The organism is Pseudarthrobacter sp. NamE2 (assembly GCF_005796205.1).
In the GTDB taxonomy this organism is placed as follows: Bacteria; Actinomycetota; Actinomycetes; order Actinomycetales; family Micrococcaceae; genus Arthrobacter.
In genome coordinates, this window is the sequence record NZ_VAHN01000019.1 from 1 (window position 1) to 57,671 (window position 57,671).

The window sequence follows — 57,671 nt, forward strand, 5'->3', positions numbered from 1 at the left end:
GGTTCCGGTGGCGGAACCCAGGCCCAGGGCCACGTCAGCGGCAACGTCTGCGTCAGCGGCGGTCCCGTCGGTGCCGCCGAGGCCGAGGTTGACGTCTGCTATTGCAGCGACGTCTGCGGTGGTGTCGGTTCCAGTGGCAGTCCCTAGCGCGACGTCCACTACGGCGGCGACGTCCGCTAAGTCGGACGGCGTTGGGTCACCCAGCAGGCCCAACGACGTCGTATCAGCGGACGCCCCCGCCGAGATCAATGCGGAAGCGGAAAGATCCGATCCGCTGGTCGTGTCCGCAGCATTGGCCGCGGTGCAGCCGAGGGCCAGAAGCCCTCCGGCAAAGAGGGTGCCAAGCAGCCCCCTGCGAAGGTTGGAACTCATGGTGGTGTCTCCTGAAAAAGTTGAGTTATGGGCGCTGTTCCAGCTGCCCGTGGGGACGCGTGCTGCCCTAAGAGGGCAGGGCGGACTCAACTAGTCAGGAGAAGAACCGGGGTCGAATGACACCGGTGCCAGGGCATGATCGGGTGCCTCACCGGCAATGACAAGGCCAGCGAGGGGGAAGGCAAAGTCAAAGAGGCTCAGCCATGCTGCGGAGCCGGAACCGCCTCCGGTCAGGCCGCCACTGCCCGCGCCGGAACCGGGAACAGCCGGAGCGTGGATCGGGTAGGACGACGGGTGCGCAGGCGCGGTGTCGCCGCTCCTCATCAAAGCGGCGCCCTCCGCTGCTGCCGGGAAGGCAGAAGTTACCGCAAGGGCGCCCGCGGCGGTTACGGCCGAAGCGGGTGCCTGTTCACGGCGAATCTCGACGGCGGACTCGCCGGAAGCCGCGTCCGCAGCTTCCAGGGATGCGCCTTCCAGGTCTGCCGCTGCGGGCTCCGGAAGGACGGGAGCGCCGTCTTCGACCACAACTGCGGGTAACTCGGGAACCGGTGCCGGCAACGGTGCAGTGCCGGTGACGAGGTTTGCCACGGGCTCCAGCACCGGAATGGCTTCAGCAACCGGCGGGACCACAGTTTCGGCAAGGGTTGCAGTTGCTCCGTCTGCGATATGGGCCACAGGAGCCGACACTGACGAAACAGTGCCAGCGGGAACCACCTGGTTCACCACTGGAAAGGCCGTAATCAGGTCATCCACGCCGCCCGAAAGCTGGCCGACAATTGGTTGAACCAAGCCGCTGGCAGGCGGGGCAGCGGGAGTGGAAGCTGGCGGTGCAGGCACGGCCGGGACCAAGTTCTCCGTCACCGATGTAACTGAACCGGTGACGCCCCCCAGCAGCGAAGATGTGTCCGGCAGGGTGTCCGCAGACGCGGCGGTCGAAGAAAAACTCAGCCAGGTGAACGCCGCGGCGCCCGCCAAAAGGACAGGCCGCAGGGCACGCCACGGGGAACGAGCTTCACCCATGCGTACCACCCCCAGTACTGATGCATTCGACAACGTCTATAGGGTAAAACGAGATATTGCAGAAAGTCTAGGGACTCCTAAAACAATTCGACAAAACAGAAAACATCGGCATGATTCGTGACAGGCACCTCTTATGCCTGTGACGGCATTTAGCAGGTATAACGCTGGTACCGCCGGAATTCAGTGCTTGTCGTTCGGATAGGTGACGCCAATCTGGGCACGCACACCGTCAAAAAGCCGCATGGTGTTAAGCGAATCCTCCAACGGCATCACGGGGCTCTCGGTCAGTCCCTGCTGGATGCACCTGGTCACCTCACGCAGCTCATAGGTGTACCCCTTGCCGATGACATCGAACTCTTCCGTCCGTCGCTCATCCCGCCCCGTGGCCACGACAAGGTGGCGGGGATTGTTGATGGAACCGACACTTTGCAGATAGCCCCGGTTGCCTGCCACTGTTGCAGTGCGCGGGCCATGGGACAACAGCGATGAGGTGAGCTGGACCTGGGCGGCATGGCTGTACCCGAGCGTCAAGGCGTTCTGAGAGTCCACGCCGTCGTCATTCACAAAGCCCGTCGCGCTCACGGTCTGGGGGAAACCCAGGGTCCCGAGCGCCCACAGCAGCGGGTAGACCGCGATGTCGAGCAGCGCTCCCCCGCCGTCCTGGCGCGCCCAAAGCCGGGAAGTGGGGGAGTAGGGGGCGGGAAAGCCGAGGTCCGCGGTGACCCAATGGATGTCTCCAAGTTCACCCGAAGCGGCAATTTCGAACGCCCGTTGCATGCCGGGCAGGAAGCGGCTCCACACCGCTTCCATCAGGAAAAGGTTCCGGCCGCGCGCTGCATCGATCAGTTCGGCAGCCTCGCGCGCGTTGATGGTGAAGGCCTTTTCGCAGAGGACATGCTTGCCGGCATTGAGTGCTGCGAGCACAATTTCGTGGTGCTGGGCGTGGGGCGTGGCCACGTAGACGACATCCACCCCGTCATCGGCGAGGAGCCGCTGGTAGCCGTGCACCCCGCCGTCGTCCCCGTACGCTTTACCAACCCCGTAGGTGGCGGCGAACGCATCCGCTGTGGCCTGCTCGCGGGAACTGACGGCGTACAGTTCGGCGTCGGCCAGCAGCGCGAGGTCCTGCGCCACGGACCGGGCGATTCCGCCGGTAGCGATGATGCCCCACCGAAGGGTAGCGCCGGAGGCGGAACGGGGATCCGTATCGGACTGGCTGGACAACCACGGCGTTGCGATGGGGGCACTCATGCGCCCATCCTGCCACAGGCGCGCGGGAGGGCTTGGGGAGGGCACGATGGCGGGCACCCCCGTCCCGCTGGTCAGTCACCGGGAGTGCCCGCTGGCTGCGGTGGGCTCCTCTGTCGGCCTGCCTGCCAGCCGAAAGCGGCTGCGGTCGCACTGTTACTTTCGATAGGCTGCGGAGGACAGCGAAATTTGCCGCGTCCGTATCGGCCGTGGCGCTTGCCGCGGGACTCGCTTCCGCCGCCCCCGCCGCAGCGGGCGGCGCTGGCAAAGAGGGGCGCATCGACGGCACCCAAGGTCCTCTATGTCAACGGCATAATCGACGAAAACCAGGCAGCCGACGGCCGCATGCTCGGCGAGCGGGACTACGCCCCGGGCTACGACATCCAGAAGTACATCTCCTGCTTCGGGCCGGACGGAAAGGTGTGGAGCGAATACTGCGCCAACATCGTGATCCTCAGCGCCACCAGTGGTGAACAGCTACAACGGACACCGCTCTTGAAGCGGAACTGTCCGGAACCCCGGCCCCCGACTGGACGGGCTGGGAGTTCACCACCCGTCGTCGGCTGGAACCCGGCGGATGCCTACAGCTTCAAGCATTCATTACGCCTGAGGCAATGCGGAACCACGCACTGCAGTTCACGGGACCCGGTCTGCTCACCGTGTACGTGTAGCAGTAGCCGCAACCACGCACGGAAAAGCCCGGCCCCCTGAAAAGGGGACCGGGCTTGACCTGTATCAGACCTGCTACTTGGTGATCGGGCCGAGGACCGGATCGTCAGTGTAGGCGGTCTTCACATTCTCGGCGGTCACGATGACCGGCTCCAGCAGGTAGGCCGGAACGGTCTTGACGCCGTTGTTGTAGGAGTTGGGATCATTGATCTCCAGTTCCTTGCCGGCCTGGAGGTCCTTGACCATGGTGAGGGCGTGCTCAACGAGCTTGCGGGTGTCCTTATTGATGGTCGAGTACTGCTCGTTGGCCATGATCGACTTGACCGATTCAACCTCGGAATCCTGGCCGGTAACGATCGGGAGCTCCTTGCCGGCAGCCTTGACGGAGGTCAGGACGGCGCGGGCCAGGGTGTCGTTCGGGGACAGCACGCCGTGCAGGGGCTCGCTGGTGTAGCTGCCGGTGAGCAGCGTGTCAGCGCGGCGCTGTGCGTTTTCGGCCTTCCAGCCCTGGGTCACGGCCTGCTCGAAGTTGGTCTGGCCGGAAACGACCTTGAGGGTGCCGTCGTCAATCTTGGGCTGCAGGACACTCATGGCGCCGTCGAAGAAGACCTTGGCGTTGGCGTCGTCGGGGGAACCGGCGAAGAGTTCGATGTTGTAGGGACCCGAACCCTTCTTCTCCTGGAGGCCTTCCAGCAGTGCCTGGCCCTGGAGTTCACCTACCTTGAAGTTGTCGTAGGCCACGTAGTAGTCCACGTTCTCGGTGTTCAGCAGCAGGCGGTCATAGGCAATGACGGTGGCACCGGCATCCTTGGCCTGCTTGAGCTGGGTACCGAGCTGCGTGCCGTCGATGGCGCCCACGATGATGACCTTGGCGCCCTTGGTGACCATGGCGCTGACCTGGTTCTGCTGCTCGGACACGCCGCCATTGGCGAACTGCACGTCAGCTTTGAAGCCTGCACCGTTGAGGCCGTCGTTGAACAGCTTTTCGGCCAGGACCCAGTTCTCACTGGTCTTCTGCGGAAGCGCGACGCCGATGGAGGCGTTCTGCTCGAAGCCGCCGCCTTCGGTGGCACCGCCTGTCGTGGTCTCGGAGCGTCCGCAGCCCGTCAGCGCCAGTGCTGCGATGGCAGCAACTGCTGCGGCCTTTCCTGCTTTACCAAACACTTTCATTGTTGGTTCTCTTTCTCTGTTGTGGTGTAACGGTGTCCAGGCTGCGAAGCTCAGGCTTCCCGAGCGATGGCTTCCTTGGTGGAGGTGGTTTCGTCGGACTGGAGGGGGTTGCTGGGGCCACCGCCGGCGGGGCGGTTGAAGTTCCTGGTGAGGAGGCCGATGATCGACCTCTTGCCCTGGCTCTTGTTGTAGACGTCGAATGCGACGGCGATCAGGAGGACAAGGCCCTTGATGATCTGGGTGAGGTCGGCGCCGACGCCCAGGAGCTGCAGGCCGTTGTTGAGGACGGCCATGACCAGGCCACCAACGATGGAGCCAACCACGGTGCCCACACCGCCGGTGACCGCGGCCCCGCCGATGAAGACTGCGGCGATGGCGTCAAGTTCCCAGCCCACGCCGTCGAACGGGCCGGATGCGGTGGAGCGGCCGACGAAAATCATGCCGGCCAAACCGGCCAGGATGGACATGTTCATCATGACCAGGAAGTTGACCTTCTTGGACTGGACGCCGGAGAGTTCGGCTGCGTGCCGGTTGCCGCCGACGGCGTACACGTGGCGGCCGAGGATGGTCCGGGAGGAGATGAAGCCGTACAGCAGGACCAGGACGGCCAAAATCAGGCCGGGGATGGGGAACGACGTGCCGGGACGGCCGGTGGCGAACAGGTAGGTGGCGTAGAGGATGGCGCCGGCGATCAGGACCAGCTTCAGGGCGGTGACCCACATTTCCGGAACCTCGGCACCCAGGGCCTTGGCGCGGGCACGCGAGCGGAGCTCGCCCCAGACCACGAATGCGGCGGCGGCGATGCCCAGCAGCAGGGTGAGGTTGTTGAACCCGGTGTTGGGTCCCACCTCGGGAAGGTAGCCGGCGCCAAGGTACTGGAAGTCGTTCGGGACCGGAATGGTGTTGGACTTGCCGACGAACTGGTTGAAGCCGCGGAAGAGGAGCATGCCGGCCAGGGTCACGATGAAGGCCGGGATTCCCACGTAGGCCGTCCACCAGCCTTGCCATGCACCGATCAGCGCGCCGAGCAGCAGCCCCAGCAGCACCCCGGCGTACCAGGGGATGCCCCAGTCGCGGATGGCGAGGGCGACAGTAACACCGACGAACGCGGCCACGGAACCGACGGAAAGGTCGATGTGGCCGGCGATGATGACCAGGACCATGCCGATGGCGAGGATCAGGATGTAGGAGTTGCCGTTGAAGAGGTTGATGACGTTGCCGGGGGTGAGTGTCCGGCCTTCGGTGGCGATCTGGAAGAAGATGATCAGTGCCACGAGGGCGAAGATCATGCCGAATTGGCGGGTGTTGCCGCCAAACAGCTTCTTGAGGGCGTTCATGGTTCAGTCCTTGTGTCCGGAAGGTTCTGGATGATCCAGAGGGTCAGGCGGCTTTGCGGGCCGAGGTCATCAGTTTCATCAGGCTTTCCTGGCTGGCCTCGTCTTTGTTCAGGACACCGGTGATGGCGCCTTCGAAGATGGTGTAAATGCGGTCGGACAGGCCCAGGAGTTCGGGGAGTTCCGAGGAGATGACGATGACTCCCTTGCCCTGGTTGGCGAGCTGCTGGATGATGCCGTAGATCTCGTACTTGGCGCCAACGTCGATGCCGCGGGTGGGCTCGTCAAGGATCAGCAGGTCGGGGTCGGTGAACATCCACTTCGCGAGGACCACTTTCTGCTGGTTGCCGCCGGAGAGTTTGGCAACGCCTTCCTCCACCGACGGGGTCTTGGTGCGCAGCGACTTGCGGTACTGCTCTGCCACCGTGAACTCCTGGTTGGGGTCCACCACGGAGTTGCGGCTGATCTTGCGCAGGTTGGCGGCGACGGTGGTGGTCTTGATGTCGTCCAGCAGGTTCAGGCCAAGGGTTTTGCGGTCCTCGGTAACATAGCCCAGCCCGGCGTCGATGGCCTGGCGGACGTTCTTGAGGACCACCTCTTTCCCGTCCTTGTAGATGTGGCCGCTGATGAACCGCCCGTAGGAGCGGCCGAAGACCGAGCGGGCCAGCTCGGTGCGGCCGGCGCCCATGAGTCCGGCGAACCCGACGATCTCGCCGCGGCGGACAAAGAAGCTGGAGTTCTTGCAGACCAGCCGGTCCTGGACGTTGGGGTGGCCCACCGTCCAGTCCTTGACCTCGAAGAACACCTCGCCGATCTTGGGTGTGTGGTCCGGGAACCGCGACTCCAGGGTGCGGCCCACCATGCCTTTGATGATGCGGTCCTCGTCCACGCCGTCCGCCTTGACGTCCAGCGTCTCGATGGACTTGCCGTCGCGGATGATGGTGATGGAGTCGGCGATCTGTTCAATCTCGTTGAGCTTGTGGGAGATGATGATGGACGTGATCCCGCGGCCCTTGAGTCCCAGGATGAGGTCCAGCAGGTGCTGGGAGTCCGACTCGTTCAGCGCCGCGGTGGGCTCGTCCAGGATGAGGATCTTGACGGACTTGTTCAGCGCCTTGGCGATTTCCACCAGCTGCTGCTTGCCGACGCCGATTTCCTTGATGGGCGTGTCCGGATTTTCCCGCAGGCCCACCCGGGCCAGAAGCTCGGTGGAACGGATACGCGCTTCGGACCAGTCGATGACGCCCCGCTTGGTGGGTTCGTTGCCGAGGAAGATGTTCTCCATGATGGACAGTTCGGGGATCAGCGCGAGTTCCTGGTGGATGATCACGATCCCTGCGTGCTCGCTGGCGCGGATGTCCTTGAACTGCTGGACCTGCCCCTGATAGACGATGTCACCGTCGTAGCTTCCGTGCGGGTAGACCCCCGACAGGACCTTCATCAAGGTGGACTTTCCGGCGCCGTTCTCGCCGCAAATGGCGTGGATTTCCCCCGCCTTCACGCGGAGGTTCACGTCCGAGAGGGCTTTGACCCCGGGAAATTCCTTGGTTATGGAGCGCATCTCCAGGATGATCGGCTCCGCTTGCGTGGTCTGGGACGTCATATGCCCTAACCCTCCAATGCAATGACTTCTTTGTCCGGCCGGCAAAGCGCAGGGCCGTCTGATGCAAAAGTAAACTTGATCACGGCAGTTGTCGTCAAGTCTTTAACGCAACGGCTGGATAACGAAAACGATTTACGTCTTTCGAATGCCGGCGTGGCGGAACACCAGGGCGGCCGCTCCCAATGCCTCCGCCCGGTCCCCGAGAGAGGACATGGCCAGCGTTGTGGTTTCGCCGATGACCGGCACGGCGTGCCGGACCAAACCACGCCGGATAGGCTCCAGCAGGAGGTCCCCGAGGCCTGCCAACGGCCCGCCCACCACGATCACCTCCGGGTTGATCAGGTTGGCGACATTGCCCAGGGCGCGGCCTACGGAAAGGCCCGCATCGTCCACCACGCGCAGGGTGGCCGGGTCCCGGTTGAGGGCCTTCCGGACGATGTCCGCCGGGGTCAGCGGCCTGTCCCCGCCGCGGCTCAGGAGCTCGATCATGGTGGTGGTTGAGGCGATGGTTTCCAGGCAGCCGCGGTTCCCGCAGCGGCACACAAGTCCCTGCTCGTGGATGGTTGCATGGCCGATTTCCCCTGTGATCCCAACATTCCCGTAGTAGGGGGCGCCGTTGAGGATCAGGCCAGCGCCGATGCCGGATCCGATCTTCAGGAACAGCAGGTTGCTGACCCCGGTGTGTTGCCCCCAGGTGACCTCGGACCAGGCGCCGAGATTGGCGTCGTTGTCCACAAACACGGGGATTCTCAAGGTTTCCTCAAGATGCTGCAGGATATTGATCCCCACCCACTCCGGGAGGATGGCCCCCTGCGCGACGGTGCCTGTGCGGCGGTCGATGGGGCCGGGAATTCCGACGCCGGCCCCCACCACTGCGGAGCGGTCCACACCGCTGTCCCGGAGCAGTTTGTCGAGGAGGGCAACCGCGGCCTGGATGCCTTCCTCAGCCTGGTGGCCAAGCGGAAGCATGACGGATTCTTCGGCGATGACGTGGTAGCTGAGCGAAGCGAGGACCACCCGCAGGTGCCGGCGGCCGAAGTCGATTCCGACGGCGACGGCGCCGTTGCTGTTGAGCCGGACATTGAGGGCGCGCCTCCCGGAGCTGGTGATCGGTTCCGTGGAGGCCAGCCCCGAGTCAAGCATGATTTTCACGATATTTGAGACCGTGGCCGTGGACAGGCCGGTCTGCCGGGCCAGCTCGGCCTGGGTGGAGGGGCCGTCCATCAGGCTCTCGATGATCCGCTGTTGGTTAAGCTGCCGCAGGGCGGACTGTGAACCGGGATTCTTCGGCTTGCTCCTCGTTGAGCGCGGGGTTGCGGACATGCTAAGAACATTGCCCTATCGCTCGTCTTGGAGTCAAGAAGTTAACGCAAAAGGCACGTTGAGGGAAAACAGTAGAGGCAGGACGATCCGGCCGGAAGCCGGTGTCTCGTGGTGCAAAAGGACCCGCAGCTCTACCCTGCCGGTAGTTAGGCTGGAGAAAGAACCCGGTTCCGGGACGCGCCCGATGATGGAAGGTGGTAGCAGTGCTGCTGGCACTCCTGCAGGCAAACTCTGAGGTCCTTGATCCTGAGGCAAATTGCGCCGCTGTTGATGCTGCTGCCCGCGAAGCTGCCGCCGCCGGCGCCGACGTGCTGGTGACCCCTGAGCTTTTTCCTGTCGGATACGCCCCGATGCCCGTCCGGGCGAAGCTGGACCCTGCCCTCCTGCCGGTGCTCCACCAGAAGCTGGCGGACATCGCGCGCAACAACGGCATCGGGCTCGTGTACAGCCTGCCGCGGGTGACCCCGGAAGGGGACTGGCAGATCAGTGCCACCCTGGTGGACGCCGACGGCACCGTGCTGTTGGAGTACGGCAAAGTGCACCTGTTCGGCTCCGACGAGCGGGCCGCCTTTGCGCCTGCCGGAGAGCGCCCCGCCGTCGTGGACTTCAAGGGCATCCCCACTTCCATGGTGATCTGCTATGACGTGGAATTCCCGGAAGCGGTGCGGGCAGCGGCAGCGGGCGGAGCCGAGCTGCTCTTGGTGCCAACCGCCCTGGCGCACGGGTTCGATGATGTACCTCAAGTGCTGCTGCGGGCGCGGGCCCTGGAAAGCCAGCTTGCCATCGCCTATGCCAACCACTCGGGAATCGAGGATGGCTGCAGGTTCCTGGGCGGCAGCGTGATCGCCGGTCCTGACGGAAGGCTCCTCGCGGCAGCCGGTGAAGGGCCGCACTTGCTGTTTGCAGAGGTGGACCGGGAGTCCGTCCGCCGTGAGCGGGCCGCTGTACCTTACCTGGACGAGCGCAGGCCGGACGTCTACCGCACGTGGGAGGCGTGAACGGCAGGGCTGCGCTGCCCGTTAGCGGACACCCTCAACAAACTGAAGGGCGATCCACAACTCCGCCCGCGTTGACGCCAGTCCCAGGTCCAGGTCCAGAAGTTCCGCCAGCGCATTGACCTGGCGGCGGACACTGTTACGGTGCAGGCCCAGGTCCTTGGCGGTGGCGTCCCAGTTGCCGTTGGCGCCCAGCCACGAGCGCAGGACCTGAAGCTGGTTGTCCCGGCGGCCCGTCTCCTGCTCGAGGACCGGTGCCAGCAGCCTCGCAGCCAGCATTGCGCCGGCATCGCCTCCCAGCAGTCCGGCAACGGACCACGTCAGCTCTTCTTCGCGGACCGTCCTCCTTGTGGCCAGCACCCGCGGACGCAGGGCGGATGCCTTCCGGTAGGCGTCGGCCAGTCCCGGCAGTTCGGCAGCCTGACCGACCACCAGCAGCCATCCCAGCTGCTCCACCTCCGCCAGCAACTGGTCATCCACCTTCAGCCGTGTCACGGCTGCGAAGCCGTAGCCGGTGAGCTCCACCATCTTGGTATCGAACAGCCGCCGCCACTGCAGCAGTTCCCGGACCGGTCCGTCCCGGGTGTCCACTGCATCGGTGCGAACGCCCTGGATCACCCGCAAGGGAACGGTGCGCGTGCCGCCTACGCTTTGGGCCAGCAGGTCCCGCATGTTGTCCAGCTCCTTGCTGCTGGCGCCCGCGAGGCTTTCAGGATGGAGCAGGAGGGCGGTGGCCAGTTGGCTGGGCGCCAGGGAGCCGCTGGTCCGCTGCCGGACCAGGAGTTCCAGCAGGCCCACCACGGAGGAGACCACGCTGTTCTGGGCCGGGCTTAGAGGCTTGTCGGTCCCCAGCACCAGGCCGCCAAGCGTGGCATCCCTGCTGCTCCGCAGCGGATGACCGAACACCATGGCGGAACCGGACGCATCAAACGCCTCGGTTTCCACCCGCGGCCCGCTTCCCGCGAGGAGCCTTTTAACCAGGGGCTGGAGGGCGGAAGGCTCGACGGCGGCGCCCGCGCGGGCACGCACCCTCCCGTCAGCGCCGACCAGGACAGCCCAGGCCGGGACCCGTTGTGTCAGCGCTGCGAGGAGTTCATGCTCCGGCCGCGCGGACAGGACGGCCCGCATCAGGTGGCGGTTAGTCTCGGCAAGCTGGCGGAACACCTGGGCGTTACCGGACTCCAGGAGTTTGGAAAACTCGAGCCCGAGCGCGGCGAACGGGATACTTGCGGGAACCTCCACCAGTGTCAGGCCGTGCTCCCGGCAGGCACGGACGATGTCATCAGGTACCGCAGTGAAGTACGGTTCAAGGCCGAATCCCAGGGCCTCAACTCCCGCTGCCACCAGCCTCCGGACATAATCGTCGGCCCCGGCCACCTGCCCGCGCGCACCTGCGCTGCCCGAGGCCGTGCCGCCGTCGTGCTCCTGTCCGTTGCTGCGGAAGGGCAGGCCCGCCGTCAGTACGAACTCGCCGTCCAGCAGGTACGGCGTGGGATCCTCCAGTTCACTGGGTTCCACCCAGCGCAGCGGCGCCCGGCTGTTGCCGGCATCATGCAGCACCACCACGCCGGCGGGGAGCGCCGCCAGGAAATGGCCCAAGGTCACGGCATCCAGTTGGGCGGGCAGACCTGCTGCCGCTTCTGCGAGTGATGGTGCATTGCGTCTCATGCCTGAAGACTATAGGTCACTTTGCACAGGTTGAGATGCGTCTCACAACCCTAGGCTGGGGGAGGGGAAAACCAGTCCAACCACCTACCGACCTACGAACGGACGTCAATGATGACTGTGCCTACACTCTCCGGCCCGGTTCCGGCCCGCGGCGCCGGACGGCCCACCCTTGGCGCGCAATTGCTGCGCCGCAAACCGATCGCGCAGATGGTTGAAGAAGCCGAAGCAGGGCAGGGCGGTCCGCGCCTGGTGCGCAGTTTTGGTGTCCTGCAACTGACCATGATCTCCGTGGGTGCCACGCTGGGCACGGGCATCCTGGTGATCCTGGGCGAGTCTGTTCCACTGGCCGGTCCAGCCATCTGGATCTCCTTTGCCATCGCAGGCCTTGCGGCCCTGCTGTCAGCTGTTTCGTATGCCGAGATGGCGGGCCTGGTTCCGGTGGCCGGATCGAGCTACTCCTACACCTATGCCACCATGGGCGAGGGCATGGCCTGGATCTGCGGTTGGTGCCTGGTCCTGGAATACGCGGTGTCCGTGGCGGCAGTGGCCGTCGGCGCCGGACAGTATGTCAACGAGACGCTGGCCGTCTTCGGCTCGGTGCTGCCGGATGCGTTCTCGCAGCCGCCGGGAGACGGCGGTGTGGTCAACATCCCCGCCCTGGTCATCGTGGTGCTCGCTACCGTCCTTTTGGTCCGCGGTGCCAAGGAAAGCGCCTGGATCAACACCTCCATTGTGGTGGTCAAGGTGGGCATCCTGGTTTTCTTCTGCGCCGTCGCGTTCACCGCCTTCAACGCCGGGAACTTCGAGCCGCTTCTGCCGATGGGCGCCGCCGGTGTCTCAGCCGCAGCCTCCCGCGTCTTCTTCTCTTACATCGGCTTTGACGCCGCCTCCACCGCGGGAGAGGAAGCCCGCAATCCCAAGCGGGACCTGCCGCGCGCCATCATGCTCTCCATGCTGATCGTCACCACCATCTATGTCCTGGTGGCAGTTGCAGCCATCGGCGCCCGCCCCTGGGGCTGGTTCGACGGCACCGAGGCGGCGCTGGTGAAGATCCTTGAGGAAATCACCGGGCAGCCCTGGATGGCACTGATCTTTGCCGCCGGCGCCGTGCTGGCCATCGCGAGCATCGTCCTGACCGTCCTGTACGGGCAGACCCGCATCCTGCTGTCCATGTCCCGGGACGGCCTTATTCCCGCCATCTTTGGGCGCGTTTCCCGCCGCACCGGCACTCCCGTTGCAGGCACGCTCCTGGTGGGCATCGCCGTCGCGCTCACCGCCGGGCTGGTGCCGCTGGGTGCGCTCGCGGACGCCACCAGCATCGGCACCCTGTTCGCGTTCGCCCTGGTCAACGTCGCCGTCATCTACCTCCGCCGGGCACGCCCGGAGCTGGAGCGGACTTTCCGGGTGCCGCTGTTTCCGCTCACGCCCATCCTCGGCGCCCTGATGTGCGTCTACCTCATGGTCAACCTCGGAGCGGACACCTGGGCAACCTTCGCCGTCTGGATGCTGGTGGGACTGGCCGCCTACTTCGGCTACGGACGCCGCAACTCCAAAGTGGCGGCGCTGGACAACGAGGAATACCTTGAATTGTCCGCCACGGCCGCAACAAGGCCCTGCCCCGTCAAGCCCTGACCTATCCTGCACCCCTTCCACACCACGCACGAACATAAGGCAGACATTCCATGACCATCGCCACCGAGCTTCCGGCCTCCGACCCGTCCAGCACCTCCACCCTCGCGGAGGACGCGCGGCGCCGCCGTCCGGAGGCGCAGACGGCTCCCATCACCATGCTCAACCCGGACTTCCCGTTCAGCTACGACCATTACCTCGCCCACCCGGACGGGCTGGGGTCCGTGCCCGGGGAACTGCTGGGTAGCGAGGTGGCGGTCATCGGGGCAGGACTGTCCGGGCTGGTGACCGCATACGAACTGATGAAGCTCGGGCTGCGGCCGGTGGTGTACGAGGCCGACCGGATCGGCGGGCGCCTGCGGACGGCGGCCTTCCCGGCAGCCCCGGGAGTGGTGGCGGACCTGGGCGGCATGCGCTTCCCGGTGTCGGGCAAGGCCTTCTACCACTACGTGGACCTGCTGGGACTGGAAACCCAGGACTTCCCGAACCCGCTCGCCGAAGCCACGTCCAGCACGGTGATCGAGCTGGCCGGCAGGAAGCACTACGCGGAAAAGCCCTCCGATTTGCCCCCGTTCTTCAGGGAAGTCGCCGACGCCTGGAAGGACGCCGTGAACGACGGCGCCAAATTCGGTGAGATGCAGGACGCCATCCGTAGACGGGACACGGCCCGGATCAAGGAACTGTGGAACGAACTGCTCCCGCTGATGGACGAGCAGACGTTCTATGGCTTCATCGCCGCAAGCGAGTCTTTCAAGGAAGCAGGGTTCGCGCACCGGGAAGCGTTCGGGCAGGTGGGATTCGGCACCGGCGGCTGGGACACCGACTTCCCCAACTCGATCCTGGAAATCCTGCGGGTGGTGTATACGGACGCGGACGACCAGCACCGCCTGATCCGCGGGGGAGCGCAAAGGCTCCCCGAGGCACTGTGGCAGCACGCGCCGTCGGGCATGAAGCACTGGCCGGAGGGCACCTCCCTGGCGTCTCTGCACGCCGGCTCGCCCCGCGGCGCCGTGGGAAAGATCAGCCGGGACCCCGACGGGAACCTGCGGGTCCGGGAACGGTGGGGCCGCGAGGCCAGCTACCCGGCCGTGGTCACCACCTGCCAGTCCTGGCTCCTGTCCACCCGGATCCATACCGAGGAAGCGCTGTTCCCCGCCGAGCTGTGGACCGCCATGGAGCGCTCGCACTACATGCAGTCTTCCAAGACGTTCGTGATGGTGGACCGTCCGTTCTGGAAGGACATCGACCCGGAGACCGGCAACGAGGTCCTGTCCATGACCCTGACGGACCGGCTGAACCGGGCCACCTACCTGTTGGACAACGGGCCTGACCAGCCGGCGGTCATCCTGCTCTCCTACACCTGGAATGACGACGCACTGAAGTGGCTGGCCCTGGATGCCGACGAACGCGTGGAACTCATGCTGCACTCGCTGGAGCAGATCTACCCGGGCGTTGACATCGCCGGCCACATCGTGGGGCAGCCCATCACCGTTTCCTGGGAGGCCGACCCCAACTTCATGGGCGCCTTCAAAGCGAACCTGCCGGGGCACTACCGCTACCAGCAGCGGCTGTTCACTCACTTCAAGCAGGACAAGCTGCCCGAATCCCAGCGCGGCATTTTCCTGGCCGGCGACGACGTTTCGTTTACTGCCGGCTGGGCGGAAGGCGCTGTCACCACCGGGCTGAACGCGGTCTGGGGCGTCGTGCAGCACCTGGGCGGCTCTTCAGCGCCGGGCAATCCCGGCCCGGGCGACCTCCTGGACGAGATGGGCCCCATTTCATTGGACTAACCCGTCACCGGTAGTTGAGCTTGTCGAAACCTAAGGATGCAACTCGCGGTGCTTCGCCGCCAACTCCACGTACCGCGCCGCGTTAGCCCGCACGCCGTCGTACTCCTCCCCGGTGAGTTCGCGGCGCACCTTGCCCGGGACGCCCGCCACGAGCGAGCGGGGCGGGACCACTGTCCCCTCGAGGACAACGGCGCCGGCCGCCACAAGCGAGCCGGCGCCGATCACCGCGCCGTTGAGGATAGTTGCGCCCATACCGATCAGGCAGTCGTCCTCCACAGTGCAGCCATGCACGACGGCGGCGTGCCCCACGCTCACGCGCTCGCCTACCATGCAGGGGAACCCGGGATCGGCGTGCAGCACCACGTTGTCCTGCAGGTTGCTGCCCGCACCCACGCTGATGGCTGCGGTGTCGGCGCGGACGGAGACACCATAGAAGGCGCTGGAGTCCGGGCCCAGGTTGGCATTGCCGATGATCGAGGCCGTGGGCGCAACGAAAGCTGATTCATGGACAGCCGGGGTGGTGCCGGCAAAAGGGTACAGGGGAGCCATGGCAACACCCTAAGCCACCCCTGCGCGCGGCCGCCCGGGTGCGCGATTGTGACTCCCTCCCGGCCCTGCCCAACTAGCTCGCAGTAAACGCCGGGAAAATGGGTTTTCGCGACGTTAAGTGCGATCTAGTTGGGGGAGGGTAAAGGGGGTGACCTAATTGAAGACCACAGTCCGGTTGCCGTCGAGCAGCACCCGGTGCTCGGCGTGCCATTGCACCGCCTGGACCAGGGTGCGGCCCTCCACGTCACGGCCCATCTGCACAAACTGTTCGGGCGTCCGGGCGTGGTCCACGCGGATGACTTCCTGCTCGATGATGGGGCCTTCATCAAGGGCGGCGGTGACGTAGTGGGCGGTGGCGCCAATCAGCTTCACGCCGCGGGCGTGTGCCTGGTGGTACGGCTTGGCGCCCTTAAAGGACGGCAGGAACGAGTGGTGGATGTTGATGGCCTTGCCGGTCAACTCGGTGCAGAGTTCGTCGGACAGGATCTGCATGTAGCGGGCCAGGACGGTCAGTTCGATGTCATGTTCGGCGATGAGGGCGCGCAGCTTGTCTTCGGCCTGCGCCTTGGTGTCCTTGGTCACGGGGATGTAGTGGAAGGGAATGCCGTAGAACTTGGCCAGCCCGGCGAGGTCCTGGTGGTTGGACACGATGGCCGGGATTTCCACCGGCAAGGTGCCGGAGCGCTGCTGGAACAGCAGGTCGTTGAGGCAGTGGGCGGACGTGCTGGCCATCACGAGGGTGCGGACCTTCTGCCCGACGGTGTTGAGGCTCCACTGCATGCTGAATGCCTCGGCCACGGGCTCAAGAGCTGCGCGCAGCTCGGACCCGGAGGCAGCTGTCACCACCTCAACACGCATGAAGAAGTTTCCCGTGGCGGGGCTGCCGTACTGCTGTGAGTCGGTGATGTTGCAGCCTGCCACCAGCAGGGCGCCGGCCACGGCGTGGACGATTCCGGGGCGGTCCGGGCAGGACAGGGTTACTACGTACGCTTGGTTCAGCTGCTGTTCACTCACGCGTACAAGCCTACCCGCGCGGAAGGCAGCGATTTTGGTAGGCTGGGGAGGTCGCAACTGGCGTTGGGTGGCGAACCACCAGGGAGCGGCAATCACGAAGACCACGGATCGTACGCCTGGGCCGAGGGTCATGTTTTGCCGGAAGTGGGGCTGCGCCGCGTCAGTGCCGCAGTGTCATCGCCGTGCTTTCACGTCTGTTCACCAACAGGGCAGGAAAGTGCGCCAGCCGGTAGCCTGACCTAAGCAGTGCCTCCATCCCTCACCAGGAGTTTCCGTGACCAGTACAGCCACCTCAACCACAGCCGTCAGCAACCAGCCGCTGGCTGAGCTCGATCCCGAAATCGCCGCAGTCCTGGACCAGGAGCTTGGCCGCCAGCGCGGCACCCTGGAAATGATTGCCTCCGAGAACTTCGCTCCCCGCGCCGTGATGGAAGCCCAGGGCTCCGTGCTCACCAACAAGTACGCCGAGGGCTACCCCGGCCGCCGCTACTACGGCGGCTGCGAATACGTTGACGTTGCAGAGCAGCTGGCCATCGACCGGGTGAAGGCCCTGTTCGGCGCCGAGTTCGCGAACGTCCAGCCGCACTCCGGTGCACAGGCCAACGCTGCCGCGCTCTCCGCCATGATCAACCCCGGCGACAAGATCCTCGGCCTGTCCTTGGCCCACGGTGGGCACCTGACCCACGGCATGAAGCTGAACTTCTCCGGCAAGCTCTATGAAGTGGCGGCGTACCAGGTGGAGGAAGACACCTTCCGCGTGGACATGGACAAGCTCCGCGAGCAGGCCATCAAGGAAAAGCCGCAGGTCATCATCGCCGGCTGGTCCGCCTACCCGCGCCACCTCGACTTCGCCGCCTTCCGCTCCATCGCCGATGAAGTGGGCGCGCTGCTCTGGACGGACATGGCACACTTCGCCGGCCTGGTGGCCGCGGGCCTGCACCCGAGCCCGGTGCCGCACTCCGACGTCGTCACTTCCACCGTGCACAAGACCCTGGCCGGTCCCCGCTCCGGCGTGATCCTGGCCAAGGAACAGTGGGCAAAGAAGCTGAACTCCAACGTCTTCCCGGGCCAGCAGGGCGGGCCGCTGATGCACATCATCGCCGCCAAGGCCGTGGCCTTCAAGATCGCCGGCACCCAGGAATTCAAGGAGCGCCAGGAGCGCGTCCTGGAAGGCGCCAGGATCATCGCCGACCGCCTGAACCAGGCCGACGTGGCAGAAGCAGGCGTTTCCGTCCTTACCGGCGGCACCGATGTGCACCTGGTGCTCGTGGACCTGCGCAACTCCCAGCTGGACGGCCAGCAGGCCGAGGACCTCCTGCACTCCGTGGGTATCACCGTCAACCGCAACGCCGTGCCGTTCGACCCCCGCCCGCCGATGGTCACCTCCGGCCTGCGCATCGGCACCCCCGCCCTGGCCACCCGCGGCTTCGGCGCAAACGAGTTCACCGAGGTTGCCGAGATCATCGCCACCGCCCTCAAGGCAGGCAACAGCGCCGACGTCGACGCCCTGCAGGCCCGCGTGGACAAGCTGGCGGCCGACTTCCCGCTCTACCCCCAGCACGAGCAGTGGTGACCAATGGCTGAAACCACAACCGCACAGATCCTTGACGGCAAAGCCACCGCTGCTGCCATCAAGGCCGAGCTGACCGAACGCGTGGCCGCACTCAAGGCCAAGGGCGTCACCCCCGGCATCGCCACTGTGCTCGTGGGTGCGGACCCTGCCTCGCAGCTCTACGTCTCCATGAAGCACAAGCAGTCTGTGCAAATCGGGATGAACTCGATCCAGCGCGAGCTTCCGGCGGATGCCACCCAGGAGCAGGTGGAGGCCCTCATTGACGAACTCAATGCGGACCCAGCCTGCCACGGGTACATCGTGCAGCTGCCGCTGCCCAAGCACCTGGACACGGACGCCATCCTGGAGCGCATCGATCCCGCCAAGGACGCCGACGGCCTGCACCCGACCAACCTTGGCCGGCTGGTACTCAACGTCAACACCGGGATCACCTCGCCGCTGCCGTGCACGCCCCGCGGCGTCATCGAGCTGCTGGAGCGCAACGGCTACAGCCTCGCGGGCAAGCATGTTGTCGTGGTGGGCCGCGGCGTCACGATCGGCCGTTCCATCGGCCTGCTGCTCACGCGGCGGGACGTGAACGCCACCGTGACCCTGACGCACACGGGCACGAAGAACCTGTCCGGGCTACTGCGGCAGGCGGACGTCATCGTGGGTGCTGCGGGCGTCAAGCACATCGTCAAGGCCTCTGACGTGAAGCCGGGGGCGGCGCTGCTGGACGTCGGGGTGACCCGCGAAACCGACCCCGAGACCGGCAAGAGCCGGGTCCACGGCGACATCGATCCCGCCGCTGCCGAGGTGGCCGGCTGGATCTCGCCCAACCCCGGGGGCGTCGGGCCCATGACGGTGGCGCTGTTGATGACCAACGTGGTCGAGGCGGCGGAACGCCAGGCGCAGCCCGCCCGGTAGTTACCCGCAAAGCGTACGACGGCGGCGCGGCCCCTTTCGCACGAAAGGCGCCGCGCCGCCGTCGTAGTTAGAGCGGGCGGCACTGGAAGTGCCCTTCCACCTGTCCCGCAGCTCTACTAGTGTGCGAAGGGTGCACAACGAAGCCATGATGCCGGCGGGCACCCGTTCCGGCAGACTGCCGCATGCCGGCACCGTCATCGCGGCGGAAAACCTGACCAAGACTTACGGCGATGTGGCCGCGGTGGACGGCATTTCCTTTTCCGTGTCGGCGGGTGAGTCCTTCGGCCTGCTGGGCCCCAACGGCGCGGGCAAGTCCACCACCATGAAGATGATCGGCGGTGTTACCGGCCGGACGTCCGGCAAGCTCAGCATCATGGGCCTGGACCCGGACTCGCACGGACCGGAAGTGCGGGCGCACCTGGGCGTGGTGCCGCAGCAGGACAACCTGGACGAGGAACTGCGGGTGCGGGACAACCTCCTCATCTATGGCCGGTATTTCGGCCTGCCCATGAGCTACCTGGGGCCCAAGGCCGACGAACTGCTGGAGTTCGCCCAGCTGACGGACAAGGCAAAGTCCAAGGTGGATGCCCTGTCCGGCGGCATGAAGCGGCGGCTCACCATCGCCCGCTCGCTCATCAACGAACCGCGCATCCTGCTCCTGGACGAGCCCACCACCGGGCTGGATCCGCAGGCACGCCACATCCTGTGGGACCGCCTGTTCCGGCTCAAGGAACAGGGCGTCACGCTGATCCTCACCACGCACTACATGGACGAGGCGGAGCAGCTGTGCGACCGGCTGATCGTGGTGGACAAGGGCCGGATCATGGCCGAAGGGTCGCCCGCCCGGCTCATCCGGGACCATTCCACCAGGGAAGTGGTGGAACTGCGCTTCGGATCCGAGCGCAACACCACCATCGCCGCGCAGCTGGACGGTATCGGCGAGCGGCTCGAGGTCCTGCCGGACCGCGTGCTGATTTACGCACACGACGGCGAGGGCGCACTTGAGCAGGTGGCCTCCCGCGGCCTGCGGCCGCTGACGTCCCTGGTGCGCAGGTCGTCCCTGGAGGACGTCTTCCTGCGCCTCACCGGACGGAGCCTCGTTGACTGACGTGCAGGCTCCGCGTTCCGGAGGCCTGGGCGCCCACAGCCCGGAAGTGGCTGCCGCGAAGGCCCGGCGGTGGGGAGCGTTCTACTATGCGGAGCAGGTGCTCCGGGTGATGAAGAACTACGCCTGGTCCATGCTGATGTACAGCGTGGGGCAGCCCGTTGCTTACCTGTTTGCGATGGGCGTTGGCCTGGCAACCCTGGTGGACAGCCAGGACGCCGCGGCGTTTGGCGGCGTCAGCTATCTCACCTTCATTGCGCCCGCGCTGCTGGTGTCCGCCGCCGTCATGACCGCCGCCAACGAGTTCACCTTCCCCGTGATGGCGGGATTCAAATGGCGCCGGACCTACTTTGGCCCGCACGCCTCACCGCTGACGCCCTCACAGATCGCGGCCGGACACATTATGGCCGTGACGCTGCGCCTGCTCCTGCAATCGGCCATCTACTTCGCCGCCGTGGCGATGTTCGGAGCCACGCCGCACGGCGGGGCGTGGCTGGGCATCCTGGCCGCCACCCTCGCCGGGTTGTCCTTCGGGTTGCCGCTGATGGCGTACTCGGCATCCATCACCGAGGACAAGGGCCAGTTCGCGCTGGTGATGCGGCTGATCGTGATGCCGCTGTTCCTGTTCTCCGGAACATTCTTCCCGCTGGACACGCTTCCGCTGGCCCTCCGGTGGATCGGCTGGATCTCGCCGATCTGGCACGGCACGGAACTGGGCCGGGTGGCCGGCTACGGCTACGGGGAACCGCCGCTGCTGACCATGGTGCACGTCGCTGTCCTGGCGGGACTCGCCATCGTTGGCTGGATCCTGACCCGGCGCCGGTTCGAGAAGCGGATGGGGCAATGAGTCCGGACGTCCGCCGGGCTGAGCACCCCGGGGCCGCGGAGGAGGCACGGAACAGGGCCTTTGGTCCGCTTTACTCACGCAACGCCCGGGCAGTCATTTCCCGCGGCCTGATGGCCACCCGGAGCAGCAACTGGCTGGTGATGCTGTCCGGGTTCTTCGAGCCTGTCCTGTTCCTGGTTTCCATGGGTGTTGGCCTTGGCGCGATCGTGGGCACAGTGGAGGGGCCGGGCGGCGGGGAGATCAGCTACGCCGCTTACATCGCCCCCGCGCTGCTTGCCGTGTCCGCGATGAACGGGGCCGTATACGACTCCACCTGGAACGTTTTCTTCAAGATGCACTTCGCCAAGCTGTACCAGGGCATGCTCTACACCTCGCTGGGTCCGCTGGACGTTGCCCTGGGCGAGATCTTCCTCGCGCTGCTCCGCGGCATGCTGTACGCCACCGGATTCACCGCCGTGATGGGGGTGATGGGGCTGATAACCTCCCCGTGGGCGCTCCTCATGGTTCCGGCCTCGGTCCTCATCGCGTTTGGTTTCGCAAGCATGGGGATGGGCATCACCAGTTTCCTGAAGACCTTCCAGCAGATGGACTGGATCAGTTTCATCCTGCTTCCGATGTTCCTGTTCAGTGCCACCTTCTACCCGCTGAGCGTTTACCCGGAGCCCATCCAGTGGTTCATCCAGGCCATGCCGCTGTGGCACGGGGTGGAACTGCTGCGCCAGATCAGCGTGGGAACCTTCACGGCCGCCACCCCTGTCCACATCGGCTACTACCTGGCGATGACCGCCGTCGGAATGCTGCTGACAACCCTCCGCCTGCGCGCGCTGTTCCTCAAATAGCACTGCCGCCCAACTGACTCGCAGTTAACGCACTCAAACCGGGTTTTCAGTGCGTTAACTGCGAGTGAGTTGGGGAGGGAGGGGTGTTCGCCGGAGGTGGAAGCCGGCCGGAGCACTCTGCGGGGTTTGAGAGAATAGCTTCATGCGATCTTTGGGCAGCTCTGCGTCATCCTCCAAACCCGCCAAGGGCGGATTCTCCATGTTCCGCATCAGCGGTCCCGGGCTGATGGTCCTGGTGACGGCATTCGTGGTTGCCGTCATCTTCGCCGCCAACCAGAACGACGTCGTGGGCTGGGTAGTTGCCATCATCGCCGGCTTCTGGCTCGCCCTGGCATGCTTCGTGGTGTTCAGCATCCAAAAGGCCGCCAAGAAGGCCGGTGCCAAGCTGACCGAGGCGCAGAACGCCTTCACCGGCCGCGGACGCTACGCCACCGCGGACCAGGGCGGAACGCGCGTTGTTGCCGAACGGAGCCAGGCCGATGAGGTCCGCGACCTGAAGCTGGACCACTCATTCAAGATCGTGCAGGTGCAGATCCGCGTTGTGGAAGAGGAACGCGCCAAGGGAGCTGCCGCAAACCAGGACACGATCAACCGCGCGCTGGAAACCATCGAGATCACTGCCACGAATGCCCGGGACATGATCAAGTCCTCGGGCGGAAGCGGGGAGCCGGTTGCCGGCACCATCATCGACTAAAGTGGAGCGGGTGAGCTCGGCATTGAACAAGGATTTCCTGCGCGTCGCATCAGTCAACGTCAACGGGCTCCGTGCTGCCTACAAGAACGGCATGGCGGCGTGGCTGGAGCCGCGCGATGTGGATATCCTCTGCCTCCAGGAAGTCCGCGCACCGGACTCAATCGTCCGGGAGCTGTTGGGCGATGGCTGGCATATCCTGCATGCCGAAGCGGAAGCCAAGGGACGCGCGGGAGTAGCGATTGCCTCCCGGGAAGAGCCGCTGGCCACCCGCAACGGCATCGGTGATGACTACTTTGCGACGGCGGGACGCTGGGTCGAAGCCGACTTCCGGCAGACGAACGCCGCGGGGGAGCGGGTGCAGCTCACGGTGGCCAGCGCCTACGTTCACTCCGGCGAGGCGGGCACGCCCAAGCAGGACGACAAGTACCGCTTCCTGGATGCCATGAGCGTCCGGCTGCCTGAGCTGACCAAGCACAGTGACCACGCCCTGGTGGTGGGCGACCTCAACGTCGCCCACACGCCGCTGGACATCCGCAACTGGAAGGGCAACCTGAAGAAGGCCGGCTTCCTGCCGGAGGAACGTGCCTACTTTGACCGGTTCTTCGGCGAGGACATCGGCTGGCACGACGTTCACCGCGCCATGGCAGGAGAGATGGACGGGCCATACACCTGGTGGTCCTGGCGCGGCAAGGCCTTCGACAACGACGCCGGCTGGCGCATCGACTACCACCTGGCCAGTCCGAAACTCGCGTCCTCGGCCATCTCGGCCGTCGTGGACCGCGCCGCCACGTACGACACCCGATTCTCCGACCATGCCCCGCTGGTAGTGGATTACCAGCTCTAAGCCATCGAAAGTTTCCCGCCCAATGACTAGCCAGACCTCCCCGGCCGTAAAGAAGCGCATCCTGTCCGGAGCCAAGCCCACAGCGGACTCGCTGCACCTGGGCAACTACATCGGTGCCGTCCGCAACTGGGTGGACATGCAGGCGGAGTACGACGCCGTCTTCTTTATCCCTGACCTGCATGCCATCACCGTGGACTTCGACCCGTCGGAGCTGGCCAGGCGCACCCGCATCGTCGCCGCCCAGTACATCGCTGCCGGCATCGACCCGGACAAGAGCATTTTCTTTGTCCAGTCCCACGTCCCGGAACACGCGCAGCTGGCCTGGGCGCTGAACTGTATCACTGGCTTCGGTGAAGCCTCGCGGATGACGCAGTTCAAGGACAAGACCCAGAAGTCGGGCGCGGATGCAGCAACGCTGGGGCTCTTCGCCTACCCCACCCTGATGGCGGCGGACATCCTGCTGTACCAGACGGACCTGGTGCCCGTGGGCGAGGACCAGCGCCAGCACCTGGAGCTCACCCGCAACCTGGCCCAGCGCTTCAACACCAAATTCGGTGCCACCTTCACCGTTCCGGAGGCGACCATCGTGAAGGAACGCGCCAAGATTTACGACCTTCAGAACCCCAGCGCCAAGATGTCAAAAACCGGTGAATCGCCCAACGGGGCCATCCAGCTGCTCGAGGATCCCAAGATCGCGGCCAAGCGGATCAAATCCGCGGTGACCGACGCCGGCACCGAGATCCGCTTCGACCCCGAGGAAAAGCCGGGGGTCTCAAACCTGCTCACCATCTACTCGTCCCTGACCGGCAAGTCCGTGGCCGAGCTCGAGGCCGAGTACCAGGGGAAAATGTACGGTCACCTGAAGGTTGACCTCGCCGACGTCGTGGTGGAGTTCGTGACGCCGCTGCGCGACCGGACCAACGAACTGATGTCCGACCCCGCCGAGCTGGACCGGCTGCTGGCCTCCGGTGCCGAACGTGCCCGCGAGATCGCGTCGGTCACGCTGGGCCAGGTCTACGAGCGCATGGGCTTCCTTCCTTCGCTTAGCCTCGCAGGAGTCCGCTAGCGCCATGTCATCGAGCGTAGGCGTCATCCTGGGGTTCCCGCCTGACATAGCGGAGGAGCTGCAGCGCTGGCGTGCGTCGTTCGGCGACCCGCTGGCGCACGTGGTGCCGGCGCACATCACGCTGGTGACCACCACTCCCACCTCTGACTGGGAAGCCACCCGGGAGCACGTCCGTGAAGTAGCGCGGCAGCAATGCCCTTTCATGGTCACCATCGCCGGAACCGGGACCTTCCGTCCGGTTTCCCCGGTGGTTTTTATCAACGTGGAGGACGGCTTCGAGGAGTGCGTCGAGCTGCATGAAAAGCTCCAGCAGGGCCCGCTGCAGCGGGAACTGCCTTTTGCCTACCACCCGCACGTCACCATAGCCCACGACGTCCCACCTGAGAGCCTCGATGATGCCGAAACGGCGCTGAAAAGCTACAGGGCCACCTTCCCCGTGGTTAGCATGGGACTCTACGAGCACGATGCCGACGGCATATGGCAGCTACGGGAAGAGCTGGACTTTGGGACCGAGACTGACAACGACGCCGGCACCAGATTTACGGAAGCCGCCGCGGAAGCAGCAGCAAAAGCAGGCGGAGCAGCAGCCTCTTCCCACTGAGCGGGCGCAGCTGCTGCTGGCCGTCATCCAAAAAAGGATGGACTGGAACAAGGCGCGCAGATCCGGCGGCAGCCCGTTCGCGGCACTCATGGCAATGGTCCAGTGGCTTAGCGCCTGCGTCAACGTCCTGCGCCCGGTGCGTGCGTTCCGGCATTACAGCCTCCAGCGGGGGCCGCTGATGAGCGCAGGGATCGGCTTCAACATGTTCTTCTCCATCACCGGTTTGCTCACCACCGGGTTTTCCATTGCAGGCCTGGTACTGCGCGGGCAGCCCGCCTTGCTGGACACCATCGTCAGCAGCGTGGCCCAGAGCGCGCCGGGACTCTTGAAGGTCAACGGCGGCCAGGGCCTGGTGGACCCCCAGGACATGCTGAACCCGGATGGGCTCGGCTGGACCGCGGTCATTGGCTCGCTCGTCACCATCGTGACGTCGCTGCGCTGGATTTCAGGTATCAGGGAGGGGCTTCGCGGCGTGCTGAACCTTCCTCCGCTGCTGCTCAACCCGATCCTGCTGAAGCTGCGCGACGCCGGCATCCTCCTCTTGCTGGGCGTTGCCCTCGTTATCAGTGCGGGAGCCTCCCTGGTGTTCGGCACGGCGGCCCGGTGGGTGACCGATTTCCTGCGGCTCGACGACGTGTTGGCCGGCCCGTTGACAACCTCCATCAAGATCGGGGTGCCGCTGGTCCTGGGTTGGGTTACGGCGTTCGTCATGTACCGGCTGGCCGCGGGGCTGAAGCTGTCCCGGCGTGCGCTGCTGGAGGGCACCATCCTGGCGGCCGTGGGAACAACGGTGCTGCAGATCTTCAGTACCGAGCTGCTGGCCGGTGCGGGCCGCAATCCCATCCTGGCCTCGTTCGCGATCATCATCGGCCTGCTGATCTGGTTCAACCTGGTCAGCCAGGTCTACCTGGTTTCGGCAGGATGGGCAGCTGTTCGGGAAGCGGACGCGCGGGATACGTCCGGGGCGTCCTCCCGCAAAACGATCCTCGGAGCGAAGCGGACCAATCCCCATACCTGACGGTGCTGCAATCCAGCAGGACCACCTTCAAGCCCTTGACCCGCCATGTTTCTCGTTGATACGTTTCTGCGAAACCGCTTTCTCACGAGAAAGAAGCTTGCCCGATGACGCGTAAAGTTGTTCGAAGCCTCCGCAGGTCAGTCGCCATCCTCTCGGCCGTGGGATTGCTTAGCCTTACCGCCGCCTGTTCCGCTCCGTCCGGGGGCGGATCCAACGATGGTCCGGTGGAGCTTCGTTTTTCGTGGTGGGGCAATGCAGGCCGTGCCGAATTGACCAATAAAGCCATCGCCGAGTTCGAGGCGGCAAACCCGGACATCAAGGTCAAACCCGAATTCGGGGACATCAGCGGCTACTTCGACAAGCTGGCCACGCAGGTTGCAGCCAACGACGCTCCCGATGTCATCACCCTGGGTGGCGCCTATCCCGCCGAATACGCGAACCGGGGCGCCTTGCTGGACCTGTCCACGGTCAGCGGCCAACTGGACCTGTCAAAGATGGACCAGGGCGCCCTGGAAAACGGCCAGGTCCAGGGGAGCCAGTACGGCGTGTCCACGGGAGCCAACGCGCTGGCTATCGTCGCCAACCCCAAAGTGTTCGAAGCGGCAGGGATCCCGCTCCCGGACGACTCCGCGTGGAGCTGGGAGGACTTCGCGCAGACCGCCGCTGACATCACGGCCAAGAGTCCCAAGGGCACCTACGGAACGGCAACGGTCCTCACCCACGATTCGCTGGATGCATTCGCCCGGCAGCGCGGTGAAGCACTGTACACCCAGGACGGCCAGTTGGGCCTGAGCAAGGAAACGGTTCGGGAATACTTCGAGTACTCCCTGAAGCTCAGCGAGACAGGTGCCGCCCCGAACGCCTCGGAAACGGTGGAAAAGCTCAACGTCAGCACGGAACAGACCCTGATGGGAACGGGACAGGCAGGCATGATGCTCACCTGGAGCAACTCCCTGTCCGCGCTGAGCAAGGCCTCGGGCGCCGACCTTAAACTGCTGAAACTCCCGGGGGAGACGCCGCAACCGGGAATCTGGCTGCAGTCCTCGCAGTTCTACACCATCTCCGCCCGCAGCCAGCACCCCGAGGCCGCGGCCAAGCTGGTGGACTTCCTGGTCAACAACGAGTCTGCCGCCAAGATCATCCAGAGCGACCGCGGAGTTCCCAGCAACTCCGACATGCGGTCCGCGATCCAGGACCTGCTGTCCCCGCAGGGCAAGGTTGAGGCGGCCTACATCGACGAGATCGGCAAAATGGACTTTGCGCCCACGTTCATCGGCCCCACCGGCTCAACGGCGGTCTCGGAAATCACCGCCCGCATCAACACGGATGTCCTGTTCAACCGGCTGAGCCCGGAGCGCGCCGCCGAACAATGGCTGAACGAAAGCAAGTCAGCGATCGGCAGGTAGGCGGACAAGGTCCGGCAGCGGCCGGCCAGTCTCAGGATGCTTCTCCTGCGTCCAGGTACTGGTCGGCCCACGCGGCAATAATCTTCGCAGCCCTGGCGGCTTGGCCCTTGCCAGTCAGCAGATGGTCGCTGCCCTCAAGGGACACGAAATTCCGCGGATGCCGGGCGGTCTGGAAGATGGTGCTGGCGTTCTCGATTCCCACCGTGTTGTCCGTGGGGGAGTGCAGCACCATCAACGGCTTATGGAGCTGACGGATGCAGTCGGTCAGGTCCGCGTTCTCCAGGTCCTCCACAAAGTGCTTCCGGATTTCCACGCGCTTGCCGCCCAGGTCCACTTCGGCGCTGCCCTCGCTCAGGATCTTGTCCAGGGCTGCGTCGAAGACCTGGGCCACATGATTGGGTGAAAACGGGGCACCGACGGTTGCAACGGCGTCGAGCTCCGGAATTGCCCGGGCTGCCGCGAGCACGGCAGCCCCGCCAAAGGAGTGGCCCACCAGCAGGGAGATCGCTTTGCCTTGGCTGCGCATGAACTCGGCCGCTTTGACCGTGTCCGCAACCTTGTGGCTGAAGGAGCCTGCGGACCATTCGCCGGCTGATCCGCCCAGCCCCAGGTTGTCAAAGCGCAGCATGCCCACACCGCTGTCCGCCAGGGCTTTGCACATCCGGGAGGCGGACGGGGAGTCCTTACCGAGCGTGAAGCCGTGCGAAAAGACGCCCCAGCCCTTGACCGGCCCCTCCGGGACGTCAATGATGCCGGAAAGGATTTCGCCGGTGGAGCCGGCGAACGACACCTTTTCTGAGCGGGACACTGCGTCCCCTTTCTTCTGGTGGGGGCTGCTTTAGGGGTCATTACGACGACGGCGCCGCCCACCGTACGTTTCCCGTACACGGTGAGCGACGCCGTCGTCCGCGGGTTAATCCCTAGATCTTGCGCGAAAGGATGGCCTGCTTGACCTCTTGGATTGCCTGGGTCACCTGGATGCCGCGGGGGCATGCCTCGGAGCAGTTGAAGGTGGTGCGGCAGCGCCACACACCTTCCTTGTCGTTGAGGATCTCCAGGCGCATGTCACCGGCGTCGTCACGCGAATCGAAGATGAAACGGTGCGCGTTGACGATCGCTGCCGGGCCGAAGTACTGGCCGTCAGTCCAGAAGACCGGGCAGGAGGACGTGCACGCAGCACACAAGATGCACTTGGTGGTGTCGTCGAAGCGCTCACGGTCCTCGGCGGACTGCAGGCGTTCCCGGGTGGGTTCGTGGCCCTTATTGATGAGGAACGGCATGACCTCGCGGTAGGACTGGAAAAACGGCTCCATGTCCACGATGAGGTCCTTTTCCACCGGCAGGCCCTTGATGGGTTCAACCGTGATGGGTTTGGACGTGTCCAGGTCCTTCAGCAGGGTCTTGCAGGCGAGGCGGTTGCGGCCGTTGATGCGCATGGCATCCGAACCGCACACGCCGTGGCCGCAGGAGCGGCGGAAGGACAGGCTGCCGTCGGTCTCCCACTTGACCTTGTGCAGGGCATCCAGGACGCGGTCAGTGCCGTACATGGTGAGGTGGAAATCATCCCACGTGGCCTCTTCGGAGACCTCCGGGTTGTACCGGCGGACGCGCATGTGCACATCGAACGTGGGGATCTCGCCGCCCCCGCCGACGCCGGCAGGCAGTTCAACCTTTGAGGCTGGCTCAGCGATTTCAGCGGTCATCTTAGTACTTCCTCACCATCGGTTCGTAGCGGGTGAAGACAACCGGCTTGGTGTCCAGGCGGATGCCGGCAATGGATTCTGCCGATCCCGCGGGAGCCTGGTCGTCCTTGTACGCCATGGAGTGCTTCATGAATTTCTCGTCGTTGCGTTCCGGGAAGTCCTCGCGGAAGTGGCCGCCGCGGGATTCCTCGCGGTGCAGGGCAGCCACGGTCATCACCTTCGCCAGTTCCAGCAGGAAGCCGAGTTCGACGGCCTCGAGCAGGTCCAGGTTGAAGCGCTTGCCCTTGTCCTGGACATTGATGCGCTTATACCGCTCTTCAAAGGAGGCGATATCGCCCAACACCTGGTTCAAGGTCTCCGCCGTCCGGAACACCTGCATGTTGGCATCCATGGTGTCCTGCAGTTCCTTGCGGATCTGTGACACCTTTTCGTCGCCGCTGCCGTTGCGGGCAATGTCCAGCAGTTCGGTGGTGTACGCCACCGGGTTTTCCGGCAGTTCCACGAAATCTGCCGTCTTGGCATACTCTGCGGCTGCGACGCCGGCCCGCTTGCCGAACACGTTGATGTCCAGCAGGGAGTTGGTGCCCAGGCGGTTGGAGCCGTGGACCGATACGCAGGCTACTTCACCGGCGGCGAAGAGTCCCGGGACCACGGTGTCGTTGTCCTGGAGCACTTCGGTTTCGATGTTCGTGGGGATGCCGCCCATGGCGTAGTGGGCCGTGGGGAACACGGGAACCGGCTCGGTGTAGGGCTCAACACCCAGGTAGGTGCGGGCGAACTCGGTGATGTCCGGAAGCTTGGCGTCAATATGTGCCGGCTCCAGGTGGGTCAGGTCCAGGAGCACGTAGTCCTTGTTCGGGCCGCAGCCGCGGCCTTCGCGGACTTCGTTGGCCATGGACCGGGCCACGATGTCGCGCGGTGCCAGGTCCTTGATGGTGGGTGCGTAGCGCTCCATAAAACGCTCACCCTCTGAGTTGCGGAGGATGGCACCTTCACCGCGGGCCGCCTCGGAGAGGAGGATGCCCAGACCGGCGAGGCCGGTGGGGTGGAACTGGAAGAACTCCATGTCCTCCAGCGGGATGCCGCGGCGGAAGGCGATGCCCATGCCGTCACCGGTAAGGGTGTGGGCGTTGGAGGTGGTCTTGAAGACCTTGCCGGCACCGCCGGAGGCGAACACCACGGACTTGGCCTGGAAGACGTGCAGTTCACCGGAGGCGAGGTCGTAGGAGACCACGCCGGCCACGCGCTTCTGCTTGTATGGGGTGCCGTCCGCACGGACGGCATCCTCTTCGACTGTCAGCAGGTCCAGGACGTAGTACTCGTTGTAGAACTCGACGTTGTGCTTGACGCAGTTTTGGTAAAGCGTCTGCAGGATCATGTGGCCGGTGCGGTCCGCGGCGTAGCATGCGCGGCGGACCGGTGCCTTGCCGTGGTCGCGGGTGTGGCCGCCGAAGCGGCGCTGGTCGATGCGGCCTTCGGGCGTGCGGTTGAACGGCAGGCCCATCTTTTCCAGGTCAAGCACGGCGTCGATGGCTTCCTTGGCCATGACTTCGGCGGCATCCTGGTCAACCAGGTAGTCGCCGCCCTTGACGGTGTCGAACGTGTGCCATTCCCAGTTGTCTTCCTCGACGTTGGCGAGGGCTGCACACATGCCACCCTGTGCCGCACCGGTGTGCGAGCGGGTGGGGTAGAGCTTGGTCAGTACTGCGGTGCGCGCACGCTGACCGGATTCGATCGCGGCGCGCATGCCAGCGCCACCGGCACCGACGATGACGACGTCGTACTTATGGACCTGCATACGGGATGCTCTTTCTCTCAAAATTCGCTATGGAACTACGGGGCGGCCTGGCCTGCTCCGCAAAACAGGGCCCGCGGTAATGCCCGCGGGCCCGGGGTGGTGCTGCTGCTAGGCAGGGCAGAACCCACCGGGGAGGGGGACACCGTCAACCACGGGGCAGGGGTCGAAGGTGAAGATGACCAGGGTGCCCAGTACGACGATGACAACCGTTGCCGAGTACAGGACCGTCTTCAGCCAGCGGCGGGTGGTGTCCTTCTCGGCGTAGTCATTGATGATGGTGCGCACGCCGTTGGTGCCGTGCAGCATGGCCAGCCACAGCATCGTCAGGTCCCACAACTGCCAGAAGGGATCGGCCCACTTGCCGGCCACGAAACCGAAGTCGATGGCGTGGATACCTTCGCCCACCATGAGGTTTACGAAGAGGTGGCCGAAAATGAGCACCACCAGGACCACGCCGGAGAGGCGCATGAAGAGCCACGCGATCATTTCGAAGTTGCCGCGGCTGCCGCCCGTGCGGCGGTACTGGGGGGCAATCCGCCCGCTGCGGGGGCTCTCGATTGTTGCGCTCATCGCTTAGTGACCTCCGAGGGCGAGTGACAGGTGGCGGATGGAGAAGGCAACCATGGTGACAAGCCACAGGGCCAGGACTGCCCACAGCATCTGCTTCTGGTACCTGGCGCCCTTCTTCCAGAAGTCGACCGCGATGATGCGAAGGCCGTTGAAGGCGTGGAAGACGATGGCCGCAACAAGGCCGGTCTCACCCAGAGCCATCAGGGGGTTCTTGTATGCTCCGATCACGGCGGTGTATGCCTCCGGTGACACACGCACCAAAGAGGTGTCCAGAACGTGGACCAACAAGAAGAAAAAGATCACTACACCGGTAATGCGGTGTCCTACCCAGGACCACATGCCTTCACGGCCGCGGTACAAGGTGCCAGCTGGTTTTGTCGGCACTGATAAACCTCCCTGCAACACAGCGGCGCTGGCATGAGATCCACGCGGGGGGAACGCCTGCTGCGAGAGCACTCGTAGCTCAGGCCTAAATCTAGGCTCCGCTAACAGCTTATTCAATTTAGGAACGCCTTGGTGCCCTGTACTGGCGCGGATTTTCGAAAATTATGAGACAAACACCACAATTCGGTATGTGCGCTGCGGGGGGACTGCTAAAGGGCAGGAGATCCTGCCGGGGAGGCGTTTGGGTCCGTCGGCTAAAGTAGGCCGTGATGAGTACAGACAAAGTGACAAGCCCGGCATCACCCCTTGACCGCTTCATCGCGGTGATTCCGGCCGGCGGAGTGGGGACCCGCCTCTGGCCCCTGTCACGCGCCGCAGCTCCCAAGTTCCTCCACGACCTCACCGGTTCGGGCAGCACGCTGCTGCGCGCCACCTACGACCGGCTGCAGCCGCTTGCCGGGAGCCGCATGCTCGTGGTTACCGGCCAGGCCCACAGGGAAGCCGTGTGCCGCCAGCTGCCCGAGGTGAAGGAGTCTGACCTGGTGCTCGAGTCCGAGCCCAAGGACTCCGCCGCGGCAATCGGGCTGGCTGCCGCCATCCTGCATGAGCGGGACCCGGACGCCATCATGGGTTCCTTCGCGGCGGACCAGGTGATCAGCCCGGACCAGCTCTTCCAGCAGGCAGTCCGCGAAGCCATCCACACTGCGGCCGCGGGCAAGATTGTCACCATTGGCATCAAGCCCACGCACCCGTCAACCGGCTTTGGGTACATCCGGTCCGGCCAGGACCTGCATATCGACGGCGCGCCCAGCGCGCAGGACGTCGTGGAGTTCGTCGAAAAGCCGGACGAGGCTGTTGCCCAGCAGTATGTGGAAAGCGGCAACTACGTATGGAACGCCGGCATGTTCGTGGCCCCGGTGGCCTTGCTGCTGAAGCACCTTGAAGAGAACCAGCCGGAGCTGTTCCAGGGGCTGCAGGAGATCGCGCGTGCCTGGGACACCCCCGCCCGGGACGAGGTCACGTCCCGCATCTGGACCACCCTGCCGAAGATTGCCATCGATTACGCCGTCGCCGAGCCCGCCGCCGAAGCCGGGGACGTCGCCGTCGTGCCCGGAGCCTTCCGCTGGGACGACGTTGGGGACTTCGCCTCCGTGGGACGGCTCAACTCCGCCAGGGAAGTGGACGCCGTCACCGTCCTGGGTGAAGGGGCCCGCGTCTTCACCGAGAACTCCAGCGGCGTTGTGGTTACCGATACCAAGCGCGTCATCGCCCTGATCGGCATCGAGGACGTAGTCATCGTGGACACGCCGGACGCCCTGCTGGTCACCACCAAGGCCAACTCCCAGCGGGTCAAGGCGGCTGTTGATGCCCTTAAGGCAAGCGGAGACACAGACGTGCTGTAACCCGGGCCGGGTTGCAGGCCGTGTACTCAGCGGTGCCCGGTATGTAACGCGGCGACCTGATGGCCGGTAACGCAATCATCCTCGCTAAAGTGATCCAGTGCGCAATTACACTACTGAAGCCGAGCCCACCGTCGTGGTGTCGCCATGGCTCGAGCCGCTCCTGCCGGAACTGATCGAATTCCGCCGGGACCTGCATGCGCACCCGGAACTTTCGTTCAAGGAATTCCGCACCACGGACAAGCTCGCGGAGCGGCTTGAGGAGGCCGGCCTGAAACCGCGCCGCCTTGAGGGAACCGGGCTCACCGTGGACGTCGGGGACGGCCCAATTGCCACAGCCCTCCGCGGTGACATCGACGCGCTGCCCATCATCGAGGAAACCGGACTGCCGTTCGCCTCGAAGAACCACGGCGTCACCCACGCGTGCGGCCACGATGTCCACACCACCACCATGCTGGGGATCGCCCTGGTGCTGCACCGCATGCACCAGGATGAACCGCTGGGGGCCACCGTCCGCATCATCTTCCAGCCGGCCGAGGAGACCATGCCCGGCGGCGCCCACTCCTGCATCGAGCAGGGCGTCCTGGAAGGCGTGCCCCGGATCCTCGCCCTGCACTGCGACCCGCGGATAGAGGTGGGCAAGGTCGGCACGCGCATCGGCGCGATCACCTCTGCGTCGGACACCATCCGGATCGAATTGTCCGGCCGCGGCGGCCACACGTCCCGTCCGCACCTGACGGAGGACCTGGTGTTCGCACTGGCCCAGATCGCGGTCAACGTTCCCGCCGTCCTGTCCCGGCGCGTGGACGTGCGCAGCGGCGTCTCCGTCGTGTGGGGCCAGATTTCCGCCGGTTCCGCGCCCAACGCAATTCCCGGCGTCGGCTACATGGCCGGCACCATGCGCTGCCTGGACCGCGACGCCTGGCACGAGGCCGGTGAGCTCCTGGACGAGGTGGTGCACCAGGTGGCTGCGCCCTACGGCGTCGAGGTCAAGCTGGAGCACACCAGGGGAGTGCCGCCGGTGGTGAACTCGGAACACGAGACCGCCATCATCGAGGCTGCCGCGAGGGCCGAAATCGGCCAAAATGCCGTTGTGCTGACCCCGCAGTCCATGGGCGGGGAGGACTTTGCCTGGTTCCTCGCTGAGCGGCCGGGGGCCATGATGCGGCTTGGCACCAAAACCCCGGGCGGCGAGGAATACGACCTCCACCGCGGCGACTACATCCTGGACGAGCGCGCGCTGGGCCACGGCATCCGGGTCCTCACCGCAGCCGCGCTGCGCACCATCCGCGACCTCTAGGCAGTCTGCAGGAAGGCCCGACGGCGTCAGCTGCGCAGCTGCCGCCGCTGCGCCTTCCTCCTGCGCCCTACTGCTTGGTAACAACTTGTAAACAATCTCGAAGATCACGTCCTGTTGTGCTACTGGCACGCGGCGCAGGCCACTAAAGTGGGAGCCATCAGTGCGCTCCGGCGCAGTGCTGCGAGCCATCAGTGACAACAGAATTTCGGTGCAGAAACGGACACTCATTGAATTCGAGCCGTAGCGCCACTCTCATCATCCTGGAGGAATCTTGATGACATCACTGCGTGGACACCTCAAGCGCGGTTCAGTCGCAGGCCTCGCCACCATGGGCGCCACAGCGCTCGTCCTGGCAGGTTGCGGCGCACCCCCCGAGACCGGCAGCGGCACCACCGCAGGCGCCAGCGACTACACCGGCTGCATCGTCTCCGACTCCGGCGGCTTTGACGACCAGTCCTTCAACCAGTCCTCGTACGAGGGCCTGAAGAAGGCCGAGGCAGACCTGGGCATCAAGGTCAACCAGGTGGAGTCCAAGACCAACAACGACTTCGAACCGAACCTGCGCGCCATGGTCACTGCAGGCTGCGACCTGACTGTCACGGTCGGCTTCCTGCTGGGCGACGCCACCAAGAAGCAGGCCGAAGCGAACCCGGACAGCCACTTCGCCATTGTCGACTTCGGCTACGAGACGCCCATAGCCAACGTCAAGCCGATCATCTACGACACCGCGCAGGCGGCCTTCCTGGCCGGCTACCTGGCAGCCGGCACCACCAAGACCGGGACGGTTGCCACCTTCGGCGGCATCAAGATCCCCACGGTGACCATCTTCATGGATGGCTATGCCGACGGCGTGAAGTACTACAACGAGCAGAAGGGCAAGGACGTCAAGCTCCTTGGCTGGAACAAGGACGCCCAGGACGGCAGCTTCACCGGCGACTTCGAAAAGCAGGACGTGGGCAAGCAGCTCACCCAGAACTTCCTCGACCAGGGTGCCGATATCGTGATGCCCGTCGCCGGTCCGGTGGGCAAGGGCGCGGGAGCAGCGCTGCAGGAGGCCAAGGCGGCCGGCAAGGACGTCAAGCTCATCTGGGTCGACTCGGACGGCTACCTTACTGCCCCCGACTACAAGGACATCATGCTCTCGTCCGTGATGAAGCTGATGGGTGACGCCGTGGAAACCGTGGTACGGGACGACAAGGACGGCAAGTTCGACAACACCCCGTACGTCGGCACCCTCGCCAACGACGGTGTCCAGCTGGCACCCTTCCATGACCTCGATTCGCAGGTTCCGGCCGAGCTGAAGACCGAACTCGAACAGCTCGAAAAGGACATCATCGACGGCAAGATCAAGGTCGAGTCGGCAGCGAGCCCGAAGGCCTGATCCCTCCAGCAGGCGCCCCGCCCGGCCGGTCACTGACCGGCCGGGCGGTGGCGCTTTTTGCTGGCCATTTTGCGGGCCGCCACCCGCTCATCCCCTGGCTGCACCCACTAGGCTGGTGCTGCAGCCGCATATCCCGTCCGGTGGATCGCTGGACGCCTGAAGATTGGTCAGAGTTTTGAAACTTGAACTCCGAGGGATCACAAAACGCTTCGGCACCCTGCTCGCAAACGACCACATCGACGTGGTGGTTGAACCCGGACAAATCCACTGTCTGCTGGGCGAAAACGGGGCCGGCAAATCCACCCTCATGAACGTGCTGTACGGGCTGTACGAGCCCTCCGAAGGCGAAATCCTCCTCGACGACAAGCCGGTGTCCTTCCGCGGACCGGGCGACGCCATGGCCGCAGGCATCGGGATGGTGCACCAGCACTTTATGCTCGTGCCGGTCTTCACGGTGGCCGAGAACGTTGCCCTGGGCGCTGAACCCACCAAGGCGGCCGGCTTCCTCAACCTGGACGAGACACGCCGCCGGATCAAGGACATTTCCGACCAGTACGGGTTCGACGTTGATCCCGACGCACTGGTGGAAGACCTTCCGGTGGGCGTACAGCAGCGCGTGGAAATCATCAAGGCACTGGTCCGCAACGCCAAGGTCCTGATCCTCGACGAACCCACCGCCGTGCTGACGCCCCAGGAAACCGATGAACTCCTGGACATCATGCGCCAGCTCAAGTCCGCCGGCACCTCAATCGTTTTCATCTCCCACAAGCTGCGGGAGGTCAAGGAAGTATCGGACACCATCACCGTGATCAGGCGCGGAAAGGTGGTGGGCACGGCCGAGCCTTCCGCCCCCACCACGGAACTGGCTTCCATGATGGTGGGCCGTGCGGTAAGCCTGAACCTGGACAAGGCTCCGGCCAAGCCCCAGGAGAAGACCTTCGAGGTCCGGGGCCTGACGGTGGTGGCCCCCAACGGCCAGCACGTGGTGGACGGACTCAGCTTCGACATTGCCCGCGGCGAGATCCTGGCCATCGCGGGCGTCCAGGGCAACGGGCAGACCGAACTTACCGAGGCCATCCTGGGACTCCAGGAGCGGGTATCCGGTTCCGTAACGCTCGACGGCAAGGAACTCCTGGGCCGCCCCGTCAAGGAAGTCCTCAAGGCCGGGGTCGGGTTCGTCCCGGAAGACCGCAAGGTGGACGGACTGGTGGGGACGTTTTCGGTGGCGGAAAACCTGGTGCTGGACCTTTATGACAAGCCCCCGTTCGCCAAGGGCATCAGCATGAGTCCGGCAAAAATCCTGGAAAACGCCAAGGCCCGCATCGGCGAGTTCGACGTGCGGACCCCGTCGGCGGCCGCGGCTGCCGGCACCCTCTCCGGCGGCAACCAGCAGAAGGTGGTGATGGCCCGGGAGCTCTCGCGGCCGCTGCGGCTGTTCATCGCCTCCCAGCCCACCCGCGGCGTGGATGTGGGATCCATCGAATTCCTGCACCGCCGGATCGTGGCAGAACGCGACCAGGGCACCCCGGTGATGATCATCTCCACGGAACTGGACGAGGTGATGGAACTCGCGGACAGGATCGCCGTCCTCTACAAGGGCAGGCTGGTGGGCATCGTTCCGGCCGGCACCAGCCGCGACACCCTCGGCCTGATGATGGCCGGCATCCCGCCCGAGGAACACGCACACACGTCCCAGGCCGGCCAGCGCCCGGCTTCCACCCCTGACGCCGAGGGAGACGACCATGTCTGACAAGCATCCCCCCAAGCACGCGGACGGCGGGCACGGCACCACCCCGTCCGGCAGGCACCACCACACCACCCCTGCCGAGGAGGAAACAGCAGCCGTCGTCTCCGTGGACACCGCCGGCGGCGCCATGGAGCCCTCCGCCGTCCCGGCAACAGCCCAGTCCGGGCAGTTGCCGGGCGGTCCGGACACCCTGCTCCGCAGGATCTTCACCGGCAGCGGCATGGTCTCGGTCCTCGCGGTGCTGCTGGCCCTCATCATCGGCGGCCTGCTGATCGCCAGTACCGACCAGCGCGTGGCAACCACAGCCGGCTACTTCCTGGCCCGGCCCACCGACTTCCTCGCAGCGGTCTGGGATGCGGCCACCCGTTCCTACATCGCCCTCTTCCAGGGCTCGGTGTTCAACCCGCGCGGCAACAGCGTGGCCGCCCAGTTCGCACCCTTCATGGAGACGCTCACCATTGCCACGCCGCTTATCACGGCCGGCCTGGGCGTGGCACTGGCTTTCCGGGCGGGGCTATTCAACATCGGCGCCCAGGGCCAGATCATCGTGGCCGGCATCTTCGCGGCCTGGGTAGGCTTCGCACTGCACCTGCCCTTTGGCCTGCACCTCCTCCTGGTCCTGGTGGCCGGCATTGCCGGTGGGGCCCTGTGGGGCGGACTGGTGGGCGTCCTCAAGGCCCGCACCGGCGCCCACGAGGTCATCCTGACCATCATGTTCAACTACATCGCGTTGTACTTCCTGCGGTACCTGTTGAACACACCGGCGTTCCAGCGGCCGGGGGAGTCGAACCCGATCTCGCCGATCCTGGACCCCACCGCCGTCTACCCCCAGATCCTGGGCACCCAGTACCGGCTCCACCTTGGCTTTATCCTGGCCATCGCAGCCACTGTCCTTGTCTGGTGGCTGCTGAACCGCTCCACCGTCGGCTTTGAATTCCGGGCCGTCGGCGCCAACCCCAAGGCAGCCCAGACCGCCGGGATCAACGTCTCCCGGTCCACGATCCTGGTGATGGCCATCGCCGGCGGACTCGCCGGTATGTCCGGCGTCGCGCAGGTGGCCGGAACGGAAAAGGTGCTCACGGATGGCGTGGCCGCCACCTACGGCTTTGACGCCATCACCGTTGCACTGCTGGGACGTTCGACGCCGTGGGGCACGTTCGCCGCCGGCCTGCTGTTCGGCGCCTTCCGCGCCGGAGCGGTCCAAATGCAGATCCAGACCGGCACACCGATCGACATCGTGCTGGTTGTCCAGTCGCTGATTGTCCTGTTCATCGCGGCGCCGCCCCTGGTCCGGGCAATTTTCGGCATGAACCCGCGGCGGAAAAAGCCCGCGCGTGCCGCCAAGTCCCGGCAGGCCGCCACAACCGGAGGTGCAGCATGAGCACAACAGTTTCCTCGCCCAGGCCTGGCACGCCCCGGCATGCCGGAGCGCCGGACAACCCGGCCGCCATGTCCGCCAAGCCGGTCAGCTGGAAGACACCCGTGTTGCTGGCCGCCTTCGCCCTCATCGCACTGGTGTTCTTCGGGTTCCTCGCTCCCAACCGGAATGCAAGCTTCGGCATCTCCACCGGTGAAGACTTTTTCCAGCTGCCCGCACTGGACATCAACGCCTTCGCCGGCGGCATTGTGCTGTCCGCGCTGCTCGTGGGGCTGGCGGCCTATTCCATCTACCTCAAGACGAAGGGACGGCCCGCTCCCGGCTGGTTGACCGTGACCTTCATCGTCCTGTTTGTGGCTGCATTCCTCATCTGGGTTGTGGGCGGCGCCCGCACCCCCAGCATCTCCCTGGCCGGCCTGATCGCCGGTTCGGTCACCCTGGCCGTGCCGCTGGTGTTCGGGTCCCTGTCCGGCGTCCTGTGCGAACGGGTGGGCGTGGTCAACATCGCCATCGAAGGCCAGCTGCTGGGCGGTGCCTTCACGGCCGCCATCGTGGCCAGCATGACGCAAAACCCGTTCATCGGGCTGCTGGCCGCCGCCGTTGCCGGCGCGCTGGTGTCCATGGTGCTGGCCCTGTTCAGCATCAAGTACCTGGTGAACCAGATCATTGTGGGCGTCGTCCTGAACGTCCTGGTTTCCGGCGTCACCGGCTTCCTCTTCAGCACCGTCATGCAGGAGGACAGCGACCGGTACAACTCCCCGCCCGGCCTGGACGCCATCGAAATCCCGGTCCTGTCGAGCATCCCCATCATCGGCCCCATCCTGTTCCGGCAGACACTGGTGGGCTACCTCATGTACATCGCGGTCCTGGTGGTGTGGGTTGGGCTGTTCAAGACCAGGTGGGGCCTGCGGGTCCGTGCCGTCGGTGAACACCCCCAGGCGGCCGACACCCTTGGCATCAACGTCAACGCCACCCGCTTCTGGAACGTCACCCTGGGCGGTGCGGTGGCCGGCATTGGCGGCTCCTTCTTCACCCTGGTGGCCATCGACAGCTTTACCAAGGAGATTTCCGGTGGCCGCGGCTTCATCGCACTGGCAGCCCTGATCTTCGGCAGGTGGAACCCCATCGGGGCTTTCTTCGCGGCGCTCCTCTTCGGGTTCGCGGACAACCTGCAGAGCATCGTCACCATCATCGGAACCCCGGTGCCCAGCCAGTTCATGGCCATGCTGCCGTACCTGGTGACTGTCCTCGCCGTGGCGGGGCTGGTGGGCAAGTCCAGGGGGCCCGCCGCCAGCGGCATCCCGTACGTCAAGGGTTGACGGCCGTGGAAGGAACAACCGTGGACTGGCAGGCCCTGGAGGCCGCCGCCGTCGCGGCCATGAAGAACGCCTACGCGCCCTACTCAAAGTTCCCGGTGGGGGCTGCGGCCCTCACCGGCGACGGCCGGATCGTCAGCGGCTGCAACGTGGAGAACGCCAGCTACGGGCTGACCCTGTGCGCTGAATGCGCCCTGGTGGGCAACCTGCAGATGACCGGCGGCGGACGGCTGCGCGCCTTCTACTGCGTGGATGGCAGCGGCAACATCCTGATGCCCTGCGGCCGCTGCCGGCAGCTCCTGTACGAATTCCGCGCCCCGGACATGGAACTCATGACCACCCAGGGCATCAAGACCATGGACCAGGTGCTGCCAGGAGCCTTCGGTCCCGAACACCTCGAGGAGACCCGGTGACTGACAGCAAAGCTGAAGCCTTCGATGCCGTTGACATCATCCGCGTCAAGCGGGACAAAGGTACCCTGAGCCCGGAGCAGATCGACTGGACCATCGACGCCTACACCCGCGGCGTCATAGCCGACGAGCAGATGGCCGCGCTGAACATGGCCATCCTGCTCAACGGCATGAACCGCACGGAGATTGCACGCTGGACCGCCGCGATGATCGCATCCGGCGAGACAATGGACTTTTCCAGCCTCCGCCGGCCCGACGGCGGCCTGAAGTACACGTCGGACAAGCACTCCACCGGCGGCGTGGGGGACAAGATAACCCTGCCGCTGGCGCCGCTGGTGGCGGTGTTCGGCGTCGCCGTGCCACAGCTCTCGGGCCGCGGCCTGGGGCACACCGGTGGAACCCTGGACAAGCTGGAGGCCATTCCCGGATGGCGTGCCACCCTCAGCAACGAGGAAGTGCTGGCCCAGTTGCAGGACGTGGGCGCGGTAATCTGTGCCGCCGGAGCCGGGCTGGCTCCGGCGGACAAGAAGCTCTACGCGCTGCGCGACGTCACCGGAACCGTTGAAGCGATCCCCCTGATTGCCTCCTCGATCATGAGCAAGAAGATCGCCGAAGGCACCGGATCCCTGGTCCTGGACGTCAAGGTGGGAAGCGGGGCGTTCATGAAGGACGAAGCCTCGGCGCGGGAGCTCGCCGAAACCATGGTGGCGCTGGGTAAGGACGCCGGGGTCAACACCGTGGCCCTGCTCACCAACATGAATACCCCGCTGGGGCTCACGGCGGGCAACGCCATCGAGGTGGAGGAATCCGTGGAGGTGCTCGCCGGCGGCGGTCCCGCCGATGTAGTGGAGTTGACGGTCCGGCTTGCCGAGGAGATGCTCGCCGCTGCCGGAGTGCACGACGCCGATCCCGCCGCCGCCCTGAAGGACGGCCGTGCCATGGACGTCTGGAACAGGATGATCGAGGCGCAGGGCGGCGATCCGCGGGCGGCGCTGCCGGTGGCCAGGGAATCCGACGTGGTGTACGCCCCGGCGGACGGGGTGCTTGTGGAGCTCGATGCCCTCGCAGTGGGTGTGGCTGCCTGGCGCCTGGGAGCCGGACGTGCCCGCAAGGAGGACGCGGTCCAGGCGGGAGCGGGAGTCCGGCTGCACGCCAAGCCCGGTGCCGTGGTGCGGGCAGGGGAGCCCCTGATGACCCTGCTTACGGACACGCCTGAGCGTTTTGCCCGGGCCAGGGAAGCGCTGAAACACGCGGTGGTGATCGCGCCCGCGGGATCGCGGCCGGCACAGCGGCTGATCCTGGACCGCATAGCATAGGAACCCATGCAGGCCATCAATGACTTTATCCTCGCCGCAGCCGGGCAGCCGTGGGTGCTTTTCCTGGTGCTGGCATGCTGCGTCATTGACGGCTTCTTCCCGCCCATACCCAGCGAGTCCGTGGTGGTGGGCCTGTCGGCTGTCGCCGCAACCGCGGATGTTCCCAACCCCTGGCTGCTGATGCTGGTGGCTGCCTTGGGCGCCTTCACGGGGGACAACATCGCCTACCTCATCGGCCGCCGGGTGGGAACCACCCGGTGGTCCTGGATGCGGGGGCCGCGGATGCAGAGCGCTTTCCGCTGGGCTGGCAGGGAACTGCGAAAGCGGCCTGCCTCCCTCATCCTGGTTGCGCGCTTCGTTCCCATCGGCCGCGTTGCGGTCAACCTCACCGCGGGGGTGACCCATTATCCGCACCTGCGGTTCGTGGCACTCACTGTCCTCTCCGCCACCCTCTGGGCCGGCTACTCAGTGGGCATCGGGCTCTTCTTTGGGCAGTGGTTCGAGGATAACCACCTGCTCGGCGCAGTGATCGCCATCATCTGCGCGGTAGCGCTGGGGATCGTGGTGGACCTGGTGGTCAACAAGGTGCGGCGCGAGCCCCACGTTATCGAGCGGATGCGCGAACCTGAGCCCTGACGGCAGGCCGGCCAGCCGCCGCTCAGCTTTCAGCACGAGGCATGGGGCACCGGATATCAACCGCAGGGACGAGGCCTTCAGGCCGCTCTGGAGCATAGCGTGGAAAGGGTGTTCCCGGGGCCGGGGCGTAGCGAACGACGCCCCGGCCGTGGGACACTTAGGGACGATTTCCGCTATGGCAGCGTCGCTTTGGCTGCGTCATCAGGTGTAGGAGCAAGACCGCGTGGAGTTTATTAATGAGGCCGTGCTCCATGCAGCGGGCCAATGGTGGATTTACCCGGTCCTGCTCATCTTTTTCTTCGTTGACGGCTTCGCCATGGTGGTCCCCAGCGAAACGCTCATCGTGGCGCTGGCTGCCTTCTCCCGTCACAGCGGGGAACCCAACCTCTGGATCCTCGGAACCACGGCGCTGGTCGGTGCAATCGCCGGCGACAACATGGCTTTTATGCTGGGCCGCAGAATCGGGCTGGACCGGTGGAAATGGATGCGCCGCCCAAAAGTCCGCAAGGCTTTCAGTTGGGCACGGTATGAACTGGACAAGCGCGGCGCAGTGCTGATCTTCACGGCCCGGTACATTCCCTGGGGCCGCGTCGCCGTCAATTATGTTGCCGGCAGCACGGGCTTCGCGCACCGCCGGTTCTTCCTGCTGGACGCCTTCGCCTGCATTACGTGGGTGGGGTACTCCATCGGCATCGGCCTGCTGGCCAGTTCCTTTCCCTGGCTGCACCACAATCCGCTGCTCAGCGCCGGGATCGCCGTGGTCTTCGCGATTGTCCTGGGAATCCTCATCGACCACGGGCTCCGCTGGTGGCATAAGCACCTTGCGCGCAATGATGCCAAAGAGGTGGACGAGTGGCTCGACGGCGGGCCCTCCGGAGCCCGAAGCGGCGCCTCCGGCTCAACCCTCATGGCGCCGTCGGCGGACGGCGGCCCTGCCGCGTCCTAGCCGTTGGCTTTGAATCCCTGCCCACCCTAAGGTGGGAACGTGACTGAGCCTATTGTTGACGCTGCCCCTGCCATCGATTTCGACCTGAAGAACCTGCCCAAGGTTTCCCTTCACGACCATCTGGACGGGGGCCTCCGTCCGGCAACGATCATCGAACTGGCTGAGGCCGTTGGCCACACCCTTCCATCCACCGATCCTGTGGCACTGGGCCAGTGGTTCCGGGAATCTGCCGACTCCGGCTCGCTGGTCCGCTACCTCGAAACGTTCGACCACACCGTCGCCGTCATGCAGACGCGCGAAGGCCTGGTCCGGGTGGCCAAGGAATTCGTCGAGGACCTGGCGGACGACGGCGTGGTGTACGGCGAGGTCCGGTGGGCACCCGAACAGCACCTGCAGAAGGGCCTCACGCTGGATGAAGCGGTGGAAGCGGTCCAGGAAGGCCTGGAAGCCGGGGTCGAAGCGGTGGGGGAGAGCGGCCGCGAGATCCAGGTGGGCCAGCTGATCACGGCCATGCGCCATGCCGACCGCGGCCAGGAGATTGCCGAACTCGCCGTCCGCCACCGGAACAAGGGCGCTGTTGGTTTCGATATCGCCGGTGCCGAGGACGGCTTCCTGCCGTCCCGCTTCCGGGACGCCTTTACTTACCTGGCCCGGCAGAACTTCCCCGCCACCGTGCACGCGGGGGAGGCCGCCGGGCTGGAGAGCATCCAGTCCGCGCTGGTGGACGGCCGCGCCCTGCGCCTGGGCCACGGCGTCAGGATCGCGGAAGACATCATGGTGGAGTTCGACGACGACGAAGACGCCGGGGAAACCGTCGGGCTGGTCACGCTGGGCGACCTCGCCAGCTGGATCCGCGACCGCGGCATCGCGCTGGAAGTCTGCCCCTCCTCCAACCTGCAGACCGGCGCGATTGCCGGTTTCGGCGAAGGCATCGAAAGCCACCCGCTGGACATGCTGTACCAGCTGGGCTTCAACGTCACCATCAACACGGACAACCGGCTCATGAGCGGCGTGACCCTCACGGACGAATTCGAACTCCTGGTGGAGACATTCGATTACGACCTGGACGACTTGCTCGAACTGACCCTGAACGCTGCCGAGGCCTCCTTCCTGCCCCTTGAGGAAAAGGAAGCGCTGGTGGAGTACATCAACGACGCCTACGCCAACCTTGGCTGAAACCCCCGTCGAGCGGCTCCTCACGGTAATAGCGCAGCTGCGCGAACACTGCCCGTGGATGGGCGCGCTGACCCATGAGTCGCTGGTGGAATACCTGATCGAGGAAGCCTACGAAGTGGCGGAAACCATCGAGGCAGGACATCCCGACGCCGAGCTGCAGGGCGAGCTGGGCGACGTGCTGCTCCAGGTTGTGCTGCACGCCCGGCTCGCCCAGGAGCGCGATTCATTTACGTTCGACGACGTGGCGCGCGGCCTGGTTGCCAAGATGGTCCGCCGCAACCCGCACGTCTTCAGGCCGGACGGTTCCCTGCAGGACAGCTTTCCGGCCACCGTGGAAGAGATCGTGCACAAGTGGGACGCCGTCAAGCGCGCGGAACGCCCCGAGCGGAACGACCCGTTCGAGGGGATCCCGCGGGCGCTTCCCGCCCTCGCCCGGGCGCAAAAGTCCATCGACCGCGCCGCAAGGGCCGGGTCTCCACACGCTCAACCACCGGTGGTTGGGTCCGGTAATACCAAAGCCGGCCCCTTCGCAACCGAAGACGAGCTCGGGGACCACCTGTTCGCCGTCGTACGCTCCGCCCACGCCGCCGGTCTCGATGCCGAACGCGCGCTGCGCGGTGCCGTCCGCCGCTACCAGCAGCAGGAAACGCAGCACCAACACCCATCATGACGTCCGGTGCGGGTGAAGTTTCCGTAACCCGCACCACTCTCGACTACGCTGGTCCCTGACGAGTACGTCGAGTTTTCGGCCAGATTCCCCGTTAATCGCCCATAAGGAGCAAATTCATGGCGCTTATCGATGCCATCCACGCACGCGAGATCCTCGATTCCCGTGGCAACCCGACCGTGGAAGTCGAGGTCCTGCTGTCCGACGGCCAGATCGGCCGCGCAGCAGTCCCCTCCGGCGCTTCCACCGGTGAGCACGAGGCAGTCGAACTGCGTGACGGCGACAAGGGCCGCTACCTTGGCAAGGGAGTCCAGAAGGCTGTGGACGCCATCATCGACCAGATTGCCCCGGCCCTGACCGGCTTCGACGCCACCGACCAGCGCAGCATCGACCAGGCCATGCTGGACCTGGACGGCACCGCCAACAAGGGCAAGCTGGGCGCCAACGCCATCCTGGGCGTCTCCCTGGCCGTGGCCAATGCCGCAGCAGCTTCCGCCGACCTGCCCCTCTACAAGTACCTCGGCGGCCCCAACGCCCACGTGCTGCCCGTTCCGCTGATGAACATCCTGAACGGCGGCTCGCACGCTGACTCCGACGTCGACATCCAGGAATTCATGATCGCCCCGATCGGCGCCGAGACCTTCTCCGAGGGCCTGCGCTGGGGCGTCGAGGTCTACCACAACCTCAAGTCCGTCCTAAAGGAAAAGGGACTCTCCACAGGGCTCGGCGACGAGGGCGGTTTCGCCCCGAACCTGCCCTCCAACCGTGCAGCCCTGGACCTGATCCAGGAAGCCATCAAGAACGCCGGCTACACCCCGGGCAAGGACATCGCACTGGCCCTGGACGTTGCTTCCTCCGAGTTCTTCAAGGACGGCGGCTACCAGTTCGAAGGCAAGTCCCTGAGCTCCGCGGAGATGAGCGCGTACTACACCGAGCTCGTCTCCGACTACCCGCTGGTCTCCATCGAGGACCCGCTGGACGAAAACGACTGGGACGGCTGGAAGACCCTGACCGACGCCATCGGCGACAAGGTCCAGCTGGTGGGCGACGACCTCTTCGTCACCAACCCGTCCATCCTGCAGCGCGGCATCGAGACCAGGACCGCCAACTCGCTGCTGGTCAAGGTCAACCAGATCGGTTCCCTGACCGAGACCCTGGACGCCGTCAGCCTGGCACAGCGCGCGGGCTACACCACCATCACCTCGCACCGTTCCGGCGAAACCGAGGACACCACCATCGCCGACATCTCGGTGGCCACCAACGCCGGCCAGATTAAGACCGGCGCGCCGGCCCGCTCCGAGCGCGTGGCCAAGTACAACCAGCTGCTGCGCATCGAAGAGGAACTCGACGACGCCGCACGCTACGCCGGCCGCAGCGCGTTCCCGCGTTTCAAGGGCTAGTAGCCGCGTAAACCAACGGACGGTGGCTATGGTTGAAAGACCATAGCCACCGTTGTTGTTTCAGCCCAGACAGTGGCGGCCCAGGCAGGCCGCGTTTCAGGAGTGTCATGGCTACGCGCCGTCCCAAAGTCCCCAAGGTCAGCCCCGCCCGTTCATCCGGGGAGAACAACGACGGCGGGTCCCGCCAGGGCGCGCACGTGATCCAGGCGGATTTCGGCTCAGGCAAGGATGGCTCAGGCCAGGACAGGGCAGGCCTGGGGCCGGACGCCGGCGGCTCCGCGGCGAAGGGCCGCAGCGGTGAGCGCAAGGAAGGTCCGTCCCGCCCGGACGCTGCCCGCACGGGCAGCAGCGCAGCCAGCGGAGATTCCGCGGCGGAGGACCAGCATCCCGTGCCGGCCAAGGCCTTCTCAGGCCGGATGCTGGCCCTCGCAGTGGTGATGATCGCCATCACCATCATGCTGGCGCCCACCGTCAAGATCTTCTTCGACAAAAAGGCCGAGATCGATGCGCTGAACGCCGACATCGCCGCAAGGGAGGCTGAAGGCGACGCCCTCCGCCAGCAGGTGTCCCGCTGGCAGGACCCCAACTACGTGAAACAGCAGGCCCGCGACCGCATTAACATGGTTATGCCGGGTGAAACCGGCTACTGGGTTTTCGGCAGTGATATGCCCGCCGCGGAAACCAGTGGCCAGACCGCCGCGGCAGCACAAGACCCCGCCGATCTGCCGTGGGTGGATTCCCTGTGGGAGTCCATCACGCGCGCGGCCACAGACTGAACCGCCACAGGAAGGACGGCCCGCGACAGTGGAAAACAGCACGGAAGCCGCCCGGGAGGAATCCCGCCAGCCATCCCCGCACGACCTCGAAGTACTGAGCCGGCAGCTCGGACGTCCGGTACGCGACGTGGTGGAAATTCCGGCCCGCTGCATCTGCGGCAATCCGCTGGTGGCTGCAACGGCGCCGCGCCTGGGCAACGGTACCCCGTTCCCCACCACCTTCTACCTGACGCATCCGGTCATCACCTCCGCTGTGTCCCGGCTTGAAGCAGCCGGCACCATGAACGCCATGAACGAGCAGCTGGCAGCGGATCCCGGCCTTGCCGCCGCCTACCGCTCCGCCCACGAGGCCTACCTGGCGGCCCGAAACTCCATCGGGGAACGCGCGGGCATCGGCGCCGTGCCCGAAATCGAGGGTGTGTCTGCCGGTGGCATGCCCACCCGGGTCAAATGCCTGCATGTCCTGGTGGGGCAGTCGCTGGCAGCCGGCCCCGGAGTGAACCCCCTCGGCGACGAGGCGCTCCGCCAGATCCGCGAATGGTGGACGCAGGACAAGTGCTATTGCGACGGCGCCTGGGACACCACCGGCGAAGCACCCTCGAAGGACCTGAGCCGGCACGGGCCCCAGGGCCTGCCGGATATCGTGGGCCGGCCGGCACCCGTGAGGAAGTCCGCCACCCAGTCGGAGGCAGCCCAGTGACCCGGGTAGCCGCCATCGACTGCGGTACGAACTCCATCCGCCTCCTGATCGCAGACATTCAACGGACCAACGGCGCAGCCACCCTCCAGGACGTGATTCGGGAGATGCGCGTGGTACGGCTGGGCGAGGGCGTTGACGCCACCGGCGAACTGGCGCCGGAAGCGCTCGAGCGTACCTTCGCGGCCGCAGCGGACTACGCCCGCCTCATCCGTGAACACGGTGCCCGGGCCGTCCGTTTTGTTGCCACCTCCGCCAGCCGGGATGCCCGCAACAGGGACGTCTTCGTAGCCGGTATCCGCGATCTCCTGGGCGTGGAGCCGGAAGTGATTTCCGGTGAGGAGGAAGCGGCACTGTCCTTCGCAGGGGCCAGCAGCGTGCTGCCCATCCTTGACGGGCAGCAGGTCCTCGTGGTGGACCTTGGCGGCGGCAGCACCGAGTTCGTTCTGGGTACGGCGGCAGGAGTCACCGCAGCGAAGTCCGTGGACATCGGCTGCGTCCGCCTTACCGAACGCCACCTGCGGAGTGATCCACCCACCGCTGAACAGATCGCGGCGGCGGAAGCCGACGTGGACGCAGCCATCGCCCGTGCCGGACAGGACGTTCCGCTGGAACGCGCCACCGCCGTCGTCGGCGTTGCCGGCACCATCACCACCATCACCGCCCACGCCCTTCGGCTGCCCGAGTACACCCCGGACATCATCCACGGCACCGAGCTTCCCATCGACACCGTCCGTGCAGCCTCCACCGACCTCCTGGAGATGGTCCGGTCCGGCCGTGCCGCGCTGCCGTACATGCACCCCGGCCGCGTGGACGTCATCGGGGCGGGAGCGCTTGTCTGGCGCCGCATCCTGGAACGCCTCGGCGGACTCAGCGGCGGACGGATCACCACGGCCACAGCCAGCGAGCACGACATCCTCGACGGCATCGCCCTGAGTATTGCCCCGGGCTTGGGCTGAGTTCCATGCAATCCTCCACCCACCCGATGCTTCAGAGGACAGGAGCCGCGCTGCTGGCCCTGGTCCTGGCTGGCTGCTGCCTGTGTACCGGCCTGATCACCGCGCCGGCGGCTCGGGCGGACGAGTGGCGGGACAAACAGTACTGGCTGGCGGAATCAGGTATCACCAAGGCCTGGGAAGTGTCGAAGGGCGCGGGGGTGAAGGTGGCCGTCATCGACAGCGGTGTCGACGCCGGGCACCCTGACCTGAAAGGCGCCATTGTTGGCGGTTACGACGCCTCGGGCTCCGGGCAGCCTGACGGGCAGAAGAGCGTCGGCGCAAAGCCGGAACACGGCACGCTGGTAGCCACCATGCTTGCCGGACGGGGCCACCAGTCCGCAGGTGCCACACCCACGCCCGCCCCCGGGCCGGCAGCCCAGGCTCCGGACGGAATTATGGGAGTTGCGCCGGAGGCGCAGATCCTCGCGGTCTCCACCTGGCTTGGTTCCCCCAACCCCTCCGGGAAGAGCGACCAGGACCAGATCCCCGAAGCAGTGCGCTGGGCAGTGGACAACGGCGCCAAAGTCATCAATATCTCGCTTGGCAGCAACACGCCGGAATGGCCGCAGAGCTGGGACGCTGCCTTCCTCTACGCCGAGCAGAAAGACGTGGTGATCGTGGCCGCGGCCGGGAACCGGATCGGCGGCAACACCCAGGTTGGCGCTCCTGCCACCATTCCCGGTGTCCTGACCGTCGCCGGCCTCGACCGCACGGGAACGGCCAGCGTCGATGCATCCTCGCAGGGCATCAGCATCGGTGTGGCTGCGCCGGCCCAGAACCTGCTGGGCGGGCTGCCCGGCGGCGGCTACGCCGAATGGGCGGGAACGTCCGGCTCCACGCCTATTGTTGCCGGCGTTGCAGCCCTCATCAGGTCAAAGTGGCCTGCGATGACTGCAGAGCAGGTGATCAACCGGATTGTTTCGACGGCCAAGGACGCCGGGCCGCCGGGCAAGGACCCGCTTTACGGCTACGGCATCCTCAACGCCGAGGCAGCACTGAAAGCCGACGTACCGGAGGCCAAGGCCAACCCCCTGGGAACGATTGCGGAATGGATCAGGGTGCACCGGCGGGGCAACCTCGCCACTCCAACCCCCGTACCCAGCGCCGAAGTGCCCAGCGCAGCGCCAACGCTTCCCAACCCCACTGTGCCCGCAGCAGAGGCTCCGTCACAGCGGGACACCGCCATCGGCGCCGCCGTCGTTATCGGTTTCGCCCTGCTGTTCGTTGCCATCATCGCGGCAGCAGCAGTGCAGCTGCGCAGGGCAGCGGGGGACCCGGCCCTCGCGGCGTCGGAGGACCCTGAAACGGGGGCGTTGGAGAAGGTGGATTCGGGGCAGAAGCCCTAGCATTACGCACCTGCGGAGCAGTTAGTGAAGATTTTCACAAACTGCGCTATCCTTAAACTATGGCAACCACCCCAGAGCTCCAGGACCGTCCCAGGGTACTCGTCGTCGGCGGCGGGTACGTCGGCCTGTACGTAGCACTCAAACTGCAGAAGAAGATCGCGAATGCCGGTGGCATCGTCACCCTCGTGGATCCACTGCCTTACATGACTTACCAGCCGTTCCTGCCCGAGGTGGCAGGCGGCAACATCGAGGCACGCCACGCTGTGGTCTCCCACCGCAAGCACCTCAAGCAGACCGAACTGATCCAGGGCCGTGTGACCTCGATCGACCACGCCAACCGCACGGCCGTGGTTGCACCCTCCGACGGTGGCGAGAACTTCGAAATTCCCTACTTCGACGTCGTCCTGGCGGCAGGCGCCATCACCCGCACCTTCCCCATCAATGGCCTGGCGGACAAGGGCATCGGCCTGAAGACCATCGAGGAAGCCGTTGCACTGCGCAACAAGCTCCTGGAGCGCATCGAGGTTGCCTCCACGATGACCGATCCTGCCGCCCGTGCCAGGGCGCTCACCTTTGTGGTGGTGGGCGGCGGCTTCGCCGGCATCGAATGCATCACCGAGATGGAGGACCTGGCCCGCGCCGCTGTCCGCAACAACCCCCGGATCAAGCAGGAGGAAGTCCGCTTCGTCCTGGTGGAAGCTATGGGCCGCATCATGCCCGAGGTCACCGCAAAGCAGGCCGAGTGGGTTGTTGAGCACCTGCGCAGCCGTGGCATCGAGGTCCTGCTGAACACCTCGCTGGACAGCGCCGAGGGCACCCTCAAGCTCATCAACCTGCCGGACAAGACCCCTGCCCAGGAATTCGAAGCCGACACCCTCGTCTGGACTGCCGGCGTGCAGGCCAACCCAATGGTCCGCTCCACCGACTTCCCGCTGGAGCCCCGCGGCCGCGTCCGCGTCCTCCCGGACCTGCGTGTTTCCGGCGACGAAGGCATTGTTGAAAACGCCTGGGCTGCCGGCGACATCGCCGCGGTCCCGGACCTCACCGGCAAGGGCCTCCCGGACGGCACCTGCGTGCCCAACGCCCAGCATGCCCTCCGCCAGGCCAAGCGCCTTGCCAAGAACCTTTGGGCTTCCCGGTGGGAGAAGCCGCTGAAGGACTACAAGCACAAGAACCTGGGTGCTGTGGCCGGCTTCGGCGAGTGGAAGGGCGTTGCCAACATCAACTTGGTGGGCAGCATTGGCCTCAAGGGCGGGCTCGCCTGGCTGGCACACCGCGGCTACCACGGGCTGGCCATGCCCACGTTCGAGCGCAAGTTCCGGGTGATCTTCAACTGGATCATCAGCTTCTTCGCCGGCCGCGACACCACCCAGCTGCTGGACCTGGACAACCCGCGCGGCGCGTTCGTCGCTGCCGCCACCCCCGCCCCCAAGCCGGCTGCTGCTTCCGCGCCTGCAGCTCCCGCCGCGGGCGGCGCCGGCTCCACGGCAGTCCAGCCGAAGGAATCGGTTCCGGCCCGGGCCAAGTAGTAACGCACAGCGTACGACGGCGGCTGTCCCCTTGCGGGGGCGGCCGCCGTTCTGCATCTCCCGGGTTGAAGGCGCCTCGGTATGCCGAACCTTTCGCCCGGCCGTAACGGGATACCATTGACCCGGCGCCCCAGTGGCCCAATTGGCAGAGGCATCGGACTTAAAATCCGCGTGTTGTGGGTTCGAGTCCCACCTGGGGTACAGAACGGCAGCCGGCGGCGAAGAAGGCCGCCGGACCGAAGGCCGCCCGCACCCGCGGGCGGCCTTCTTCGTTTAATTCCACATATGCAACGACTGTTATAAGGATGTGACCTCTCTCACTTATGTTCGCCGGGGATATGCATTAGCTTGAACCTGAATCAGGAATCCCTGATTTTTCGTGTCAAAGGCCGTTCGCACCTTTAGATCGAGGAGCTCGTAAATGACTTTATTCCCCAAGTCGGGAACCCGCGTTGCCAGGCTGACAGCGCTTGGTATCGGCGTCGCCTTCATGGCAACGGCTTGCGGCGGTTCGTCCACACCCACGGCAACCGAGACCAACACCGGAGGAGCGGCAGGAATTGCGTGCCCCGAACCCGGCGCCACGGGCGGCAACTCAGCCCCGGCAACCGGCGCAGGCGGCGCGGTGCCGCCGTCCAAGGGCTCGACTGAGACTCCGCTGAAGCTCGGCTCGCTGCTGCCCACCACGGGTTCCTTGTCTTACCTCGGCCCGCCCGAAATTGCCGGTGTCAACCTCGGCGTCAAGGAAGTCAACGACGCCGGCGGTGTCCTCGGAAAGCCGGTGGAAGTGATCCACCGCGACTCGGGCGACACCAAGACGGATATCGCCACCCAGTCGACGACGGCGTTGCTGGGCCAGGGCGTCAATGCCATCATCGGTGCAGCCTCATCCGGTGTCTCCAAGACCGTCATCAACCAGATCACCGGTGCCGGTGTCGTCCAGTTCTCCCCGGCCAACACCTCCCCGGACTTCACCACGTGGGATGACAAGGGCCTGTACTGGCGCACCGCTCCCTCCGACGTCCTGCAGGGCAAGGTCCTGGGCAATTACATGGCAACGTGTGGCGCCCAGACTGTTGGCATGATCGTCCTCAACGATGCCTACGGCACCGGCCTGGCCAAGAACATCAAGGAAGCCTTCGAATCCGCCGGCGGCAAGATTGTTGCCGAGGAGCTGTTCAACGAGGGCGACACCCAGTTCAGCAGCCAGGTGGACAAGGTCCTCGCTGCCAAGCCCGACGCGATTGCCCTGATCACCTTCGACCAGGCCAAGAGCATCGTTCCGCTGATCAGCGGCAAGGGCTTCGAGTCCGGGAACATGTTCCTGGTTGACGGCAACACCGCCGACTACAGCAAGGACTTCCAGCCCGGAACACTGGAGGGTGCACACGGCACCTTCCCGGGGACCTTCGCCAATGAGGCTTTCACCAAGAAGCTTCTTGAAGTTGATCCGGCGCTGAAGGACTTCACGTACGGTGGCGAGTCCTACGACGCCGTGAACCTGATTGCCCTGGCGGCCGAGGCGGCGGGCAGCACCAGCGGTCCGGAAATCGCCAAGCAGCTCAAGGCAGTCTCCGAGTCCGGCGAGAAGTGCAACAACTTCGCCTCGTGCGTCACGCTGCTGCGCGAGGGCAAGGACATCGACTACGACGGACAGTCCGGTCCGGTGACCTTCTCGGACGCCGGTGACCCGACCGAAGCGTACATCGGTATCTACCGGTACACGAACGACAACAAGCTCGAGCCCGTCCAGGCGGAGTTCGGCAAGCTGTAGGAAGCCTGCATACAGCACTGGAGCCCCCGTCCAACCGGACGGGGGCTCCTTTGTGTCCTGGAGAGTTGTTGCTACTCGACTGTGTCGGCCAAGGTGCCGAGGTAGAGCTGGATGACCTTGGGGTCCTTCATCAGTTCGCGCCCGGTGCCGGTGTAGGCATCCCGGCCCTGGTCCAGGACGTAGCCGCGGTCGCAGATCTGCAGGCAGCGGCGGGCGTTCTGTTCCACCATGATCACGGATACGCCCGCACGGTTGATCTCGTGCACGCGCAGGAAGGTCTCGTCCTGCTTGACGGGGGAGAGGCCGGCTGAAGGCTCGTCCAGCAGGAGCACGGCCGGGTCCATCATCAGGGCGCGGCCCATCGCCACCATCTGGCGTTCGCCGCCGGAGAGCGAACCGGCCCGCTGGGCACGGCGCTTCCCCAGTTCGGGAAAGAGGCTGGTCACAAAGTCGAAGCGCTCGGCGAAGTCCTTGGGCCGCTGGAACATGCCCATCTGGAGGTTCTCCTCGATGGTCAGCGTGGCAAACACGTTGTTGGTCTGCGGGACGAAACCCACCCCACGGGTGACCAGCTTGTTCGCCTTGAGCCCCGTGATGTCCTGGCCCCGGACCACGACGGTACCGGAGTGCACCTTCACCAGGCCGAACATGGCCTTCAGGAGGGTGGACTTGCCGGCGCCATTGGGGCCGATGATGCCGATCAGTTCCCCCTTGCGGGCCTCGATGCTGCATCCGTTGAGGATGTTGACCCCGGGAAGGTATCCGGCTACCAGGTCCCTGACCTTGACGACGGCGTCGCCATCATTGACGGGCTGGGCGGCGGGGGCTGTGCTGGTGCTGCTGCTCATTGGCTGTCCTTCTCTGCACGGTGCTCTGTGATGTCCCGGTCCGTACTGCCGAGGCGGCTGCTGCGGCCCGCATTTGCCGTACCCCGCGGGCTGCCCTCCTCTTCGTTCACGGTGTCCAGTGAGATGATCCCGGCGTTTTCGGTGCCGACAATCGACTCTTTGTCGGCTACCAGTTCGGCAGCGAGCTCCTTGATGCCCTCGGAGTCGCCCAGGTCGACGTCGTGGTGGGCGCCCAGGTATGCATCGATGACCGCGGGATTCTTCATCACTTCACCCGGAGGGCCTTCCGCAACCACCTTCCCCTCGGCCATGACCACCACCCAGTCCGCGATATGGCGGACCATGTGCATGTCGTGCTCGACGAAAAGGACCGTCATGCCTTCGGCCTTGAGGTTCTTGATGTGGTCCAGCAGCGACTGCGTTAGGGCGGGGTTGACGCCGGCCATGGGCTCGTCCAGCATCACGAGCTTGGGCTGCACCATCAGGGCCCGGGCCATCTCCAGCAGCTTGCGCTGGCCGCCGGAAAGCGACGCCGCGTAATCGTCCTTTTTGGTATCAAGCTTGAACTTCTCGAGGAGTACGTTCGCCTGGGCCGTGATCTCCTTTTCCCGGTTGCCCCAGATGCCCTTGAACAGCGCCTTGGCGAGGCTTTCGCCGGGCTGGTTTGCCGCTCCCAGCCGCATGTTCTCCATGACGGTCAGTTTGCCCATGACCTTCGTCAGCTGGAAGGTGCGGACCATGCCCATGCGCGCCACTTTGTAGGGCGACACTCCGGCCAGGCTCTTGCCCTCGAACTGCCACTTCCCGCTGTTGGGCGTGTCAAAGCCAGTGAGCAGGTTGAACAGCGTGGTTTTGCCGGCTCCGTTGGGTCCGATCAGGGCTGTGATCTTGTGCCGGGGGATTTCGAGGTAGTCGACGTCCACCGCGTTGATGCCGCCGAAGCTCCGGGTGACGTTTTCCGCGACCACGATGGGGTCCCGTTTCTTGCAGCCCGGGCCTGTTTCTCCGGCGGCTATGGGGCGGGTGTCATTCATGTAGTCCCACGTGCCCCCGCCCGCAGTTTTCGCTTCTTCGCTGTGCATGCTCATGCGAACGCCAGCTCCTTCTTGTTTCCAAAGACGCCTTGGGGCCGGAAGATCATCAGCAGCATCAGGGCGACGCCAACCAGGATGTAGCGCAGCTGGCCCGCCTGGACGGTGTTCAGCCACGTGACGGCGCCTGATTCAATCAGGCCGTAGAGGATGCCCTGGGTGAGCGAGAGGACCACCCAGAAAATCATGGCGCCGATGACGGGTCCCAGGACGGTCGCCAGTCCGCCGAGCAGCAGGCAGGTGTAGAGGAAGAACGTCAGCTCCGTGCCGTAGTTGGCCGGCTGCACCGCTCCGCGGGGGAGCGTGAAGACCATGCCGGCCAGTGCACCGAGCACGCCGCCGATGATCAGTGCCTGCATCTTGTAGGCGTACACGTTCTTGCCGAGGGAGCGGACGGCGTTCTCATCTTCGCGGATGCCCTTCAGCACGCGCCCCCAGGGGCTGCGCATCAGCAGCCATACGAGGGTACAGCACAGGATGACAAGGGCCCAGCCAACCACGCGGATGAAGAAGTCCCGGTTGTTCATGCCGAAGTAGTCGCCTGCGGGAAAGGGGTTCATGGCGTAGAAGCCGCCTTCGAACGCCGCAAGGCCGTTGGCTGAACCGGTCACCGAGGTGAGCTGGTTCGTGGTCACGATGTAGCGGACGATTTCCGCGGCGGCGATGGTTACGATTGCCAGGTAGTCCGCCCGGAGCCGCAGGGTGGGGATGCCGAGCAGCAGGGCAAAGGCGGACGAGGCAACGACGGCGATCAGGAGTCCCACGAAGAACGGTACGCCGAAGGTGAGGGTTGAGATGGCGAAGCCATAGGCGCCCACCGCCATGAAGCCTGCCTGCCCGAAGTTCAGCAGCCCGGAGTACCCGAAGTGCACAGCGAGACCGAGCGCGGCAAGGGCGTAGGCGGCAGTGGTGGGGCTGAAGATTTCACCGGCGGCACTGGCAAGAATGAATCCAAAATCCACGGCTGTTTCCTAACCCACGCGCTCGCGCCGGCCCAGGATGCCCTGGGGCCGGAACAACAGGACAACGATCATGATGAACAGCGCTCCTACGTACTTGAGGTCGGCGGCGAGGCCGAACACGGTGGTGAGCTCCACGAAAATGCCCACGATGATGGACCCCACCAGCGCGCCGAAGACCGTTCCCAGCCCGCCGAGGGTGACGCCGGCAAAAATCAGCAGCAGGATGGCCGACCCCATGTCGAACGTGACGCCTGGCCGGTAGTAGGCCCACAGGATGCCGCCGAGTGCCGCGAGCATGCCGCCCGTGATCCAGACCAGGCGGATGACCCCGTCAACGTCGATGCCGGAGGCAGCCGCCAGCGCGGGGTTATCCGCTACTGCACGGGTGGCCTTGCCCAGCCGGGTCTTGAGCAGCACCAGGCCGAGCAGCGCGATGACCACGGCGCTGATGCCCAGGGACCACAGGTTGTTGGGCGAGATGGACACCGGACCCAGCTGCACTTCGGGGCTTTGGGCGAAGGGCAGCTGCTGCGTGGCGCCGCCGAAGTAGAACTGGATGACGTAGCGCACGGCCAGGGCAAGGCCGATGCTGACGATCATCATGGGAACCAGGCCCGTGCCCCGGCGGCGGAGCGGCCGCCAGAGGCCCCGGTCCTGGGCATACCCGAAGAGGGCGCCGCCCAGCAGGGACAGGACCAGCGCCAGCCAGAAGGGCAACCCCATGGCGTTGAAGGTGAAGACCAGGACGGCGCCCAGGGTCACCATTTCGCCATGGGCAAAGTTGGTGAGGCCGGTAGTGCCAAAGATCAGCGACAGTCCCACGGATGCCAGGGCGAGGA

General features: G+C 65.4%; 51 protein-coding genes, 1 tRNA gene and 1 pseudogene (1 of these 53 running past the window's edge). 34 read left to right on the forward strand and 19 right to left on the reverse strand.

Translation table 11 applies throughout. From position 1 onward, the window contains the following. The 7 genes and pseudogenes from FDW83_RS17265 to FDW83_RS17300 all read right to left on the reverse strand — a co-directional run. Window positions 1–372, reverse strand: a pseudogene (locus FDW83_RS17265) (DUF320 domain-containing protein); the annotation flags it as partial. 90 nt (window positions 373–462) lie between these two features. Continuing rightward, a complete protein-coding gene (locus tag FDW83_RS17270) occupies window positions 463–1,392 on the reverse strand; it encodes a hypothetical protein (protein WP_138139313.1) in 930 nt (309 codons plus the stop codon). A 180-nt stretch (window positions 1,393–1,572) separates the two neighbouring features. Then, window positions 1,573–2,643: a Gfo/Idh/MocA family protein gene (locus tag FDW83_RS17275; protein ID WP_138139314.1), complete on the reverse strand. Its 1,071-nt coding sequence runs from the start codon at window positions 2,641–2,643 to the stop codon at window positions 1,573–1,575. A 741-nt stretch (window positions 2,644–3,384) separates the two neighbouring features. Further along, on the reverse strand, window positions 3,385–4,479 hold the full coding sequence (locus FDW83_RS17285; RefSeq protein ID WP_138139315.1) for a sugar-binding protein: 1,095 nt from the start codon (window positions 4,477–4,479) through the stop codon (window positions 3,385–3,387). Window positions 4,480–4,529: 50 nt separating this feature from the next. Further along, window positions 4,530–5,816, reverse strand: coding sequence for a multiple monosaccharide ABC transporter permease (gene mmsB, locus FDW83_RS17290; RefSeq protein ID WP_138139316.1), 1,287 nt, complete (start codon window positions 5,814–5,816; stop codon window positions 4,530–4,532). 43 nt (window positions 5,817–5,859) lie between these two features. Continuing rightward, on the reverse strand, window positions 5,860–7,416 hold the full coding sequence (mmsA, locus tag FDW83_RS17295) for a multiple monosaccharide ABC transporter ATP-binding protein (RefSeq protein WP_138139317.1): 1,557 nt from the start codon (window positions 7,414–7,416) through the stop codon (window positions 5,860–5,862). A 132-nt stretch (window positions 7,417–7,548) separates the two neighbouring features. After that, window positions 7,549–8,739, reverse strand: a complete 1,191-nt coding sequence (locus FDW83_RS17300; protein ID WP_138139318.1) for an ROK family transcriptional regulator — start codon at window positions 8,737–8,739, stop codon at window positions 7,549–7,551. A 203-nt stretch (window positions 8,740–8,942) separates the two neighbouring features. On the opposite strand from FDW83_RS17300, the gene FDW83_RS17305 reads away from it, so the two are divergent. Then, window positions 8,943–9,737, forward strand: a complete 795-nt coding sequence (locus tag FDW83_RS17305; protein WP_138139319.1) for a nitrilase-related carbon-nitrogen hydrolase — start codon at window positions 8,943–8,945, stop codon at window positions 9,735–9,737. A gap of 21 nt (window positions 9,738–9,758) precedes the next feature. Here FDW83_RS17305 and FDW83_RS17310 read toward each other — a convergent pair whose 3' ends face one another. Further along, a complete protein-coding gene (locus tag FDW83_RS17310) occupies window positions 9,759–11,402 on the reverse strand; it encodes a PucR family transcriptional regulator (RefSeq protein WP_138139320.1) in 1,644 nt (547 codons plus the stop codon). A gap of 111 nt (window positions 11,403–11,513) precedes the next feature. On the opposite strand from FDW83_RS17310, the gene FDW83_RS17315 reads away from it, so the two are divergent. Together FDW83_RS17315 and FDW83_RS17320 are read left to right on the forward strand one after the other, a co-directional pair. Beyond that, on the forward strand, window positions 11,514–13,034 hold the full coding sequence (locus tag FDW83_RS17315; RefSeq protein WP_138139321.1) for an amino acid permease: 1,521 nt from the start codon (window positions 11,514–11,516) through the stop codon (window positions 13,032–13,034). Window positions 13,035–13,084: 50 nt separating this feature from the next. Beyond that, window positions 13,085–14,821 carry an NAD(P)/FAD-dependent oxidoreductase gene (locus FDW83_RS17320; protein ID WP_171027603.1) on the forward strand — a complete coding sequence of 579 codons (1,737 nt, stop codon included), beginning with the start codon at window positions 13,085–13,087 and terminating at the stop codon, window positions 14,819–14,821. A 30-nt stretch (window positions 14,822–14,851) separates the two neighbouring features. On the opposite strand, the gene FDW83_RS17325 is transcribed toward FDW83_RS17320, so the two are convergent. Continuing rightward, window positions 14,852–15,370, reverse strand: coding sequence for a gamma carbonic anhydrase family protein (locus FDW83_RS17325; protein ID WP_138139322.1), 519 nt, complete (start codon window positions 15,368–15,370; stop codon window positions 14,852–14,854). 153 nt (window positions 15,371–15,523) lie between these two features. Further along, window positions 15,524–16,384: a formyltetrahydrofolate deformylase gene (gene purU, locus FDW83_RS17330; RefSeq protein ID WP_138139323.1), complete on the reverse strand. Its 861-nt coding sequence runs from the start codon at window positions 16,382–16,384 to the stop codon at window positions 15,524–15,526. Between the two features lie 274 nt (window positions 16,385–16,658). On the opposite strand from purU, the gene glyA reads away from it, so the two are divergent. The 11 genes from glyA (at window position 16,659) to FDW83_RS17385 (ending at window position 27,283) form a co-directional block, all read left to right on the forward strand. Then, window positions 16,659–17,957 carry a serine hydroxymethyltransferase gene (gene glyA / locus FDW83_RS17335; protein WP_138139324.1) on the forward strand — a complete coding sequence of 433 codons (1,299 nt, stop codon included), beginning with the start codon at window positions 16,659–16,661 and terminating at the stop codon, window positions 17,955–17,957. A 3-nt stretch (window positions 17,958–17,960) separates the two neighbouring features. Continuing rightward, window positions 17,961–18,863 (forward strand): bifunctional methylenetetrahydrofolate dehydrogenase/methenyltetrahydrofolate cyclohydrolase, encoded by a 903-nt coding sequence (locus tag FDW83_RS17340; protein WP_138139325.1) that lies wholly within the window; start codon window positions 17,961–17,963, stop codon window positions 18,861–18,863. Window positions 18,864–19,008: 145 nt separating this feature from the next. Then, entirely contained in the window at window positions 19,009–19,971 is a 963-nt protein-coding gene (locus FDW83_RS17345; protein WP_240721038.1) for an ABC transporter ATP-binding protein, read from the forward strand. Further along, on the forward strand, window positions 19,964–20,815 hold the full coding sequence (locus FDW83_RS17350) for an ABC transporter permease (RefSeq protein ID WP_138139327.1): 852 nt from the start codon (window positions 19,964–19,966) through the stop codon (window positions 20,813–20,815). The genes FDW83_RS17345 and FDW83_RS17350 overlap by 8 nt, the downstream gene beginning before the upstream one ends. After that, window positions 20,812–21,654, forward strand: coding sequence for an ABC transporter permease (locus FDW83_RS17355; protein ID WP_138139328.1), 843 nt, complete (start codon window positions 20,812–20,814; stop codon window positions 21,652–21,654). The genes FDW83_RS17350 and FDW83_RS17355 overlap by 4 nt, the downstream gene beginning before the upstream one ends. Before the next feature lie 142 nt (window positions 21,655–21,796). Next, window positions 21,797–22,348, forward strand: coding sequence for a hypothetical protein (locus FDW83_RS17360; protein ID WP_138139329.1), 552 nt, complete (start codon window positions 21,797–21,799; stop codon window positions 22,346–22,348). Window positions 22,349–22,358: 10 nt separating this feature from the next. Beyond that, the gene (locus FDW83_RS17365) at window positions 22,359–23,192 is read left to right on the forward strand and encodes an exodeoxyribonuclease III (RefSeq protein WP_138139330.1); all 834 of its coding nucleotides are present in this window, start codon (window positions 22,359–22,361) and stop codon (window positions 23,190–23,192) included. Between the two features lie 22 nt (window positions 23,193–23,214). Beyond that, window positions 23,215–24,258, forward strand: a complete 1,044-nt coding sequence (gene trpS, locus FDW83_RS17370) for a tryptophan--tRNA ligase (protein WP_138139331.1) — start codon at window positions 23,215–23,217, stop codon at window positions 24,256–24,258. A gap of 4 nt (window positions 24,259–24,262) precedes the next feature. Further along, window positions 24,263–24,859, forward strand: coding sequence for a 2'-5' RNA ligase family protein (locus FDW83_RS17375; RefSeq protein ID WP_138139332.1), 597 nt, complete (start codon window positions 24,263–24,265; stop codon window positions 24,857–24,859). Window positions 24,860–24,896: 37 nt separating this feature from the next. Next, window positions 24,897–25,877 (forward strand): YihY/virulence factor BrkB family protein, encoded by a 981-nt coding sequence (locus tag FDW83_RS17380; protein WP_138139333.1) that lies wholly within the window; start codon window positions 24,897–24,899, stop codon window positions 25,875–25,877. A 104-nt stretch (window positions 25,878–25,981) separates the two neighbouring features. Then, the gene (locus FDW83_RS17385; RefSeq protein ID WP_138139334.1) at window positions 25,982–27,283 is read left to right on the forward strand and encodes an ABC transporter substrate-binding protein; all 1,302 of its coding nucleotides are present in this window, start codon (window positions 25,982–25,984) and stop codon (window positions 27,281–27,283) included. A 31-nt stretch (window positions 27,284–27,314) separates the two neighbouring features. Here FDW83_RS17385 and FDW83_RS17390 read toward each other — a convergent pair whose 3' ends face one another. From FDW83_RS17390 to sdhC, 5 genes are all read right to left on the reverse strand, one after another. Beyond that, window positions 27,315–28,091: a S9 family peptidase gene (locus tag FDW83_RS17390; protein ID WP_138139335.1), complete on the reverse strand. Its 777-nt coding sequence runs from the start codon at window positions 28,089–28,091 to the stop codon at window positions 27,315–27,317. A gap of 112 nt (window positions 28,092–28,203) precedes the next feature. Further along, window positions 28,204–28,986, reverse strand: coding sequence for a succinate dehydrogenase iron-sulfur subunit (locus FDW83_RS17395; RefSeq protein WP_138139336.1), 783 nt, complete (start codon window positions 28,984–28,986; stop codon window positions 28,204–28,206). A 1-nt stretch (window position 28,987) separates the two neighbouring features. Continuing rightward, window positions 28,988–30,784: a succinate dehydrogenase flavoprotein subunit gene (gene sdhA / locus FDW83_RS17400; RefSeq protein WP_138139337.1), complete on the reverse strand. Its 1,797-nt coding sequence runs from the start codon at window positions 30,782–30,784 to the stop codon at window positions 28,988–28,990. Between the two features lie 108 nt (window positions 30,785–30,892). Beyond that, window positions 30,893–31,354 (reverse strand): succinate dehydrogenase hydrophobic membrane anchor subunit, encoded by a 462-nt coding sequence (locus FDW83_RS17405; protein ID WP_138139338.1) that lies wholly within the window; start codon window positions 31,352–31,354, stop codon window positions 30,893–30,895. A gap of 3 nt (window positions 31,355–31,357) precedes the next feature. Next, window positions 31,358–31,738, reverse strand: a complete 381-nt coding sequence (sdhC, locus tag FDW83_RS17410; protein WP_138139339.1) for a succinate dehydrogenase, cytochrome b556 subunit — start codon at window positions 31,736–31,738, stop codon at window positions 31,358–31,360. Between the two features lie 269 nt (window positions 31,739–32,007). On the opposite strand from sdhC, the gene FDW83_RS17415 reads away from it, so the two are divergent. From FDW83_RS17415 to FDW83_RS17510, 20 genes are all read left to right on the forward strand, one after another. Next, window positions 32,008–33,141 carry a mannose-1-phosphate guanylyltransferase gene (locus FDW83_RS17415; RefSeq protein ID WP_138139340.1) on the forward strand — a complete coding sequence of 378 codons (1,134 nt, stop codon included), beginning with the start codon at window positions 32,008–32,010 and terminating at the stop codon, window positions 33,139–33,141. Window positions 33,142–33,238: 97 nt separating this feature from the next. Beyond that, window positions 33,239–34,438 carry an amidohydrolase gene (locus tag FDW83_RS17420; RefSeq protein WP_138139341.1) on the forward strand — a complete coding sequence of 400 codons (1,200 nt, stop codon included), beginning with the start codon at window positions 33,239–33,241 and terminating at the stop codon, window positions 34,436–34,438. Between the two features lie 274 nt (window positions 34,439–34,712). Next, window positions 34,713–35,819 carry a BMP family protein gene (locus FDW83_RS17425; protein ID WP_138139342.1) on the forward strand — a complete coding sequence of 369 codons (1,107 nt, stop codon included), beginning with the start codon at window positions 34,713–34,715 and terminating at the stop codon, window positions 35,817–35,819. Window positions 35,820–35,994: 175 nt separating this feature from the next. Continuing rightward, window positions 35,995–37,569, forward strand: coding sequence for an ABC transporter ATP-binding protein (locus FDW83_RS17430; protein WP_138139343.1), 1,575 nt, complete (start codon window positions 35,995–35,997; stop codon window positions 37,567–37,569). Beyond that, window positions 37,562–38,947 carry an ABC transporter permease gene (locus tag FDW83_RS17435; RefSeq protein ID WP_138139344.1) on the forward strand — a complete coding sequence of 462 codons (1,386 nt, stop codon included), beginning with the start codon at window positions 37,562–37,564 and terminating at the stop codon, window positions 38,945–38,947. Before FDW83_RS17430 ends, FDW83_RS17435 begins: the two co-directional genes overlap by 8 nt. Further along, complete coding sequence (locus FDW83_RS17440; protein WP_138139345.1) at window positions 38,944–40,263, forward strand: ABC transporter permease; 1,320 nt, start codon at window positions 38,944–38,946, stop codon at window positions 40,261–40,263. Before FDW83_RS17435 ends, FDW83_RS17440 begins: the two co-directional genes overlap by 4 nt. A gap of 5 nt (window positions 40,264–40,268) precedes the next feature. After that, entirely contained in the window at window positions 40,269–40,673 is a 405-nt protein-coding gene (locus tag FDW83_RS17445) for a cytidine deaminase (RefSeq protein WP_138139346.1), read from the forward strand. After that, entirely contained in the window at window positions 40,670–41,986 is a 1,317-nt protein-coding gene (locus FDW83_RS17450; protein WP_138139347.1) for a thymidine phosphorylase, read from the forward strand. The genes FDW83_RS17445 and FDW83_RS17450 overlap by 4 nt, the downstream gene beginning before the upstream one ends. Window positions 41,987–41,992: 6 nt before the next feature. Next, on the forward strand, window positions 41,993–42,622 hold the full coding sequence (locus FDW83_RS17455; protein WP_138139348.1) for a DedA family protein: 630 nt from the start codon (window positions 41,993–41,995) through the stop codon (window positions 42,620–42,622). 223 nt (window positions 42,623–42,845) lie between these two features. Next, window positions 42,846–43,568, forward strand: coding sequence for a DedA family protein (locus FDW83_RS17460; RefSeq protein WP_138139349.1), 723 nt, complete (start codon window positions 42,846–42,848; stop codon window positions 43,566–43,568). A 39-nt stretch (window positions 43,569–43,607) separates the two neighbouring features. Further along, window positions 43,608–44,744 (forward strand): adenosine deaminase, encoded by a 1,137-nt coding sequence (locus FDW83_RS17465; RefSeq protein WP_138139350.1) that lies wholly within the window; start codon window positions 43,608–43,610, stop codon window positions 44,742–44,744. A gap of 58 nt (window positions 44,745–44,802) precedes the next feature. Next, window positions 44,803–45,414, forward strand: coding sequence for a MazG nucleotide pyrophosphohydrolase domain-containing protein (locus tag FDW83_RS17470; RefSeq protein WP_138139363.1), 612 nt, complete (start codon window positions 44,803–44,805; stop codon window positions 45,412–45,414). Between the two features lie 116 nt (window positions 45,415–45,530). Next, on the forward strand, window positions 45,531–46,811 hold the full coding sequence (gene eno / locus FDW83_RS17475) for a phosphopyruvate hydratase (RefSeq protein ID WP_138139351.1): 1,281 nt from the start codon (window positions 45,531–45,533) through the stop codon (window positions 46,809–46,811). A 107-nt stretch (window positions 46,812–46,918) separates the two neighbouring features. Then, entirely contained in the window at window positions 46,919–47,587 is a 669-nt protein-coding gene (locus FDW83_RS17480; RefSeq protein WP_138139352.1) for a septum formation initiator family protein, read from the forward strand. Window positions 47,588–47,615: 28 nt separating this feature from the next. Beyond that, complete coding sequence (locus tag FDW83_RS17485) at window positions 47,616–48,287, forward strand: DUF501 domain-containing protein (protein ID WP_138139353.1); 672 nt, start codon at window positions 47,616–47,618, stop codon at window positions 48,285–48,287. Further along, a complete protein-coding gene (locus FDW83_RS17490) occupies window positions 48,284–49,243 on the forward strand; it encodes a Ppx/GppA phosphatase family protein (protein WP_138139354.1) in 960 nt (319 codons plus the stop codon). Before FDW83_RS17485 ends, FDW83_RS17490 begins: the two co-directional genes overlap by 4 nt. A 5-nt stretch (window positions 49,244–49,248) precedes the next feature. After that, the gene (locus tag FDW83_RS17495) at window positions 49,249–50,628 is read left to right on the forward strand and encodes a S8 family serine peptidase (protein WP_138139355.1); all 1,380 of its coding nucleotides are present in this window, start codon (window positions 49,249–49,251) and stop codon (window positions 50,626–50,628) included. Between the two features lie 59 nt (window positions 50,629–50,687). Next, a complete protein-coding gene (locus tag FDW83_RS17500; RefSeq protein WP_138139356.1) occupies window positions 50,688–52,157 on the forward strand; it encodes an NAD(P)/FAD-dependent oxidoreductase in 1,470 nt (489 codons plus the stop codon). 127 nt (window positions 52,158–52,284) lie between these two features. Next, window positions 52,285–52,358 (forward strand) — tRNA-Leu (locus FDW83_RS17505). A gap of 220 nt (window positions 52,359–52,578) precedes the next feature. Next, the gene (locus tag FDW83_RS17510) at window positions 52,579–53,931 is read left to right on the forward strand and encodes an ABC transporter substrate-binding protein (protein WP_138139357.1); all 1,353 of its coding nucleotides are present in this window, start codon (window positions 52,579–52,581) and stop codon (window positions 53,929–53,931) included. Window positions 53,932–54,002: 71 nt separating this feature from the next. Here FDW83_RS17510 and FDW83_RS17515 read toward each other — a convergent pair whose 3' ends face one another. The 4 genes in view from FDW83_RS17515 to FDW83_RS17530 are tightly spaced (at most 9 nt apart) and all read right to left on the reverse strand, a layout consistent with a single transcriptional unit that may run on beyond the window. Beyond that, on the reverse strand, window positions 54,003–54,779 hold the full coding sequence (locus FDW83_RS17515) for an ABC transporter ATP-binding protein (RefSeq protein ID WP_138139358.1): 777 nt from the start codon (window positions 54,777–54,779) through the stop codon (window positions 54,003–54,005). Next, window positions 54,776–55,867 carry an ABC transporter ATP-binding protein gene (locus FDW83_RS17520; RefSeq protein ID WP_138139359.1) on the reverse strand — a complete coding sequence of 364 codons (1,092 nt, stop codon included), beginning with the start codon at window positions 55,865–55,867 and terminating at the stop codon, window positions 54,776–54,778. The genes FDW83_RS17515 and FDW83_RS17520 overlap by 4 nt, the downstream gene beginning before the upstream one ends. Next, on the reverse strand, window positions 55,864–56,832 hold the full coding sequence (locus tag FDW83_RS17525) for a branched-chain amino acid ABC transporter permease (RefSeq protein WP_138139360.1): 969 nt from the start codon (window positions 56,830–56,832) through the stop codon (window positions 55,864–55,866). Before FDW83_RS17525 ends, FDW83_RS17520 begins: the two co-directional genes overlap by 4 nt. Before the next feature lie 9 nt (window positions 56,833–56,841). Then, a protein-coding gene (locus tag FDW83_RS17530) for a branched-chain amino acid ABC transporter permease (RefSeq protein ID WP_138139364.1) crosses the window boundary here: on the reverse strand, window positions 56,842–57,671 show its 3' portion. It continues 454 nt past the right edge of the window; 830 of the gene's 1,284 nt are visible here — the last part of the coding sequence; the start codon falls outside the window, past its right edge; it ends in the stop codon at window positions 56,842–56,844.

What these genes read in the sequence shown, in the direction of transcription:
- FDW83_RS17270 (WP_138139313.1), bottom strand. Translation starts at nt 1,392, where the DNA reads ATGGGTGAAGCTCGTTCCCCGTGGCGTGCCCTGCGGCCTGTCCTTTTG.
- FDW83_RS17275 (WP_138139314.1), bottom strand. Translation starts at nt 2,643, where the DNA reads ATGAGTGCCCCCATCGCAACGCCGTGGTTGTCCAGCCAGTCCGATACG.
- FDW83_RS17285 (WP_138139315.1), bottom strand. Translation starts at nt 4,479, where the DNA reads ATGAAAGTGTTTGGTAAAGCAGGAAAGGCCGCAGCAGTTGCTGCCATC.
- mmsB (WP_138139316.1), bottom strand. Translation starts at nt 5,816, where the DNA reads ATGAACGCCCTCAAGAAGCTGTTTGGCGGCAACACCCGCCAATTCGGC.
- mmsA (WP_138139317.1), bottom strand. Translation starts at nt 7,416, where the DNA reads ATGACGTCCCAGACCACGCAAGCGGAGCCGATCATCCTGGAGATGCGC.
- FDW83_RS17300 (WP_138139318.1), bottom strand. Translation starts at nt 8,739, where the DNA reads ATGTCCGCAACCCCGCGCTCAACGAGGAGCAAGCCGAAGAATCCCGGT.
- FDW83_RS17310 (WP_138139320.1), bottom strand. Translation starts at nt 11,402, where the DNA reads ATGAGACGCAATGCACCATCACTCGCAGAAGCGGCAGCAGGTCTGCCC.
- FDW83_RS17315 (WP_138139321.1), top strand. Translation starts at nt 11,514, where the DNA reads ATGACTGTGCCTACACTCTCCGGCCCGGTTCCGGCCCGCGGCGCCGGA.
- FDW83_RS17320 (WP_171027603.1), top strand. Translation starts at nt 13,085, where the DNA reads ATGACCATCGCCACCGAGCTTCCGGCCTCCGACCCGTCCAGCACCTCC.
- FDW83_RS17325 (WP_138139322.1), bottom strand. Translation starts at nt 15,370, where the DNA reads ATGGCTCCCCTGTACCCTTTTGCCGGCACCACCCCGGCTGTCCATGAA.
- FDW83_RS17340 (WP_138139325.1), top strand. Translation starts at nt 17,961, where the DNA reads ATGGCTGAAACCACAACCGCACAGATCCTTGACGGCAAAGCCACCGCT.
- FDW83_RS17345 (WP_240721038.1), top strand. Translation starts at nt 19,009, where the DNA reads ATGATGCCGGCGGGCACCCGTTCCGGCAGACTGCCGCATGCCGGCACC.
- FDW83_RS17355 (WP_138139328.1), top strand. Translation starts at nt 20,812, where the DNA reads ATGAGTCCGGACGTCCGCCGGGCTGAGCACCCCGGGGCCGCGGAGGAG.
- FDW83_RS17360 (WP_138139329.1), top strand. Translation starts at nt 21,797, where the DNA reads ATGCGATCTTTGGGCAGCTCTGCGTCATCCTCCAAACCCGCCAAGGGC.
- trpS (WP_138139331.1), top strand. Translation starts at nt 23,215, where the DNA reads ATGACTAGCCAGACCTCCCCGGCCGTAAAGAAGCGCATCCTGTCCGGA.
- FDW83_RS17375 (WP_138139332.1), top strand. Translation starts at nt 24,263, where the DNA reads ATGTCATCGAGCGTAGGCGTCATCCTGGGGTTCCCGCCTGACATAGCG.
- FDW83_RS17380 (WP_138139333.1), top strand. Translation starts at nt 24,897, where the DNA reads ATGGACTGGAACAAGGCGCGCAGATCCGGCGGCAGCCCGTTCGCGGCA.
- FDW83_RS17385 (WP_138139334.1), top strand. Translation starts at nt 25,982, where the DNA reads ATGACGCGTAAAGTTGTTCGAAGCCTCCGCAGGTCAGTCGCCATCCTC.
- FDW83_RS17395 (WP_138139336.1), bottom strand. Translation starts at nt 28,986, where the DNA reads ATGACCGCTGAAATCGCTGAGCCAGCCTCAAAGGTTGAACTGCCTGCC.
- sdhA (WP_138139337.1), bottom strand. Translation starts at nt 30,784, where the DNA reads ATGCAGGTCCATAAGTACGACGTCGTCATCGTCGGTGCCGGTGGCGCT.
- FDW83_RS17405 (WP_138139338.1), bottom strand. Translation starts at nt 31,354, where the DNA reads ATGAGCGCAACAATCGAGAGCCCCCGCAGCGGGCGGATTGCCCCCCAG.
- FDW83_RS17415 (WP_138139340.1), top strand. Translation starts at nt 32,008, where the DNA reads ATGAGTACAGACAAAGTGACAAGCCCGGCATCACCCCTTGACCGCTTC.
- FDW83_RS17425 (WP_138139342.1), top strand. Translation starts at nt 34,713, where the DNA reads ATGACATCACTGCGTGGACACCTCAAGCGCGGTTCAGTCGCAGGCCTC.
- FDW83_RS17435 (WP_138139344.1), top strand. Translation starts at nt 37,562, where the DNA reads ATGTCTGACAAGCATCCCCCCAAGCACGCGGACGGCGGGCACGGCACC.
- FDW83_RS17440 (WP_138139345.1), top strand. Translation starts at nt 38,944, where the DNA reads ATGAGCACAACAGTTTCCTCGCCCAGGCCTGGCACGCCCCGGCATGCC.
- FDW83_RS17455 (WP_138139348.1), top strand. Translation starts at nt 41,993, where the DNA reads ATGCAGGCCATCAATGACTTTATCCTCGCCGCAGCCGGGCAGCCGTGG.
- FDW83_RS17470 (WP_138139363.1), top strand. Translation starts at nt 44,803, where the DNA reads ATGGGCGCGCTGACCCATGAGTCGCTGGTGGAATACCTGATCGAGGAA.
- eno (WP_138139351.1), top strand. Translation starts at nt 45,531, where the DNA reads ATGGCGCTTATCGATGCCATCCACGCACGCGAGATCCTCGATTCCCGT.
- FDW83_RS17480 (WP_138139352.1), top strand. Translation starts at nt 46,919, where the DNA reads ATGGCTACGCGCCGTCCCAAAGTCCCCAAGGTCAGCCCCGCCCGTTCA.
- FDW83_RS17495 (WP_138139355.1), top strand. Translation starts at nt 49,249, where the DNA reads ATGCAATCCTCCACCCACCCGATGCTTCAGAGGACAGGAGCCGCGCTG.
- FDW83_RS17500 (WP_138139356.1), top strand. Translation starts at nt 50,688, where the DNA reads ATGGCAACCACCCCAGAGCTCCAGGACCGTCCCAGGGTACTCGTCGTC.
- FDW83_RS17510 (WP_138139357.1), top strand. Translation starts at nt 52,579, where the DNA reads ATGACTTTATTCCCCAAGTCGGGAACCCGCGTTGCCAGGCTGACAGCG.
- FDW83_RS17515 (WP_138139358.1), bottom strand. Translation starts at nt 54,779, where the DNA reads ATGAGCAGCAGCACCAGCACAGCCCCCGCCGCCCAGCCCGTCAATGAT.
- FDW83_RS17520 (WP_138139359.1), bottom strand. Translation starts at nt 55,867, where the DNA reads ATGAGCATGCACAGCGAAGAAGCGAAAACTGCGGGCGGGGGCACGTGG.